Annotated in this window: 56 protein-coding genes (2 of these 56 only partly in view); 26 read left to right on the forward strand and 30 right to left on the reverse strand. The window is 72.3% G+C overall.

From position 1 onward, the window contains the following. A protein-coding gene (locus ACIBK9_RS45640; protein WP_358282389.1) for a MarR family transcriptional regulator crosses the window boundary here: on the reverse strand, positions 1-221 show its 5' portion. Its footprint begins 175 nt before the window's first position; the window shows 221 of its 396 coding nt (coding positions 1-221); it begins with the start codon at positions 219-221; its stop codon lies beyond the left edge, outside the window. 87 nt (positions 222-308) lie between these two features. On the opposite strand from ACIBK9_RS45640, the gene ACIBK9_RS45645 reads away from it, so the two are divergent. Continuing rightward, on the forward strand, positions 309-1,715 hold the full coding sequence (locus ACIBK9_RS45645) for an MFS transporter (RefSeq protein WP_387669075.1): 1,407 nt from the start codon (positions 309-311) through the stop codon (positions 1,713-1,715). Between the two features lie 90 nt (positions 1,716-1,805). On the opposite strand, the gene ACIBK9_RS45650 is transcribed toward ACIBK9_RS45645, so the two are convergent. Next, positions 1,806-3,644, reverse strand: a complete 1,839-nt coding sequence (locus ACIBK9_RS45650; RefSeq protein WP_397165261.1) for a hypothetical protein — start codon at positions 3,642-3,644, stop codon at positions 1,806-1,808. A 124-nt stretch (positions 3,645-3,768) separates the two neighbouring features. On the opposite strand from ACIBK9_RS45650, the gene ACIBK9_RS45655 reads away from it, so the two are divergent. The 4 genes from ACIBK9_RS45655 (at position 3,769) to ACIBK9_RS45670 (ending at position 6,603) form a co-directional block, all read left to right on the forward strand. After that, complete coding sequence (locus ACIBK9_RS45655) at positions 3,769-4,371, forward strand: hypothetical protein (protein ID WP_364338266.1); 603 nt, start codon at positions 3,769-3,771, stop codon at positions 4,369-4,371. Between the two features lie 5 nt (positions 4,372-4,376). Continuing rightward, a complete protein-coding gene (locus tag ACIBK9_RS45660) occupies positions 4,377-4,727 on the forward strand; it encodes a cupin domain-containing protein (RefSeq protein WP_352324870.1) in 351 nt (116 codons plus the stop codon). A gap of 167 nt (positions 4,728-4,894) precedes the next feature. Beyond that, the gene (locus tag ACIBK9_RS45665; RefSeq protein WP_364338267.1) at positions 4,895-5,968 is read left to right on the forward strand and encodes an adenosine deaminase; all 1,074 of its coding nucleotides are present in this window, start codon (positions 4,895-4,897) and stop codon (positions 5,966-5,968) included. Next, entirely contained in the window at positions 5,965-6,603 is a 639-nt protein-coding gene (locus ACIBK9_RS45670; protein ID WP_397165262.1) for a PH domain-containing protein, read from the forward strand. The genes ACIBK9_RS45665 and ACIBK9_RS45670 overlap by 4 nt, the downstream gene beginning before the upstream one ends. Before the next feature lie 62 nt (positions 6,604-6,665). Here the strand turns inward: ACIBK9_RS45670 and ACIBK9_RS45675 are convergent, their stop codons facing one another. From ACIBK9_RS45675 to ACIBK9_RS45685, 3 genes are read right to left on the reverse strand one after another with little or no spacing between them, the layout of a single operon-like run. Then, complete coding sequence (locus ACIBK9_RS45675) at positions 6,666-7,394, reverse strand: enoyl-CoA hydratase/isomerase family protein (protein ID WP_397165263.1); 729 nt, start codon at positions 7,392-7,394, stop codon at positions 6,666-6,668. Beyond that, positions 7,391-8,878 (reverse strand): AMP-binding protein, encoded by a 1,488-nt coding sequence (locus ACIBK9_RS45680; protein WP_397165264.1) that lies wholly within the window; start codon positions 8,876-8,878, stop codon positions 7,391-7,393. Before ACIBK9_RS45680 ends, ACIBK9_RS45675 begins: the two co-directional genes overlap by 4 nt. Next, on the reverse strand, positions 8,838-9,515 hold the full coding sequence (locus ACIBK9_RS45685; RefSeq protein WP_397165265.1) for a TetR/AcrR family transcriptional regulator: 678 nt from the start codon (positions 9,513-9,515) through the stop codon (positions 8,838-8,840). The genes ACIBK9_RS45680 and ACIBK9_RS45685 overlap by 41 nt, the downstream gene beginning before the upstream one ends. 111 nt (positions 9,516-9,626) lie before the next feature. Between ACIBK9_RS45685 and ACIBK9_RS45690 the strand changes: the two genes are divergently transcribed. From ACIBK9_RS45690 to ACIBK9_RS45700, 3 genes are read left to right on the forward strand one after another with little or no spacing between them, the layout of a single operon-like run. Next, positions 9,627-10,445, forward strand: coding sequence for a MerR family transcriptional regulator (locus ACIBK9_RS45690; RefSeq protein WP_397165266.1), 819 nt, complete (start codon positions 9,627-9,629; stop codon positions 10,443-10,445). Then, positions 10,406-11,377 carry an RNA polymerase subunit sigma-70 gene (locus tag ACIBK9_RS45695; protein ID WP_397165268.1) on the forward strand — a complete coding sequence of 324 codons (972 nt, stop codon included), beginning with the start codon at positions 10,406-10,408 and terminating at the stop codon, positions 11,375-11,377. The genes ACIBK9_RS45690 and ACIBK9_RS45695 overlap by 40 nt, the downstream gene beginning before the upstream one ends. 14 nt (positions 11,378-11,391) lie before the next feature. Continuing rightward, on the forward strand, positions 11,392-11,877 hold the full coding sequence (locus ACIBK9_RS45700; protein ID WP_397165270.1) for a GyrI-like domain-containing protein: 486 nt from the start codon (positions 11,392-11,394) through the stop codon (positions 11,875-11,877). A gap of 8 nt (positions 11,878-11,885) precedes the next feature. On the opposite strand, the gene ACIBK9_RS45705 is transcribed toward ACIBK9_RS45700, so the two are convergent. Next, complete coding sequence (locus tag ACIBK9_RS45705; RefSeq protein WP_397165272.1) at positions 11,886-13,391, reverse strand: MFS transporter; 1,506 nt, start codon at positions 13,389-13,391, stop codon at positions 11,886-11,888. Positions 13,392-13,548: 157 nt separating this feature from the next. Between ACIBK9_RS45705 and ACIBK9_RS45710 the strand changes: the two genes are divergently transcribed. After that, positions 13,549-13,917 (forward strand): YciI family protein, encoded by a 369-nt coding sequence (locus ACIBK9_RS45710; protein ID WP_364338275.1) that lies wholly within the window; start codon positions 13,549-13,551, stop codon positions 13,915-13,917. Between the two features lie 34 nt (positions 13,918-13,951). Here ACIBK9_RS45710 and ACIBK9_RS45715 read toward each other — a convergent pair whose 3' ends face one another. The 4 genes from ACIBK9_RS45715 to ACIBK9_RS45730 are packed head-to-tail and all read right to left on the reverse strand — an operon-like array spanning position 13,952 to position 18,722. Further along, entirely contained in the window at positions 13,952-15,586 is a 1,635-nt protein-coding gene (locus ACIBK9_RS45715; protein ID WP_397165384.1) for a phospho-sugar mutase, read from the reverse strand. Positions 15,587-15,633: 47 nt separating this feature from the next. After that, entirely contained in the window at positions 15,634-16,437 is an 804-nt protein-coding gene (locus tag ACIBK9_RS45720; RefSeq protein ID WP_352361985.1) for a purine-nucleoside phosphorylase, read from the reverse strand. A gap of 3 nt (positions 16,438-16,440) precedes the next feature. After that, positions 16,441-17,745, reverse strand: coding sequence for a M20/M25/M40 family metallo-hydrolase (locus ACIBK9_RS45725; RefSeq protein ID WP_358282414.1), 1,305 nt, complete (start codon positions 17,743-17,745; stop codon positions 16,441-16,443). Next, entirely contained in the window at positions 17,742-18,722 is a 981-nt protein-coding gene (locus ACIBK9_RS45730; protein ID WP_352361981.1) for an Lrp/AsnC family transcriptional regulator, read from the reverse strand. Before ACIBK9_RS45730 ends, ACIBK9_RS45725 begins: the two co-directional genes overlap by 4 nt. 114 nt (positions 18,723-18,836) lie before the next feature. Between ACIBK9_RS45730 and ACIBK9_RS45735 the strand changes: the two genes are divergently transcribed. Further along, entirely contained in the window at positions 18,837-20,141 is a 1,305-nt protein-coding gene (locus ACIBK9_RS45735; RefSeq protein ID WP_397165275.1) for an MFS transporter, read from the forward strand. Here ACIBK9_RS45735 and ACIBK9_RS45740 read toward each other — a convergent pair. Further along, positions 20,138-20,557, reverse strand: coding sequence for a gamma-glutamylcyclotransferase (locus ACIBK9_RS45740; RefSeq protein WP_352325470.1), 420 nt, complete (start codon positions 20,555-20,557; stop codon positions 20,138-20,140). The genes ACIBK9_RS45735 and ACIBK9_RS45740 overlap by 4 nt on opposite strands. A gap of 253 nt (positions 20,558-20,810) precedes the next feature. Here ACIBK9_RS45740 and ACIBK9_RS45745 point away from each other — a divergent pair, with 253 nt between their 5' ends. Together ACIBK9_RS45745 and ACIBK9_RS45750 are read left to right on the forward strand one after the other, a co-directional pair. Continuing rightward, positions 20,811-22,205 carry an NAD(P)H-quinone dehydrogenase gene (locus ACIBK9_RS45745; RefSeq protein WP_352325471.1) on the forward strand — a complete coding sequence of 465 codons (1,395 nt, stop codon included), beginning with the start codon at positions 20,811-20,813 and terminating at the stop codon, positions 22,203-22,205. 138 nt (positions 22,206-22,343) lie between these two features. Beyond that, entirely contained in the window at positions 22,344-22,850 is a 507-nt protein-coding gene (locus ACIBK9_RS45750; protein ID WP_397165277.1) for a hypothetical protein, read from the forward strand. A gap of 28 nt (positions 22,851-22,878) precedes the next feature. Here the strand turns inward: ACIBK9_RS45750 and ACIBK9_RS45755 are convergent, their stop codons facing one another. After that, on the reverse strand, positions 22,879-23,424 hold the full coding sequence (locus ACIBK9_RS45755; protein ID WP_397165279.1) for a TIGR03086 family metal-binding protein: 546 nt from the start codon (positions 23,422-23,424) through the stop codon (positions 22,879-22,881). Here ACIBK9_RS45755 and ACIBK9_RS45760 point away from each other — a divergent pair. Next, entirely contained in the window at positions 23,423-24,250 is an 828-nt protein-coding gene (locus ACIBK9_RS45760; protein ID WP_397165281.1) for a DUF6597 domain-containing transcriptional factor, read from the forward strand. The two genes, ACIBK9_RS45755 and ACIBK9_RS45760, sit on opposite strands and share 2 nt — an antisense overlap. Before the next feature lie 4 nt (positions 24,251-24,254). Here ACIBK9_RS45760 and ACIBK9_RS45765 read toward each other — a convergent pair whose 3' ends face one another. Further along, positions 24,255-24,653, reverse strand: coding sequence for a DUF5713 family protein (locus ACIBK9_RS45765; RefSeq protein ID WP_397165282.1), 399 nt, complete (start codon positions 24,651-24,653; stop codon positions 24,255-24,257). 27 nt (positions 24,654-24,680) lie between these two features. Next, on the reverse strand, positions 24,681-25,127 hold the full coding sequence (locus ACIBK9_RS45770; protein WP_397165283.1) for a hypothetical protein: 447 nt from the start codon (positions 25,125-25,127) through the stop codon (positions 24,681-24,683). Between the two features lie 90 nt (positions 25,128-25,217). Here ACIBK9_RS45770 and ACIBK9_RS45775 point away from each other — a divergent pair, with 90 nt between their 5' ends. The 3 genes from ACIBK9_RS45775 to ACIBK9_RS45785 all read left to right on the forward strand — a co-directional run bounded on the left by ACIBK9_RS45775 (position 25,218) and on the right by ACIBK9_RS45785 (position 27,064). Beyond that, a complete protein-coding gene (locus ACIBK9_RS45775) occupies positions 25,218-26,030 on the forward strand; it encodes a helix-turn-helix domain-containing protein (protein WP_397165284.1) in 813 nt (270 codons plus the stop codon). Between the two features lie 80 nt (positions 26,031-26,110). Continuing rightward, positions 26,111-26,500, forward strand: a complete 390-nt coding sequence (locus ACIBK9_RS45780) for a VOC family protein (RefSeq protein ID WP_397165286.1) — start codon at positions 26,111-26,113, stop codon at positions 26,498-26,500. Positions 26,501-26,560: 60 nt separating this feature from the next. Then, positions 26,561-27,064, forward strand: coding sequence for a GNAT family N-acetyltransferase (locus ACIBK9_RS45785; RefSeq protein ID WP_397165287.1), 504 nt, complete (start codon positions 26,561-26,563; stop codon positions 27,062-27,064). Here ACIBK9_RS45785 and ACIBK9_RS45790 read toward each other — a convergent pair. Further along, on the reverse strand, positions 26,998-27,375 hold the full coding sequence (locus ACIBK9_RS45790) for a hypothetical protein (RefSeq protein ID WP_397165288.1): 378 nt from the start codon (positions 27,373-27,375) through the stop codon (positions 26,998-27,000). The two genes, ACIBK9_RS45785 and ACIBK9_RS45790, sit on opposite strands and share 67 nt — an antisense overlap. A gap of 169 nt (positions 27,376-27,544) precedes the next feature. Here ACIBK9_RS45790 and sigJ point away from each other — a divergent pair, with 169 nt between their 5' ends. Together sigJ and ACIBK9_RS45800 are read left to right on the forward strand one after the other, a co-directional pair. Then, the gene (sigJ, locus tag ACIBK9_RS45795) at positions 27,545-28,438 is read left to right on the forward strand and encodes an RNA polymerase sigma factor SigJ (protein WP_397165290.1); all 894 of its coding nucleotides are present in this window, start codon (positions 27,545-27,547) and stop codon (positions 28,436-28,438) included. A gap of 65 nt (positions 28,439-28,503) precedes the next feature. Continuing rightward, complete coding sequence (locus ACIBK9_RS45800) at positions 28,504-29,004, forward strand: carboxymuconolactone decarboxylase family protein (protein ID WP_397165292.1); 501 nt, start codon at positions 28,504-28,506, stop codon at positions 29,002-29,004. 10 nt (positions 29,005-29,014) lie between these two features. On the opposite strand, the gene ACIBK9_RS45805 is transcribed toward ACIBK9_RS45800, so the two are convergent. From ACIBK9_RS45805 to ACIBK9_RS45835, 7 genes are all read right to left on the reverse strand, one after another. Further along, a complete protein-coding gene (locus ACIBK9_RS45805) occupies positions 29,015-29,776 on the reverse strand; it encodes a PIG-L deacetylase family protein (protein WP_397165294.1) in 762 nt (253 codons plus the stop codon). Between the two features lie 8 nt (positions 29,777-29,784). Beyond that, complete coding sequence (locus ACIBK9_RS45810; protein WP_397165296.1) at positions 29,785-30,921, reverse strand: ROK family protein; 1,137 nt, start codon at positions 30,919-30,921, stop codon at positions 29,785-29,787. Positions 30,922-30,923: 2 nt separating this feature from the next. Further along, positions 30,924-31,745, reverse strand: a complete 822-nt coding sequence (locus ACIBK9_RS45815) for a carbohydrate ABC transporter permease (RefSeq protein WP_358282444.1) — start codon at positions 31,743-31,745, stop codon at positions 30,924-30,926. A 1-nt stretch (position 31,746) separates the two neighbouring features. After that, entirely contained in the window at positions 31,747-32,628 is an 882-nt protein-coding gene (locus ACIBK9_RS45820; protein WP_397165298.1) for a carbohydrate ABC transporter permease, read from the reverse strand. Positions 32,629-32,631: 3 nt separating this feature from the next. After that, complete coding sequence (gene ngcE, locus ACIBK9_RS45825) at positions 32,632-34,059, reverse strand: N-acetylglucosamine/diacetylchitobiose ABC transporter substrate-binding protein (protein ID WP_387669034.1); 1,428 nt, start codon at positions 34,057-34,059, stop codon at positions 32,632-32,634. A gap of 112 nt (positions 34,060-34,171) precedes the next feature. Continuing rightward, positions 34,172-35,149: an N-acetylglucosamine kinase gene (locus ACIBK9_RS45830; protein WP_397165300.1), complete on the reverse strand. Its 978-nt coding sequence runs from the start codon at positions 35,147-35,149 to the stop codon at positions 34,172-34,174. Next, a complete protein-coding gene (locus tag ACIBK9_RS45835; RefSeq protein WP_397165301.1) occupies positions 35,143-36,393 on the reverse strand; it encodes a 6-phospho-beta-glucosidase in 1,251 nt (416 codons plus the stop codon). Before ACIBK9_RS45835 ends, ACIBK9_RS45830 begins: the two co-directional genes overlap by 7 nt. A gap of 179 nt (positions 36,394-36,572) precedes the next feature. Here ACIBK9_RS45835 and ACIBK9_RS45840 point away from each other — a divergent pair, with 179 nt between their 5' ends. From ACIBK9_RS45840 to ACIBK9_RS45860, 5 genes are all read left to right on the forward strand, one after another. Continuing rightward, the gene (locus ACIBK9_RS45840; RefSeq protein WP_397165302.1) at positions 36,573-37,172 is read left to right on the forward strand and encodes a dihydrofolate reductase family protein; all 600 of its coding nucleotides are present in this window, start codon (positions 36,573-36,575) and stop codon (positions 37,170-37,172) included. Positions 37,173-37,493: 321 nt separating this feature from the next. Continuing rightward, positions 37,494-38,309: a Scr1 family TA system antitoxin-like transcriptional regulator gene (locus ACIBK9_RS45845; protein ID WP_397165303.1), complete on the forward strand. Its 816-nt coding sequence runs from the start codon at positions 37,494-37,496 to the stop codon at positions 38,307-38,309. After that, the gene (locus ACIBK9_RS45850) at positions 38,297-38,452 is read left to right on the forward strand and encodes a DUF397 domain-containing protein (protein ID WP_397165304.1); all 156 of its coding nucleotides are present in this window, start codon (positions 38,297-38,299) and stop codon (positions 38,450-38,452) included. The genes ACIBK9_RS45845 and ACIBK9_RS45850 overlap by 13 nt, the downstream gene beginning before the upstream one ends. A gap of 259 nt (positions 38,453-38,711) precedes the next feature. Next, entirely contained in the window at positions 38,712-39,413 is a 702-nt protein-coding gene (locus tag ACIBK9_RS45855) for an RNA polymerase sigma factor (protein ID WP_397165306.1), read from the forward strand. After that, complete coding sequence (locus ACIBK9_RS45860; protein WP_397165308.1) at positions 39,403-40,410, forward strand: CU044_5270 family protein; 1,008 nt, start codon at positions 39,403-39,405, stop codon at positions 40,408-40,410. Before ACIBK9_RS45855 ends, ACIBK9_RS45860 begins: the two co-directional genes overlap by 11 nt. Positions 40,411-40,420: 10 nt before the next feature. On the opposite strand, the gene ACIBK9_RS45865 is transcribed toward ACIBK9_RS45860, so the two are convergent. The 5 genes from ACIBK9_RS45865 to ACIBK9_RS45885 form a co-directional block, all read right to left on the reverse strand. After that, positions 40,421-41,533 carry a hypothetical protein gene (locus tag ACIBK9_RS45865; protein ID WP_397165310.1) on the reverse strand — a complete coding sequence of 371 codons (1,113 nt, stop codon included), beginning with the start codon at positions 41,531-41,533 and terminating at the stop codon, positions 40,421-40,423. Beyond that, entirely contained in the window at positions 41,530-42,027 is a 498-nt protein-coding gene (locus ACIBK9_RS45870) for a SigE family RNA polymerase sigma factor (RefSeq protein ID WP_357994599.1), read from the reverse strand. The genes ACIBK9_RS45865 and ACIBK9_RS45870 overlap by 4 nt, the downstream gene beginning before the upstream one ends. A gap of 103 nt (positions 42,028-42,130) precedes the next feature. Continuing rightward, positions 42,131-43,531 (reverse strand): hypothetical protein, encoded by a 1,401-nt coding sequence (locus ACIBK9_RS45875; protein WP_387669012.1) that lies wholly within the window; start codon positions 43,529-43,531, stop codon positions 42,131-42,133. Positions 43,532-43,636: 105 nt separating this feature from the next. Then, positions 43,637-45,388 (reverse strand): acetyl/propionyl/methylcrotonyl-CoA carboxylase subunit alpha, encoded by a 1,752-nt coding sequence (locus ACIBK9_RS45880; RefSeq protein WP_397165312.1) that lies wholly within the window; start codon positions 45,386-45,388, stop codon positions 43,637-43,639. A 36-nt stretch (positions 45,389-45,424) separates the two neighbouring features. After that, positions 45,425-46,144, reverse strand: a complete 720-nt coding sequence (locus ACIBK9_RS45885; protein ID WP_397165313.1) for an SDR family NAD(P)-dependent oxidoreductase — start codon at positions 46,142-46,144, stop codon at positions 45,425-45,427. A 124-nt stretch (positions 46,145-46,268) separates the two neighbouring features. Between ACIBK9_RS45885 and ACIBK9_RS45890 the strand changes: the two genes are divergently transcribed. From ACIBK9_RS45890 to ACIBK9_RS45900, 3 genes are all read left to right on the forward strand, one after another. After that, on the forward strand, positions 46,269-46,541 hold the full coding sequence (locus tag ACIBK9_RS45890) for a WXG100 family type VII secretion target (protein ID WP_397165315.1): 273 nt from the start codon (positions 46,269-46,271) through the stop codon (positions 46,539-46,541). A 90-nt stretch (positions 46,542-46,631) separates the two neighbouring features. Beyond that, entirely contained in the window at positions 46,632-47,780 is a 1,149-nt protein-coding gene (locus ACIBK9_RS45895; RefSeq protein WP_397165317.1) for a S8 family serine peptidase, read from the forward strand. Between the two features lie 90 nt (positions 47,781-47,870). Beyond that, positions 47,871-50,252: a protein kinase gene (locus tag ACIBK9_RS45900; RefSeq protein WP_397165319.1), complete on the forward strand. Its 2,382-nt coding sequence runs from the start codon at positions 47,871-47,873 to the stop codon at positions 50,250-50,252. A 140-nt stretch (positions 50,253-50,392) separates the two neighbouring features. Here the strand turns inward: ACIBK9_RS45900 and ACIBK9_RS45905 are convergent, their stop codons facing one another. The 3 genes in view from ACIBK9_RS45905 to eccCa are tightly spaced (each overlapping or abutting the next) and all read right to left on the reverse strand, a layout consistent with a single transcriptional unit that may run on beyond the window. Then, positions 50,393-51,463, reverse strand: coding sequence for a transglycosylase SLT domain-containing protein (locus tag ACIBK9_RS45905; RefSeq protein WP_397165321.1), 1,071 nt, complete (start codon positions 51,461-51,463; stop codon positions 50,393-50,395). Beyond that, positions 51,460-51,744, reverse strand: coding sequence for a hypothetical protein (locus ACIBK9_RS45910; RefSeq protein ID WP_358282484.1), 285 nt, complete (start codon positions 51,742-51,744; stop codon positions 51,460-51,462). The genes ACIBK9_RS45905 and ACIBK9_RS45910 overlap by 4 nt, the downstream gene beginning before the upstream one ends. Beyond that, positions 51,744-54,260 carry the 3' portion of a type VII secretion protein EccCa gene (gene eccCa / locus ACIBK9_RS45915; protein WP_397165323.1) on the reverse strand. It continues 1,476 nt past the right edge of the window, so 2,517 of the gene's 3,993 nt are visible here — the last part of the coding sequence; its start codon lies beyond the right edge, outside the window; its stop codon occupies positions 51,744-51,746. The genes ACIBK9_RS45910 and eccCa overlap by 1 nt, the downstream gene beginning before the upstream one ends.

The following is a 54,260-nucleotide window of genomic DNA, read 5'->3' on the forward strand; positions in this document are numbered from 1 at the left end:
CTGGCCACGACCCTGGACAGGGCGCTCTGGCTCAGGTGGACCTCTTCGCAGAGCTCCTGGATGCGCAGCTTCCTGTCGTGGTGGACGATCCGGTCGAGCACCTCGAACTCGCTGGGCCCGAGCCCGTGCCGCTCGCCCAGCTCCCGCTCCAGCGCGCACATGGCCTTCGCGTGTTTGGCCAGGACGTAATGCCAGGTCTCGACCACGAACTCCTCGTCCATGTCGCGGAGGTTACCATCTCGGGAAGTTTCATGCAACGACATTAAATGCGCTTGCATTAGATGCTGGTGCATGTATTGTTCTGACTCATGTCCTCTTCCTCATCCCGTTGGGGCGCGCTCGCCGTGCTCTGTGCAGTGATCTTCCTTGACGCCCTTGATGTCTCCATGGTCGGTGTCGCCCTGCCGGCCATCCAGCACGATCTGGGTCTCAGCACGTCTTCCCTGCAGTGGGTGGTCAGCGGCTACGTGCTCGGCTATGGCGGTCTTCTGTTGCTCGGGGGCAGGACCGCCGACCTGCTCGGGCGGCGCAGGGTGTTCCTGGTCGCTCTGGGCGTCTTCGCCGTCGCGTCGTTGCTGGGTGGTGTGGTGGACGACGGGGGCCTGCTGATCGCCGCCCGGTTCGTCAAGGGTGTGGCCGCCGCGTTCACCGCGCCCGCCGCTTTGTCGATCATCACCACCACGTTTCCTGAGGGCCCGGAGCGCAACAAGGCACTGAGCATCTTCACCGCCTGCGGCGCGAGCGGCTACTCGCTCGGCCTCGTGCTCTCCGGCCTGCTGACCGAGATCGGCTGGCGGTGGACGCTCCTCATGCCGGTGCCGGTCGCGGTCATCGCGCTGATCGCCGCGTTGAAGGTGCTGCCGAAGGGCCGGGAGGAGCGCGCCGAGGGCGGCCACGACCTCGTCGGCGCCGTGCTGATCACCGCTTCGATGCTGCTGCTGGTCTTCACCGTCGTGCAGGCTCCCGAGGCCGGTTGGGCCTCGTTCCAGACGATCGGCTCGCTGGTGGCCGTGGCGGTGCTGCTCGGCCTGTTCGTCCTCACCGAGCTGCGGATGAAGCACCCGCTGGTGCGGCTCGGCATCCTGCGCTCGGGCCACATCGTCCGGGCCAACCTGGGGCTGCTCATCCTGATGGGCTCGTACGTGGCCTTCCAGTTCGTGGCCATGCAGTACTTCCAGAACCTGCTCCACTGGTCGGCGCTCGGCACCGCCCTGGCGTTCCTGCCCGCGGGCCTGCTCGTCGCGGTCAGCTCGACCAAGATGGGCGACTTCGCCGACAGGTTCGGCACCGGCAAGCTGATCGTCATCGGCGCCGCGGCCCTGGCCGGCGGTTACGCGATCTTCCTGGGCATCGACGAGACGCCGAGCCTGGGCGGCATGGTGCTCCCCGGCATGGTCCTGCTGGGCATCGCGTTCGCTCTGTCCTTCCCCTCGCTGAACATCCAGGCCACCAACGGTGTGGACGACGACGAACAGGGCCTGGCCTCCGGGCTGCTCAACACCTCCGGCCAGGTCGGCGGCGCGATCGTGCTGGCCGTGGTGACCGCCGTGCTGACCTCGGGCGGCGAGACGCTGTCGATCGGCGCGCTGCGCTCGGCGATCGTGGTCGCGCTGGTGCTGGCCCTGGTCGGGCTGGTGATCTCGGCCACCGGGCTGCGCTCGCGCAAGGCCGCCGCGGTCGAGGCGGAGGACGTGAAGGTCTTCGAGGCCGTCTGACCTCCCTGTGATCGGGAAGAGGGTTCCGCCGGGGGGCGGGGCCCTCTTCCTCTTTTCTCCGGGGCCCTCCTCATCTCTCCGGGGCCTTCCTCATTTCTCCAGGGCGCCGAGCGGGTCGGAGTAGTCGATCCACTCCGTCGCCGAGTCGCCGAGGTCGGCGCTCTCACCGGTGCGGACGTCCACCTGGACCAGGTGGACGTCCTCCTCGTCCCACAGGCGCACGAGGACCTTGTCGCGGCTCAGCCAGCGCTCCACCCTGATCACTTCGAGGTCGTCGACGTCCAGGCGGGGGCGGGGGCCGGTGACGCGGCCGGTGCGGGCGTCCATGGTGACCAGCCGGTCGTCGGCCGTCACCAGGGCCAGGGAGCGGCCGTCGGGGGCGAGCGCGGCGCCGTGCTCGATGAGGGCGGGGTCGATCCGGAAGCCCTTCGTACGGGCGCCCGCGCCGTCCAGCCTCAGCATGCTGACGGAGGCGTGGCCGGGGACGGCGGTGGTGTCCCGGCGTTCGGCGACCACCCGCGTGCCGTCGTCGTGGACGGCCAGGATCTCGACGTCCGCGCCGCGGACCGTGCGGGTCGTGCCCGTGCGGAAGTCGAGCACCGCGCTGTCGTCCGCGTCGCCGAAGGACAGCGCGAAGTAGCGGCCGTCCGGGGACGAGCTGATGTGCGCCTCGCCGTCCCCCGCCGTGGCGTCGATGCGCTTGACCACGCCCGTGGGCAGGTCGTGGACCAGGTAGCGGCCCTGCGGGTTCTGGTAGAGGAGCCGGTGGCCGTCCTGGCTGAGGGCCAGCGGCATGTACTCGCCGGTGGCGGGGTCGTAGCCGGCCCGCGCGTCCGGCAGCCGCCACTCCGCGCCCGAGCGGGTCGTGAGCACCCACTGGCCACAGGGTTGCGGGTCGCGGGCGTCGGCGTCGGCGTCGCGGCAGTAGCCCGGGTAGGCGAAGCGGACCGGGTCGGGGAGCGCGGCGGGCAGCGGGTCGCGGATCTCCTGGGCGGGGGCCCGCGTCCCGGGGGTGAAGGGGGAGCGGTCCGTCGCCTCGTCCATGCGGGCGGCCAGCGCGGACAGCCCCGCGGCGGTCGCCGCGACCATCGCGGCGACCAGGCCGAGGGAGGCGAACGTCCACACCGACGCCCGGACCCTGCGCCGCGCCGTGACCCGGCGCAGCACGGTCTCGGCAAGTTCGGCGAGGCCGGCGCGCGGCATCCCGGCGGCCAGGCCGAGCAGGGCGGCCCGCAGGGCCGGATCCCCGGGCGCGGCGTCGTGGAGGCCCGCCGCCGGGGCGGCGAGCTCGGGAGCGGGGCCGAGCGTCCAGGGGGAGGCAGGTTCGGGAGCGGGGGCGAGCGTCCAGGGGGAGGCAGGTTCGGGAGCGGGGGCGAGCGTCCAGGGGGAGGCGGACGTCGCGCCGTTCCGCGACCGGTCACCCTGGCGACCCCCGGCCGGGTCCGCGGGGTCCTCGGGCGGGTCCGCGTGGTCCTCGGGCGGGTTCGCGGGGGCCTTGGTCAGGTCTGCGGGGTTTTCGAACAGGGTTGGGTGGGTGGCGCGGAGCTGGGTGCGGGCTCGTCGCAGTTCGTCGTCCAGCGCGCCGATCCACAGGCCCGTGACCTGGGCCGCGTGCGGCAGGCTCAGCCCGTCGTGGAAGGTGACGACGACGGCCGCGCGGGTCCTCGGGGCGAGCCCGGCGAGCAGGTGGCCCTCCGGGACCGGCCAGGGCGCGCCCGTCGCGCCCAGGAACCGTCCGTACAGCTCGCGCAGCACCGCGTCGGCCGGGCGGTGGTAGCGGATCGCGGACCACCGGCGGCAGGACGCGACGAGGGACGCGGTGGCCAGCTCGCGGGCCTTGTCCGCGTCGCCCGTCAGCAGGTAGGCCGTGCGAGCGAAAGAGGGCCCATAAGACGCCAGAAAAGCCGATAAATCGTGGGATTTGCTCACTTGTATGACTCCTTGGAGGTTGATCAGCGTAGAGGCAGTCCCGGCTCCGCGGAAGTGCCCGGGAAACCCGGGCCGATCCGCCGCCAAGCCGCTTGCAGGCCCGTGGGCTGGGCATCTACCGGGCATGCGCCCGTCATCCCCGGCCGGCGAGCGGTCGTCGCGCCTTCGCCTCGCCGTCCCGCTCGCCTGCCTCGCCGTCCTGACCGCGTGCGGCACCTCCTCGCAGACCGCCCGGCTGGACACCCCCGCGGACACCGGTCCCGGCACCGCCACCCCCCGCAGCGCCCCCTCGGACGTCCCCACCAGCACCGCCGAGGTGGACGTCGAGCGCGACGGCCTCGACCCGGCCGTGGTGACCGGCGTCCGGTACGCGACCCACGACGGCTACGACCGGGTGGTGATCGACCTCAAGGGCGACATCCCCGGCTACAAGGTGAAATGGGTGGACGAATTCCTCCAGGACGGTTCCGGCGAGCCCATGGGCGTCCAGGGCGGCGCGTACCTGCAGCTCACCCTCTTCCCCGCCAACGCGCACGACGACGACGGCTACCCCACCTGGAAGGGCGGGCCCGTCTACCGGGCCGGCCTCAGGAACGTCTCCCACGTCGTCAGGACCGGCGACTTCGAGGGACGCGTGGGCGTCGGCCTGGCGCTCGCCCGCCGGGCCGGCTTCCGGGTGAAGGAGCAGTCCGCGCCGAGCCGGCTGGTGCTCGACGTGGCACACTGAAGCCCGTGGTGAGAAAGATCGAGGGCCCGACCCGCATCCCCGTCCCCGGCGGCAAGATCATCGACGAGCACGTGGGGCGCGTCAACAGCGGCGACGAGCAGGTCTCGATCGCTCACATGACCGCCCCGCCCGGCTGGGCCGAGCCCGCCCAGACCCCGTCGTTCACCGAGTACACCGTGGTCCTGCGCGGCAGCCTGCTCGTCGAGCACGACGGCGGCACGGTCGAGGTCGGCGCGGGCCAGTCGGTGGTGACGTCGCCGGGGGAGAAGGTGCGCTACAGCGTGGGCCCCGACGGCGCCGAGTACGTCGCCGTGTGCCTGCCCGCCTTCACCCCGGAGAGCGCCGGCCGCGACTGACCGCCCGCGACCGACCGGCAGGCCGACCGACCGGCAGGCCGACCGACCGCGCCGGCCGGCCGCGCGGTCGCGCCGCACGGGCGTGCCTCACGGGTGTGCCGGGAGGGTTGTCCACAGGCGGGCGCGACGTGTGCGGCGGCGGAGGAGTGTGCTCATATCATGGCCAGATGAGCCCCACGCTTGACAAGATCCGGCAGGCTCCCAAGGTGTTGTTGCACGATCACCTCGACGGCGGGCTGCGCGCCGAGACGATCGTCGAGCTCGCACGGGAGATCGACTACGGGCGGCTGCCCTCCACCGACCCCGACAATCTGCGCCTCTGGTTCGAGGAGGCCGCCGACTCCGGCTCGCTGGAGCGCTACCTGGAGACCTTCGACCACACGGTCGCGGTCATGCAGACCCGCGAATCCCTGGTCCGGGTGGCCGCCGAGTGCGCCCGCGACCTCGCCGACGACGGCGTGGTCTACGCCGAGGTGCGCTTCGCCCCCGAGCAGCACACCACCATGGGGCTGAGCCTCGACCAGGTGGTGGAGGCGGTGCTCGAAGGGTTCACGCTGGGCTCGCAGGGTCGCGGCATCCGGGTCGGCACGCTGCTGACCGCGATGCGCCACATGGCCCGCTCGATGGAGATCGCCGAGCTGGCCGTCCGCTACCGTGACGTCGGCGTCGTGGGGTTCGACATCGCCGGGGCCGAGGCCGGCTACCCGCCCACCCGGCACCTCGACGCCTTCGAATACCTCCAGCGGGAGAACGCGCACTTCACGATCCACGCCGGCGAGGCGTTCGGGCTGCCGTCGATCTGGCAGGCCATCCAGTGGTGCGGCGCCGACCGGCTGGGCCACGGCGTCCGGATCATCGACGACATCACCGTGGCCGGCGACGGGTCGGCCAAGCTGGGGCGGCTGGCGGCGTACGTGCGCGACAAGCGCATCCCGCTGGAGATGTGCCCCACGTCCAACCTCCAGACCGGGGCCGCCGACTCGATCGCCGAGCACCCCATCGGGCTGCTGCGCAGGCTGCACTTCCGGGTCACCGTCAACACCGACAACCGGCTGATGAGCTCGACAAGTGTGTCCCTTGAGTTCGCCAAGCTGGTCGAGGCGTTCGGCTACGGCTGGGACGACCTGCAGTGGTTCACGGTCAACGCGATGAAGTCGGCCTTCCTGCCGTTCGACGAGCGGCTGGCGTTGATCAACGGCGTGATCAAGCCGGGGTTCGCGCAGATCAAGTGGCAGCCGTGAAACACACCTACCGGTCCAAGACCGGGTTCGTGCTGGGCTGCGCCTGGCTGGTCTTCGTGGCGTTCAACGTGTGGGACCTGACGGCCCACTACAACGGCAAGCCGTCCATGGTGGCGCTGGCCGTGCTCGGGGCGATGACGGCGCTCGTCTACGCGATCGCGGTCCGGCCCGCCACCGTGGTCGGCGAGGAGGGGCTGCTGGCCCGCAACCCGCTGCGCACGACGTTCCTGCCGTGGGCGTCCGTGGGCGAGGTGACGGTCACCCACTCCATCGCGGTCCGTTACGGCGGCGAGGGCGCCGACGAGCAGGTGCTGCGGTTGTGGACGCCCATGAGCAGCGCCAGAGAGCGGTCCAAGGCGCAGCGGCGCGGCGTGCCCAAGCCCCAGCGGGGCGGCGGCCGGTTCCGGGTCGAGGCCACGGTCAGCAAGGCCGAGCAGGCCGCCGCCGAGGCGTTCACCGGCAAGACCCACGCCGACTTCGTGGGCGAGCAGATCCGCGACCGCGCCGAGGCCGCCCACCGCCGCGCGGACCCGGCGGCCGCGGCGGCACCGGTCAAGGTCACCTGGTCCTACGACTCGATCGCCGTCCTCGTGGTCGCGGTCGCCCTGATCATCGCCGCCATCGTCATCGCCTGACCGCCCCCGGCCCGAAGGTAAGGGCCTAGGGGCAGGGTCGGCGAGCCGAAGGGGGCGGCGGGTCAGGGGGTTCGGCGGGTCAGGAAGCGGGTCATGCCGGCCTGGGCCAGGCCCGACTGCTCCACCTGCCGGGCGGCCACGGTCTCGGCCTCGAAGGCGCGCTCGACCTCGGCCAGCGGCGGGCGCAGCAGCCCCAGGTGCACGGCGGTGGCGGTGCCCGGCCGGGTCCAGTGGCGCACCCGCGCGATCGCCGTCTCCACCAGCTCCTCGGCGGGCACGAGCTCGTCCAGCAGCCCGGCCGCCAGCGCGTCGGCGGCGTTCAGCCGGGCCGAGTCCAGCACCAGCCGCAGTGCCCGGCCGCCGGCCAGCCGGAGCAGCAGGTGGCTCGCGGCGTTCGAGATCGACAGGCCGAGGTGGTTCTCGGGGAAGAAGTACTCGGCGGCGGGGGCGCCGATGCGGCTGTCGAAGCAGAGCGTCCACTCGGCGGCGCCGCCGACGGCCAGGCCGTTGACCGCGGCGACCACCGGCACCCGGGTCTCCAGCACGGCCCTGGTCATGTCGTGGAACAGCTCGACCTCCGCCTCCAGCGGCTTGCCCGCCGCCTCGGCGATGTCCTCGCCCGCCGAGAACGCCCGGCCGGCGCCGGTCACCACGATGCCCCTGGCGGTGCGGCCGTGCGCGCGGACGGCCGCGGCCAGGTCCTTGCGCATGCCGGCGGTCAGGGCGTTCAGCTTCTCAGGGCGGGCGAGGGTGATCAGGGCCACCTCGTCGCGTACGGTCACGTCGATCATGCCGGGTCCTCCGTGGGGATGGCGGGGGCGGCGCGCTGGTCGCGGCCGGGGCGGAGCAGGTGGCGCTTCTCGATGCGGGCGGACGGGGTGAGCGTGAACGACTCCACGAACTCCACGTACGCCGGCACCTTGAAGCGGGCCAGGCGTTCCCTGGCGTGGGCGATGACGGCGGCGGCCGTGCCGGCGTCGGCGGCGTGACCGGGGCGGAGCTGGAGGAACGCCTTGGGCAGCTCGCCGAAGAGGTCGTCGGGGATGGGCACCAGGGCCGCGGACAGGACCGCGGGGTGCCCGGCGAGCACGCTCTCGACCTCGGCGCACGAGATGTTCTCACCGCCCCTGCGGACCATGTCCTTCAGCCTCCCGGCGTGCCGGATGCGGCCTCGCGCGTCGCGGACGCCGAGGTCGCCGGTGTGGTACCAGCCGCCGCGGAAGGCGTGCGCGGTGGCCTCGGGGTGGTTCCAGTAGCCGGTCATCATGGGCGTGCCGCGGACCAGGATCTCGCCCGTCTCCTCGTCGAGCCGGACCTCCTTGCCGGGCGGCGGCGTGCCCAGCGCGCCGGTGCCGACGGTGTCGTCGGCGTCCGGGTCGGCCATCAGGTCGCAGCCGCTCTCGGTGGAGCCGTACAGCTCGCGCCAGGGCGCGCCCCAGCGCTCCTCGAACGCGCGGTGCAGGCCGGGCGCGATGCCCGAGCAGAGCACGAGCCGCATCCGGTTGTCGCGGTCGAGGGGGCTCGGCGGCTGCTTGTGCATCAGCAGGGGCATGGTGCCCAGCACGTACGTGAGGGTCGCGCCGTGCTCCCGGACGGCGGGCCAGAAACCCGAGGCGGAGAAGCGGGGGAGCACCACCTGCGGGATGCCGCCGAGCAGGCAGAGCAGGGTGGTCCACTGCGGGTCCATGTACGAGTACGCCTGGGCGATCAGCAGGACGTCGTCGTCGCGCAGGCGGACGAGGTCGGCGACGACGCGGGCGGTCCTGACCCAGTAGTCGTGGGTGAGCAGGCAGGCTTTGGGGAACCCCGTCGTCCCCGACGTGTACTGAAAATTGGCGACATTGTCCGCGTCGAGGGATATGTCGAGAGGTGGGCCATCCGTCAGCTCGTCCACCAAGTGCACCACGCCCGGCACGCGCGCGGCGTGCTCCGCGCCGGTCAGGGTGGCGACGGCGCCGGAGTCGCGCAGGACGTGCTCCAGATCGGCGGCCTGGCACCGCACGTTCACGGGGACGGTGACCGCCCCCGCCTTCAGGACGGCGAACCAGGTCAACGGCCACCACGGCTCGTTGTCCAGCATGACGGCCACCCGGTCGCCGGGGCGTACCCCCTGGCCGGCCAGCGCGCGGGCCAGACGGTCGGAGACGGCGTCGGCCTCGGCGAAGCTCAGCGAGGCCGCCGGGAGGGCGGGTGAGGAAGCGGGGAAACGGAGGAACTCGCGCTCGCCGTACGTGCTAGCGGCGTGCCTCAGCAGGTCGGGGATCGTGGTGTGCATCCGGCGGCTCCCACGGGAAGACGGGCAGCAGGCGTCGATCGAGGGGCGCCACGACCGGGCCGGCGGCGCGTACGGCGGCCAGGCCGATCGTGACGAACTCCGCGCACACCTGCTCCAGCGTCGAGTCCCCGTCGGGGCGGTACCACTCGCTGGTGCCGGTGCACATGGACATGAGGGCGAGGCGGGTCAGCTTCTGGTCGGCGACGTGGAAGACGCCTTCGGCGACGCCGTCGGCCAGGGCGCTCTTCCAGTGGCTCTCGTAGGCGTCGCGCAGGGCGATGACCTCGGTGTGCGCGGGCGAGCCGGGGGTCAGGGAGCGGAGCTCGCCGTCCATGACGCGGCTGGTCAGGGGGGTGAGCGCGTGCAGGGCGGTGAGCGAGGTGATCAGCAGGGCGAGGCGGTCGGCGGGACGGGTGGCCCCGTCCAGGACGCGGGCGGTCGAGTCGATCAGTCCTTGCAGGCCGGTCCGCATGAGGTCGGCCAGCAGGGCTTCCTTGCTGTGGACGTGGTGGTAGACGCCGGCGTTGGTCAGGTTCACCGCCCTGGCCAGGTCTCTGATGCCGGTGGCGGCGTAGCCCTGCTGGGCGAAGAGCCGCACCGCGGCCGTCCGGATCCGGAGCAGCGGGTCCACGTCCATGGCGACCTAACGAACGTTCGGTTGCTTCTTATGCTGGAAAATACCCCATGTCCCTAGAAATCGCCATAGGTTGACTCTGGCACCGTGTGAGCCCCTACTTCTGGACCCGACATGTTCAGCATCGGAGATTTCGCTCGGCTGGGGCTCGTGTCCGTACGCATGCTCCGCCACTACGACGCCATCGGCCTGCTGCGCCCCGCGCACGTGGACCCGCTCACCGGTTACCGGTCCTACCAGGCCGCGCAACTGGCCAGACTCAACCGGATCGTCGCCATCAAGGACCTCGGCTTCACGCTGGAACAGGTCCGGACGATCCTGGACGAGAAGGTCAGCACCGAGGAGCTGCACGGCATGGTACGGCTGCGCCGCGCCCAGCTGGAGGCGCAGATCAACGCCGACCTGGCCAGGCTGCGCGGCGTCGAGGCGAGACTCCGCAGCATCGAGACGGAGGGGCACATGAGAACCGCGGAAGTCGTGCTGAAGAAGATCGACCCGGTCCGGGTCGCGCAGCTCAGCGCCAGGGCGGCCAGCTACGAGGGCGAGGACGTCGGCCCGGTGATCGGGCCGCTGTTCGAGGAGATCTGCGCCCGCGTGGAGCGGGCGGACGTCCGGGTGGCCGGCCCCGGCCTGGCCTACTACCGCCAGGAGGACGACGGCTCGGTCATGGTCCACGCCTGCCTGCCGGTCAACGTGGACCCCGATCCCCGCCACGACTTCGAGATCAGGGACCTGCCCGCGATCGGCACGGCGGCCACGATCATCCACCACGGCCCGATGGAGGCCGTCGGACCGACCTTCCAGGCCTTGGCCCACTGGATCGAGGAGAACGGCTACCGCTCGCTCGCCCTGGCGAGAGAGGTGTCGCTGCACTGCCCGCAGGACCGCGCGGAATGGGTGCACGAGCTGCAGATCGAGGTGGCCCCGGCCTAGTGGAGGCGAGCGAGCTGGAACACCACCGGGTCGAGCTGACCGGCTACTGCTACCGGATGCTCGGCTCGGGCTTCGAGGCCGAGGACGCGGTGCAGGAGGCGTTCGTCAGGGCGTGGCGCACGTACGAGCCCGGGCGGGGGCCGTTGCGCCCGTGGTTGTTCCGGCTCGCCACGTCCGTCTGCCTGGACATGCTGCGCGGGCCGCAGCGGCGGGCGCGGGCGATGGACCTCGGGCCGGCGGCGCGTCCCGGTGACCCGCTCGGCGATCCGCTGCCGGGGGACGCCTGGGTGTGGCCGGTGCCCGACGGGCGCGTGTTGCCGGCCGACCCGGCGGAGCTGGCGGTGGCCAGGGAGAGCGTGCGGCTGGCGTTCGTGGCCGCGCTGCAACGGCTGCCGCCGCGCCAGCGGGCCGTGCTCATCCTGCGCGACGTGCTGAAGTGGCGGGCCGCCGAGGTGGCGGACCTGCTGGGGACGAGCGTCGCGTCCGTGAACGGCGCGTTGCAACGGGCCCGCGCCCGGCTCCCCGCGGTCACTCCGGAGGACGCCGCGGTGGACGCCGCGGTGGACGGCAGGCTGCTCGACCGCTACGTCGCCGCCTTCGAGCGGTACGACGTGGCCGCGCTGGTCTCGCTGCTGCACGAGGACGCGACGATGTCGATGCCGCCGTTCGCGTGGTGGCTGCGCGGCCGGGAGGCGGTCAGGGCGGTCCTGTCGGCCGCCGGAGCGCCCTGCGCGAACGACCGCCTGCTGCCGGCTCGGGCGAACGGCGCGCCCGCCTTCGCCCAGTACCGGGACGGGGAGGCGTTCGCCCTGGTAGTCCTGGAGATCGGCGGCGGAGTCGTCACCGGCGTGACCACCTTTCTCGATCCCCGGCTCGTGCCGGCCTTCGGCCTGCCGATGAGTTTCGGACAGCCGCTCCGTACCGACAGGTGAAGGAGGACAGACACATGCCACAGATCGTCGAACTTCCCGAGCGTCCCTACCTCGGGATCAGGAAGACCGTCACGATGACCAGCTTCGGTCTCGTCGGAGACCGGATCGCGGAGATGATCGGCTGGCTCGCCGAGCGCGGGCACACGATGGCCGGAGCCCCGTTCTTCCGGTACCACAGCATCGACCTGCCGCAGGACCGGCTGGTGGTGGAGGCGGGCGTGCCCGTCACCGAGCCTGTGGAGGGCGAGGGCGAGTTCCACGCGGGCACGCTGCCCGCGGGCCGTTTCGTCACCGAGTCCCACCACGGCCACCCCGACCAGCTCTCCGGCGTCATCGAGTCGGTGCTGACGTGGGCCGCCGAGCAGGGCCTGACCTGGGACCTGACCGAGAAGGACGGCATCGAGCACTGGGGCTGCCGGCTGGAGCTCTACCAGACGGACCCGCGGATCGAGCCCGACCTGAACAACTGGGACATCGACCTGCAGTTCCGCCTGGCCTGAGCCGGCCCTCACGCCGCGTTCGCGCGGGGCAGCAGCGAGGTCAGCAGCGCGGCCAGCACGAACAGGGCCGCGCCCGCCAGGCCGATCGCCACGATCCCGCTGAAGAACGCGGCGTGACTGGCCGCCAGCAGCTCGGCGGCCCGCGCCGGGGCGAGCGTTCCGGCCACGGCCGCCGCGCCCGCCAGGGTCTCCCTGGCCGCGTCGGGCACGTGCGCGGGCAGGGCGTGGTGGTAGACGGCCGCGGCGACCGTGCCGAGCAGGGCCAGGCCGAGCGTCCCGCCCAGGAAGTTGCCCGACTCGGCCAGCGAGGCCGCCGACCCGGCCTTCTCGGGCGGCACCGAGCCGACCACGATCCCCGTGCCCAGGGCGAACAGCGGGCCGGTGCCCAGCGCCAGCACGGTGATGGCGGTGATCACCACCGGCAGCCCGGCCTCGGCCTGCGTGAGCAGCGCCGCCCCGGCGGCCGACAGCGTCAGGCCGCCCATGACGGCGGCGCGGGGGGCGACGCGGCGGGTCAGGGCCGGGGTCAGCGTGGTGCCCAGCGCGACGCCGAGCCCCATGGGCGCGAACCACAGCGCCGACTGCGCCGGGGTGTACCCCAGCACCGACTGCAGGTACTGGGTGACCAGGAGCCCGGTGCCCGCCATGGCGATGCCCGCCAGCACGAGCGCGGTCAGGATCAGGGTGAGCGGACGCTGGGCGAACAGGCGCAGGTTGAGCAGGGGAGCGTCGAGCGTGAGCTGCCGCCGTACGAACGCCGCCCCGAACGCGAGACCGGCCGCGATCGCGGCGAGCGGCGCGCCGGGCCCGGCCGACGCCGACGAGGCGGCCAGCTCCTTGACGCCCCAGACCACCGGCAGGATCGCCAGCATCGACAGCGCGACGCTGGCCAGGTCCATGCGCCCGCCGTCCGGGTCGCGGAACTCCGGCAGCAGCAGCACGCCGCCCACCAGCAGCACCGCGATCACGGGGACGGCCATCAGGAACACCGACCCCCACCAGAAGTGCTCCAGCAGCAGCCCGCCGACGACCGGCCCGAGCGCGGCCCCGGCGAACTGGCAGGTGGCCCAGACGGCGATGGCCGTGCCGCGCTGCCGGGCGTCGCGGAACATGTTCGTGATGAGCGCGAGCGTGGAGGGCATGAGCGTGGCGCCGGCGACGCCCAGCACCGTACGGGCGGCGATCAGCATGGCGGGGCTGGCCGCGTACGCCGCCACGAGGGAGGCGACGCCGAAGGCCGCCGCGCCGGTCAGCAGGAGCCGGCGGCGGCCGATGCGGTCGCCGAGCCCGCCCATCGTGATCACCAGCCCGGCGACCATGAACCCGTAGATGTCGATGATCCACAACTGCTGGACGGCGCTCGCCCCCAGCTCCACGCTCAGCCGGGGCAGCGCCAGGAACAGCGCGTTGATGTCGACCGCGACGAGCAGGGTGGGCAGGGCGAGCACCGCCAGCCCGGCCCATTCGCGCCGCCCGGCCCTGGGCTCGGCGGCGGTCTCGGTGAGATGCGGCATGTCGGGAGCCTCCTGGTGTCGTCCGTTTCACCAGGAGGTCGGAGCCCGGCTCGCGCGCTCGACGTGCTTTCCGGAAAAGTTTCGCGGGGCATGTCGAGAGGGACGCGCCGGCTCCGACCCCAGCACGACGGAACTCGCCCGACCACGAGGAGAGACGATGAAGTTTCTGTTGATCATGCAGGTGAACCAGCAGGTCATGGACACCCTGAGCGAGGAGCAGCGCGAACTGATCATGAGCGGCCACGGCGCGTTCATGAAGACGATCCAGGAGTCCGGCGAGATGATCGGCACGCAGGCGCTCGGCGACCCGTCCACCAGCGCCGTCGTCCGCACCCGCAACGGCCTGCCGGCCGTGACCGACGGCCCCTTCCTGGAGGCCAAGGAGTACATGGGCGGCTACTACATCGTCGACTGCGAGAGCCGCGAGCGGGCGATCGAGCTGGCCGGGATGATCCCCGACAGCAAGATCGAGGGCCTGGCGATCGAGGTCCGGCCGATCATGTTCTCGGCGGGCGCCGACATGTGACCGGGCGGTGGGCCCGCGGCGCGGGCCCACCGGTCTACAGGCCCAGGCAGGCGGTCAGGTCGGCCTTGAGGCCGTCGAGGTCGCGGGCGGCCGACGCGCGCGCCTGCGCCACCTCGCCGGTAACCGGCACCACGACCTCCAGGTAGCACTTCAGCTTGGGCTCGGTGCCCGACGGGCGGACCACGACGCGCCCGCCGTCCGACAGGTGGAAGCGCAGGCCCTCGGTCGGGGGCAGGCCGCCGTCGCCGCGGCTCAGGTCGTCCACGGCCTCGACCGTGTGGTCGCCCAGCGTGGCGGGCGGGGCGGCGCGCAGGCGGTCCATCGCGCCGGAGATCAGCGACAGGTCGGCGACCCGGAAGCTGAGCTGGGACGTCGCGTGCAGGCCGTACCGGACGGCCTGGTCGTCGAGCAGGTCGAGCAGCGTGCGGCCGGCGCGCTTGGCGGCGGCGGCGACGGCGGCCACGGTCAGGGCCGCGCCGATGCCGTCCTTGTCGTGGACCGGCAGGCCGGCGTCGGAGCCGACGCAGTAGCCGATGGCCTCCTCATAGCCGAAGACCAGGCCCTCGCCCGCCTTGACGATCCACTTGAACCCGGTCAGCGTCTCGCCGTAGCGCACGCCGTGGGCCTGCGCGATCTTGCTCAGCAGGGTCGAGGAGACGATCGTGGTGGCCACCAGCCGGTCGCCGGTGGTGTGCGTGATCACGTGCTCGGCCAGCAGGCCGCCGACCTCGTCGCCGGTCAGCATGCGGCACGTGCCGTCGGGCAGCGGCACGCCGACCGCGCACCGGTCGGCGTCGGGGTCGTTGGCCAGCACCAGGTCGGAGCCGAGCTTGGCGGCCAGCGCGACCGCCAGGTCCATCGCGCCCGGCTCCTCCGGGTTGGGGAAGGCCACCGTCGGGAAGTCGGGATCGGGGTTGCGCTGCTCCTCCACGGCCATCGGCGTCTCGAAGCCCGCCGCGAGGAAGGCCCCCGTCAGCGTCCCCGAGCCCACCCCGTGCAGCGGCGTGTACGCCACCCGCAGCTCGCGCGCCTGGCCCAGCGGCAGGGCGGTCACCGCGTCGATGTAGTCGTCGACGATGTCCTCGCCCAGCTCGGTGAGGGTGCCCGGACCGTCGAGGGGGAGCTGGTCGACCCGGCCCACCGCGTCGATGGCGGCCGAGATCTCCTGGTCGACCGGCGGCACGATCTGCGAGCCGTCACCCCAGTAGACCTTGTAGCCGTTGTCCCTGGGCGGGTTGTGGCTGGCGGTGACCGTCACGCCCGCGTCGGCCCCGAGATGGCGGACGGCGAAGGCCAGCACCGGCGTGGGCAGCGGGCGCGGCAGCAACGAGACGTGCAGCCCCGCGCCGGTCAGGACGGCGGCGGTGTCCCTGGCGAACACGTCGGACTTGTGCCGGGCGTCGTAGCCGACCACGACGTGCTTGCCGGCGCCGAGCACGCCGGCCAGGCCGGCGGCGGCGCGCATGACGGTGACCCGGTTCATCCGGTTGGGGCCCGCGCCCAGCTCGCCGCGCAGGCCGGCGGTGCCGAACTCCAGCTTGGCCTGGAACCGCTCGCGAAGGGCGGGCAGGTCGTCGTCCTCCAGGAGGTCGGACAGCTCGGCCCGGGTGTCGGGGTCGGGATCCTGGGCCAGCCACTGGCGGGCGCGGCGCAGCAGGTCGGCGTCCACGGGCGGGAGCGGGACGTCCCCGTCGGCCTCCGGCGGGATGCCGGCGGTCACAGGCGGTCCACCACCTTGGCCAGCAGCACGCCCATGCGGGCGGCCGTGGCGCGGCCCACCTCCAGGACCTCCTCGTGGTTGAGCGGCTCGCCGGACAGGCCCGCCCCCGGGTTGGTGACCAGGGAGACGCCGAGCACCTCCAGGTTCGCCTCGCGGGCGGCGATGGCCTCCAGCACGGTGGACATGCCCACCAGGTCGCCGCCGAGCGTGCGCAACATCCGGATCTCCGCCGGCGTCTCGTACGTCGGGCCGCGGAAGGCCACGTAGACGCCGTCGGCCAGGGTCGGGTCGATCTCGCGGACCAGGGCGCGCAGGCGGCGCGAGTAGACCTCGGTGAGGTCGATGAAGGTGGTGCCGGTGATCGGGTTGGCGCCGGTCAGGTTGATGTGGTCGCTGATCAGCACCGGGTCGCCGACGTTCTGGGTCTCCGGCCGCAGGCCGCCCGCCGCGTTGGTCAGCACGACCGTGCGCACCCCCGCCGCGGCCGCCGTGCGCACGCCGTGGACGACCGCGTCGACGCCGAGGCCCTCGTACAGGTGCGTGCGGCCGAGGAAGACCAGCGCGTGCCGCCCGGACGGCGTGCGCACGACGCGGATCTTGCCGCCGTGCCCGGCCACGGCGGGGGCGCGGAAGCCGGGCAGATCGGTGAACGGGATCTCGGCCACGGTCTGCCCGATCGCGTCGGCGGCGGGGACCCACCCCGACCCCATGACGAGGGCCACGTCGAAGGTGTCGAGGCCGGCCGCGCCGGTCAGGGCGGCGGCGGCCTCTGCGGCCAGGGTGTATGCGTCGTTGCTCACATCTCAGTAGTTTAGGAGCAGCCTGTCCAGAACCCGCACCCCGAACTGCAGCGCGTCCACCGGCACCCGCTCGTCCACGCCGTGGAACATCGAGGCGAAGTCCATGTCGCCGGGCAGCCGCAGCGGCACGAACCCGAAGCCGCGCACGCCCAGGTCGGCGAAGAAGGTCTTGTTGTCGGTGCCGCCCGACATGCAGTACGGCACCGCCCGCGCGGTCGGGTCCTCGGCCTTCAACGCCGCGATCATCGACTCGACCAGCGCGCCGTCGAACGTCGTCTCCAGCGCGATGTCGTGGTGCACGAACTCGCGGCGCACGTTCGGCCCGATCAGCGAGTCGACGGTCTTGAAGAACTCCTCCTCGAAGCCGGGCAGGAAACGCCCGTCCACGACGGCCGTGGCCTGGCCGGGGATGACGTTCGACTTGTAGCCGGCGTCGAGCTGGGTCGGGTTGGTGGTGTGGCGCAGCGTCGCGCCGACGAACCGCACCAGCGGGCCGAGCTTGTCCAGCAGCGGGGCCGGGTCGTCCTCGTCGAACGGCAGGCCGAAGGCGTCGGCGACCTCGGTGAGGAACTGGCGCACGGTCGGCGTGTAGGTGAGCGGCCACTCGTGCCCGCCGAGCCGGGCCACGGCCTTGGCGACCTCGGTGACCGCGTTGTCGGAGTTGAGCATCGAGCCGTGCCCGGCGGTGCCGTCGGCGACCAGCTTCATCCAGGCCAGGCCCTTCTGGGCGGTCTCGATCAGGTACAGCCGCAGCGACGGGTCGACCTCCAGCGAGTAGCCGCCGACCTCGCTGATGGACTCGGTCACGCCCTCGAACAGCTCGCGGTTGTTGGCCGTGAGGTACTTGGCGCCGTACACGCCGCCGGCCTCCTCGTCGGCGACCCAGGCGAAGACGATGTCGCGGCGCGGACGGCGTCCCTCGCGCTTCATCTGGCGCAGCACGGCCAGCATCATCGCGTCCATGTCCTTCATGTCCACGGCGCCGCGGCCCCAGATGTAGCCGTCCTTGACCTCGCCGGCGAACGGGTCGACCGACCAGTCGGCGGCGTTGGCGGGCACCACGTCGAGGTGGCCGTGGACGAGCAGCGCGGGCAGCGACGGGTCGGTGCCCTCGACGCGGGTGACCACGTTGCCGCGGCCCGGCTCGCTCTCGACGTACGTCGCCTCGATGCCGACCTCGTCCAGCCTGGCCATGACGACCTCGGCCGCGGCCCGCTCGCCGGGGCCGCTGCCGTCCCCGTAGTTGCTGCTGTCGACGCGGATCAGCTCCACGCACAGGTCGGCGACTTCGTTCTCGGCAGGTGTCATGGCGTCTTCTCCAGGGTGAGCAGTCCGGACTTGTGGAGGTGACCGCGCTTGTACGCGCGGGTGATGAGGGTCAGATCGCTGTCGGTGATCTCGTCGAGCCGGCCGAGCACGTCGGTCATGAAACGATAGAGGTCCGCCTCGTGGGCCACCGCCACCTGCACGATGAGGGAGTGGGTGCCCGAGGTGGCGGCGCAGTAACGCACGTTGGGGTGCTCGGCCAGGCGCCGGCCGGTCTCGCCCAGCCCGTACGGCCGCACCTTCAGCCAGAGCATGGCCTCGACCTCCAGCCCGAGCAGCGCGGGCTCGACCTCGGCGCGCGGCAGCAGTAACCGGCGGTCGATGAGCGAGCCGACCCGCCGGCGCGCGGTCGGCACGGACAGGTCGAGCCGTTCGGCGATCGTGGTGAAGGCGGCCCGGCCGTCGGCCGCCAGCAGCTCGGCGATCTCCTTCTCCAGCGGCGACAGGCCGTCCTCGTCGGGCAGGTCGGGGGGCGGCGGCGCGGGGCGCAGTTCGGCCACCTCCCGCTCGGTGAGGAAGGGCGCGTGCCACTCGGCCACGGTGGTGAACGTGTGCAGCACGACCTGGGTCTGCGTCTGGAGCACGCCGTCGATCTCGCTGATGTCGTGGGCCAGGATGGTGTGCAGATCCTGCCGGGACGGCGGCACCAGCTCGCAGGCCAGGTCGGCGGCCCCCGTCAGCGCGTAGACCGACCGCGTGTCGCGCCGGTCGGTGAGCGATCTGGCCACCTGGGCCGCCGTGCCGGGCCGCACCTGGACGTGCAGGTGCGCGGGGCGGCCGTGGCCGGTGCGCAGGTCGTCGTAGATCGCGGTGACGCGGACGACGCCGTCGGCGATGAGCCGCTGGAGCCGGCGGGCGACCGTGCGTTCGTGCTCGCCGACCGCCCTGCCGATCTCGCCCCACGAGGCCCGCGGGCTCACCTGCAGCGCGGCCACGAGCCGCCGGTCGAGAACGTCCACCTGCAACCGCTTCCGTGTCGGGTTTGTAAATAATTGCCCAGACATTTGACTGTTTCGGTCTTCCGAATGCACAGTAAGCCATCACTCCACGTGTCAGCAAAAGGAGCACATGCCGTGTCGACCTCCCCCGTCGTGCAATCGCCGCTCGGCATACCGAAGAGCAGGGTCCGTCAGCTCATGGCGGCCAGCATCGGCAACGTGGTCGAGTGGTACGACTGGTACGCCTACACCTTCCTGGCCACGGTCTTCTCGGCGCAGATCTTCCCCGACAGCTCCGGCAACAGCCTGGTGCCGCTGCTGAGCTCGTTCGCGGTGTTCGCGGTGGGCTTCTTCATGCGGCCCCTGGGCGGCCTGCTGGTGGGCGCGTTCGCCGACCGGTACGGCCGCAAGTCCGCGATGACCTTCACCATCATCCTGATGGGCGGCGGCTCGCTGCTGCTCGGCCTGACCCCCACCTACGAGGCCGTGGGCCTGCTGTCGCCGGTCATCCTGACGCTGGCCCGGCTGATCCAGGGCCTGTCCGTGGGCGGTGAGTTCGCCGCCGCCACCACGTTCCTCGTCGAGTCGGCCCCGCCGCGCCGCCGCGGCCTGTTCTCCTCCTTCCAGTACGTCAGCACCACCATCGGCCAGCTCATCGCCTCCGGCCTGGCCGCGGTGCTCACCTCGACGCTGGTCAAGGAGGACATGAGCTCCTACGGCTGGCGCATCCCGTTCCTGGTGGGCGCGCTGCTCAGCCTGGTGGGCCTGTGGATCCGCAAGGGCGCCGACGAGACCTCGGCCGTCGCGGAGGAGATCCAGCGGGGCGAGGTCAAGCGGCCGGGCATGTTCGAGTTCCTCAAGCTCCATCCGAAGTCCGCGCTCACCATCGTCGGCATCACGATCGCCGGCACCGTCGCGTACTACACCTGGACCAGCTTCCTGCCCACCTACGCGCAGATCACGGTCTCGTTCGACAAGGCCGAGTCGCTCCAGGTCGGCACGATCTCGCTGGTGTTCTTCATGCTGCTGCAGCCGCTGCTCGGCCTGCTGTCGGACAAGATCGGGCGCAAGCCGATGCTGATCGCGTTCGGGCTCGGCTTCCTGATCCTGCCGGTGCCGCTGCTCGGCCTGCTCACCGACTCCTTCGCCAGCCTGCTCGTCGTGCAGATGATCGGCATGGTGTTCCTGGGCTGCTTCACCTCGGTCTCGGCCGCGGTGAACTCGGAGCTGTTCCCGACCCGGGTGCGGGCGGCGGGGGCCGGGTTCCCGTACTCGCTGACCGTGGCGATCTTCGGCGGCACCGCGCCGCTGATCGGCACCGCGCTGCAGAAGGCCGGCAACCCCGGGATGTTCCCGTGGTACATGTCCGCCCTGGCGCTGATCTCCACGCTCGTGTACGTCTTCGTGCTGCGCGAGACCAAGGACGAGCCGCTCCGCTAGGGCGCCGAGGTGCAGGGGCGCTCCCGAAGCTCCTTGACGTAGTCGTCGGGGGCGCCCGCGCGCTCGGCCGCGTCGGCCAGGTTGCACAGGTAGCGGGCCGAGGGCAGGCCGCCCTCGTAGCCGTCGAGCACGTAGAACCAGGCGACGACCTCGCCGTCGAGGGTCTGCACCCGCAGCCGCACCTTGTGGTAGGCCCCGCGGACCGCGCCCTCCCACTGGTCGAGCGAGGTCTCCTCCCACTCGGGCACGTCGTAGAGCACGACGAAGACGTGCTCGTCGGGGTCCTCCACGATGGTGGCGAGCGAGCTCTCCCACTTGCTGTCGGTACGCCCGAAAGTCAGCCGCCACCCCGTCAGCCAGCCCACCCCCCAGATCGGGGAGTGCGGGGCGCGCATGGCCATCTGCTCGGGGTCCATGTTCATCCCGTAGGAGCCGTAAAGCCGTAGATCATTCGGCTTCCCTGATTGATCCGAAAGCCACGCCACGATCCACCCCTCTCGCCGGGTGCCGCTCGTCATCCAGCTACCGCGCCATACTGCCACGCTGACCCGGCGTGTCGGTCCATCAAGCCGGGCACGGAAGGCCCATGTGTCCCCCATGTCCGCCGGAGCGTGATCCCGTCATGGGCCGGTTGCGGCTTCCGGGGGCACGTGCGGGAGAATGGGACACGTGACGAGGATCGTGATCATTGGTGGCGGGCCGGGCGGCTACGAAGCGGCGCTGGTGGCCGCCCAACTAGGCGCACAGGTCACGATGGTCGAGCAGGACGGGCCGGGCGGGGCCTGCGTGCTCACCGACTGCGTGCCGTCCAAGACGCTGATCGCCACCTCCGTCCGCAAGCAGGCCCTGCTCGACGCGCCCTCGCTCGGCGTGTCGTTCTCGGGCGGCCCCGACGGCGACGCCGGCGTGGTCGGCGTCGACCTGCCGCTGGTCAACAAGCGGGTCAAGGAGCTGGCCCAGGCCCAGTCGGCCGACATCGCGACCCGGGTCGAGGCCGAGGGCGTCGAGATCATCAAGGCGCGGGGGCGGCTGGTCGATCCGCAGGTCGTGCGCGCGGGCGACCGTACGATCAGGGCCGACGTGGTGCTCGTGGCCACCGGCGCGACGCCGCGCGTGCTGCCGGGGGCCGAGCCCGACGGCGAGCGCATCCTCACCTGGCGGCAGCTCTACGACCTGGAGGAGCTGCCCGAGCACCTGATCGTGGTCGGCTCCGGCGTGACCGGCGCGGAGTTCGCCGGCGCCTACCGCTCGCTCGGCGCGGAGGTCACGCTGGTCTCCAGCCGCGACCGGATGATGCCCAACGAGGACGCCGACGGCGCCGAGGTCCTGGAGGAGGTCTACCGGCGGCGCGGCATGAACGTCATGGGCCGCTCGCGCGCCTCCTCCGTCAAGCGCACGGCCGACGGCGTGGTGGTGACCCTGGAGGACGGCCGCACGGCCGAGGGCTCCCACGCGCTGATGACGGTCGGCATGGTCCCCAACACCGGCGGCATCGGCCTGGAGGAGGCCGGCGTGCAGCTCGACCGCAACGGCTTCGTCAAGGTCGACAAGGTCTCGCGCACGTCCGCGCCCGGCGTCTACGCGGCCGGCGACTGCACCGGCGTGCTCATGCTGGCCTCGGTCGCCGCCATGCAGGGCCGCATCGCCGTGTGGCACGCGCTGGGCGAGGCCGTCCAGCCGCTGCGGCTGGCCACGGTGGCCTCCAACATCTTCACCGACCCCGAGATCGCGGCCGTCGGCGTGGCGCAGCGCTCGATCGAGGCGGGCGAGATCGACGCGAACGTGGTCAAGCTGCCGCTGGCCACCAACGCGCGGGCCAAGATGCAGGGCTTCAACGACGGCTTCGTCAAGCTGTTCTGCCGCCCCCACACCGGCATCGTGCTCGGCGGCGTGGTCGTGGCACCGCGCGCCTCGGAGCTGATCCTGGCGGTGTCGCTGGCCGTGCAGCAGCGGCTGACGGTCGACCAGGTCGCCCACTCGTTCGCGGTCTACCCGTCGCTGTCGGGCTCGATCACCGAGGCGGCCCGCCGCCTCATGCAGCCCGAGGCCGCCATCGGCATCTAGCCGTCCCTCCTCAACGCGCGAAGCCGTGCGGGTCGTCCTGACCCGCACGGCTTCTTGCTGTCCGCGCTTGCTTCCGCGCCTATTGGATAGTACTGTTATCCAATATCGGATAACAGTACTATCCAATGAGGTGTTCCGGTGACGGTGATCGTTCTTTTGGTGGCCACGTTGGGCTTCCGGCTGCTGGGCGCGCTCGGCGTACGGCGGTTCGGCACGTGGCAGGTGTCGGTGGCGCACGGGCTGGCCGTCATGGTGGTCATGACGGGAAGCGCGCACTTCGTCCCTGAAGGGGTGACCTTCATGCCGAACCACGGCGACCTGGTGCGCATGGTGCCGCCCTTCGTGCCGTTCCCCGCCGCCGTGGTCTACCTGACCGGCGTGCTGGAGCTGGCCGGGGCGATCGGGCTGGTGCTGCCCGCCACCCGCCGGGCGGCCGGGATCTGCCTGGCCCTGCTGTTCGTCGGCCTGCTCCCGGCGAACGTCTACGCGGCGGTCTCCGACGTGCCGTTCGCGGGCGGGGAGGCCACGCCGCTGTGGGAGCGCGTCCCGGAGCAGGTGCTGTACATCGCCGCGGCGCTCTTCGCCGCCTGGCGGCGGGCCGTGGCCGTCCGGGAGGGCGTGGCGCCCGTGCCCGCCGCCCGCTGACCCGTCGTCCCCTTCGCGGGTGGGCCGGTCAGGGCTTCCAGGCCGGGTCGCGGCCGATCAGGCCGAGCAGCCGGTCGAACGGGGGGGCGTCGTCCGGCACCGCCACCGGCGGTCCGAACGCCCCCCTCTGCCGGCCCATCTCCACCGACTGCTCCGTGAACCCCAGTGCGCGGGCGACGGCCTCGGCGTCCGGCTCGTACGCCTGGTCGGTGGCCCTGGCCAGGTCCCAGCCGTGCACGACCATGTCCACCAGCCACAGGTGGGCCACCATGGTCATCGGCAGGCCGCCCAGCGCGGCGCACGTGCCCTCCCACGCCTGCGGCCGCGACCAGGCGGCCAGCATGCGCTCGGCCCGCTCGGGGAAGTCGCCCGCGTACGGGCCCTGCTCGGTGCGCTCCCCGCCGTGCGCGAGCGACGCGAACATCTCCGCCACCCACTCCAGGTGGTTGACCAGCGCCTTGACGTCGAACTCCGCGCACGGCGTCGGGGACCCGAACTGGTCGGGCCGCACGGCGGCCACCAGGCCGGCGGTCCGGTGGGTGACCCGGGTCATCAGCGGCATCATGTCTTCCATGGCAGACATGATGTCCCGCCTGCCTCGGGCGCGGCTTGTAGAAACGCGACAGCGCGGCTGGGTCAACCCCTACGCGGGGCTGGCCGCCTTCGACTTCGCGCGCCAGGCGCCGTCGCCGGAGCTGGCGGCGTACGTCGCCCACTTCTGGGTCGTCACCTGGACCGACCTCGCCGAGCCGTACGAGCAGCGCATCCTGTCGCACCCGACGGTGAACATGACGATCGCCCAGGACTTCCACCGGATCGCGGGGGTGATCGACGGCGGGTTCTCGTACACGATGCGGGGCACCGGCCGCGCGCTCGGCACCCGCTTCCGCCCCGGCGGCTTCCGGACGTTCCTCGGCGGCCCGGTGTCCGAGCTCACCGGCCGCTTCGCAGAGATCGGCGAGATGTTCCCGGCCACCGGCCCGGCGCTGGTCGAAGGCGTGCTGGCCGAGCCGGACCCGGGCACCGCCATCGCGCTGGTGGAGGCGTTCCTGCGGGCGCTCGGGCCGGCGCCGGACCCGCCGGCCAAGGAGGCCGCGGCCCTGGTGGGGCTGGCCGAGGACGACGTGACCGTGACCAGGGTCGACGAGCTGGCCGCGCGGGCGGGCCGGTCGGTGCGCTCGCTGCAACGGCTCTTCCGGGACTATGTCGGCATCGGCCCCAAATGGGTGATCCGCCGCTTCCGGCTGCACGAGGCCGCCGAACGCGTGCGGCAGGGCCTGGACCTGGCCACGCTCGCCGCCGAGCTGGGCTACACCGACCAGGCCCACCTGACCCGCGATTTCACCGCCGCCGTCGGCATGCCGCCCGCCGCCTACGCCCGGCTCAACGCCCGCGCCTGACGCGTCACCACTCGCGGGTGGCGATCAGCTCCTCGACGTCGGCCTCCGGGAAGCCGTAGGTGGTGGCCACGAACCAGAACTCCTCGGCGATCGCCTCCCGCGCGACGGTCTCGATCTCGCTGCCGGCCTCGTGGAACTCCTCGTCGAGCGCGTTGAACTCCTCCGTGGCGGCATGCGTGAGCGCGTAGAGGGAGGCCAGGTCGCCGGGCCGCTCGGTCTCGACGCGCTCGCACAGTCGCAGCAGGACGGCCCTGCCCTTGTCGACGACGTGGTCGGGGTAGTAGCCGTCGGCGTAGAGGGCCTTGAGGAAGGCGTGGCCGATCACCTGCGGATGCGTGGGGGACAACCCGATCTCCATTTCCGTGCGGACGCGGTCGGACGGCTCGATCCTGCCCGCCGCCACCGACAGAATCCGCCGGACGCGCCCAGGTCAGCGCATCAGCTCGTACGCCGCGTACGCCGTGATCCCGTACGCGAGGTGCGGGACGACGTCGGAGACCCACGCGTCCGCCGGCCACTCGCTCGGATGCGTGACGTCGAGCAACGTCAGCGGCACGTTCGAGCCGGACATGGCCAGAGCGGTGAGCGCCAGCACCCCGACCGGCCACGACCTGCGCCGCCCCGACAGGAACCCGTAGGCGATGGCCGAGGCGATGCCGGTCGCGTACCCCATGAGCGAGCCCAGCGCCTCCGTGCGGTTGGCGGCCCGGTCGCCGTCGCCGAGGTCGGTGTGCGTCAGGCCGGACAACTTCGCCACGGCCTGCCGCGGCGTGCTGCTGGCGGCCCGCGCCCGGACGAGCATGTCCAGGTAGGAGACGGTGTTGAGCGCCGTGGTGCCCGCCGCTCCCGCGATCAGTCCCTTGACGAGTGTGTGCATGCCCTGGCCGCTACCCCGACCGGCCCGCCCGTCACCCGCGCGCCGGACCTGGGGGACCGGCGGGCGGCCGGCGGGCCGTACCGTGGCAGGGTGAGCGCCGATGGAATGCCCGCCGCGCTGTCGCCGTACGTGACGACGCTGGCCGCCTACGACCTCGGGCCCGGTTCGGGCGGGGTTCATCGCGGGCTGCCGTCGTCCACGCTGTCGGTCACGATCCCCGAGGACGGCCCGGTCGACATCGCCTGGCTCGGGCGGCCGGGGCCGGGTAGGCGGTTGCGCGCCGCCGTGGCCGGGCTGCACCTCGACGCGGCCGAGCTGCGGCAGCGGGCGGGCACGCGCGGGGTGTGGCTGACGCTCACTCCGCCGGGCGCCGCCGCCCTGCTCGGGGTCCCCGCCTCGGCGCTGGCCGGGGAGGTGGCCGACCTCGCCGACGTCGTCCCGGCGCTGGCCGACCTGCCGGAGCGGCTGGCGGGCTGCCGGTCCTGGGCCCAGCGCCGCGCCCTGGTCGAACACCGTCTGCTCGCGGGGCTGGCCCGCCACGGCGACCGCACCGCCCGCCGCGCCTCGCGGGCCACGCTCGCGGCCCTGTCCGGGACCGCCCGGGTCGAGGAGGCCGCCCGGCTGCTCGGGTGCTCGCGGCGGCACCTGAGCGGGGCGGTGCGCGGCGAGTTCGGGGTGACGCCGAAGGAGTACCAGCGGCTCGTCCGCTTCGAGGCCGCCCGGCGCCGGCTGGTGGCCGCCGCGCGCTCCGGACGGCCGGCGCTCGCGGAGGTGGCCGCCGCCTCGGGCTTCGCCGACCAGGCGCACCTGACCAGGGAGTGGCGCGCGATGGCCGGTTGCACGCCCACGGAATGGCTGCGCGCCGAAGGCCCGCCCGCCCCGCCTCCTGCAGTTCCACACTGACCCCCGGGCCTGCGGCGCCCGCCGTGGTCCGTGCCCGTTTGTTCAAGACTCCGGCCGCCGCGCGCCGCCACGATGGCCACATGGACCTGCACTTCGTTCCTCGCCTCATCGTGCCCGACCCCGACCGGGCGTCCGCCTTCTACCGGGACGCCCTGGGCAGCGAGGAGGTGTTCCGCGCCGCACCGGGCGACGACGGGCGGCCCACCGTCATCGAGCACCGCCTCGGCGGCGCCGCGTTCCGGGTCTCGCCCGCCGTCGCCGACTGGGGCTGGCTCTCGCCGGACGACCTGGGCGGCTCGCCGGTGCTCCTGGAGATCGTCGTCGCCGACCCGGATGCCATCGGCGAGCGCATGACCGCCCAGGGCGCGCGGACGCTCGTGCCGATCGAGAACCGGCCCTACGGCCTGCGCTCCGGCCGCCTCCGCGACCCGTACGGCCACCTGTGGATCCTCACCGGCGACCTGCGCTGAGGCGCCGGGCGGCGCGGTGGCCCTTTTTTCCCGCAGGTCCGGCCTGTCATGCTGCTCGGCATGGAGGACATGGCTCAGGCGCACGTCCGCATCCGGCCCTACCGCGAAGAGGACCGTCCGGGGGTGCTGGCGCTGGCGCCCCGGCTGGCGGAGGGGGTCGCGGCCTGGCGGGACCCCGGCGCGGCCGTACGGGCGGCGCAGCGGTGGCTCGCCGGGTCCGTCGCCGCGGCGGGGGAACGACGGGGAGCGGTCTTCGTCGCCGTGCGCGGCTCCCGGGTGGTCGGCGTCGTCTCGGTGGACCGGCAGCGGCACTTCACCGGCGACGAGGACGCCTACGTCGGCGAGCTGGCCGTCGCCCCGGACGCCGTCCGCGCTGGCCTGGGCCGCCGGCTCATGGCGGCGGCCGAGGACTGGGCCCGTGACCAGGGGCTGCGCCACCTCACCCTGGAGACGGGCGCCGCCAACACCACAGCCCGCCGGTTCTACGCCGCTCTCGGCTACACGGAGGAGAGCGTGCGGCTGGCCCGGTCGCTGGACCGCGCCGTCCAGACCCGGCTGAGCTGAAGCACGCTGCCGGCGAACAGCAGCACGCCCAGCGGCACGTGCAGGGCCGTCACGTGCGCGATGCCCAGCGCGACCTGGGCGCTGACCAGCACCAGGAACCCGGCCGCGTGCATGATCGGCTTCGGCGAGCCGCCGCCCGGCCGCCACGCCAGGATCGCGGCCACCAGGTGCAGCACCGCCACGACGAACACCGTGTACGCGGCGGCGCTGTGCAGCGGCTGCCCGTTGGGCACCGACAACAGCAGCCCGGCGGTGACCGGCGCGGCGAACAGGGCCAGGGTCTGCAGGATGATCGCGACACGTAGCAACATGGGGTACTCCTCGACCGCCGGGTGACGGCGGTCCGCTTCTGGGGCTTGCCTTCGAAAAGTCCGACGACGTGGCCGCCGGATATGTGAGGTGGCGCGGTGACCTCACATCCGGGAGCGCCGTCTCGTCGGACACACTAGGGCAAATGCGACTAAGGGAGTCGTCCACATCATGACCACCGCACCCGACCCCGGCCTGGACGCGATCATGAGCGAGCGCCGGCAGCTCATCAACCTCGCCTACCGCCTCCTCGGCTCGCTGGCCGACGCCGAGGACGTCGTCCAGGAGACCTACACCCGCTGGTACGCCATGTCCCCCGGGCAGCAGGAGGCCATCGAGTCGCCGGGCGCCTGGCTGACCAGGGTCGCCGGCCGCATCTGCCTGGACGTGCTCGGCTCGGCCCGCGCCCGCCGCGAGCGCTACGTGGGCGAATGGATCCCCGAGCCGCTGCCCGACCGCACGGAATGGGCCGGCGACGACCCCGCCGACCGGGTCACCCTGGACGAGTCGGTCAACATGGCCTTCCTCGTCGTGCTGGAGTCGATGACGCCGGCCGAGCGGGTCGCGTTCGTCCTGCACGACGTCTTCCGCTACCCCTTCGCCGAGGTGGCGGCGATCGTCGGCCGCACCCCGGCCGCCTGCCGCAAGCTGGCCTCCTCCGCCCGGCACCGCGTCGACGCCGCGCGGACCTCGGTGACGCCGGCGGCCCGGCAGGCCGGCATCGTCCGCGAGTTCAAGCAGGCGTGGGAGGCCAAGGACATCGACGCCCTCATCGCCCTGCTCGACCCCGGCGTGGTCGGCGTCGCCGACGGCGGCGGGGTGGTCAACGCCGTGCTGCGGCCGATCGAGGGCGCCGCGCGGGTGGCCCGCTACGCCGTCGAGATCGCCACCAGGGCGCCGGCCATGACGCTGCTGGAGCGCACCGTCAACGGCCGCCCCGGCCTGGTGGCCCAGCGCGACGGGGTCACCGTGATGGTCGTGGCGTTCGACGTGGCGGAGGGCCGGATCAAGCGGCTGTGGGCGGTGCGCAACCCCGACAAGCTGCACCCCTGGACGGCGGCCTGACCCTCACATTCCCGGACGCTGCGTCGTCGGACCGCCGAGACACGATCGCAGCAGAAGGGAAGCCGATGTCCACGACGACCGAGCAGGAGAACCTCCAGTCGCGTCTGCCCGATCCCTCCAGGTTCTTCCCCGAGCTGGGGGAGATCGCGGTGGCCATGACCAAGGCCACCCGCAACGGCGCGATCCCGGGGAGCACCGTCGGCCTGGTGCAGCTGCGCGCCGGGCAGATCGTCGGCAGCACGTACCACACGGTCCGGCAGGCCGACCTGCTGCGCCGGGCGGGGGAGCCGGACGAGCGCCTGGCCGCCGTGGCGTCGTGGCGGGACGCCCCCTACTTCTCCGGCGCCGAACGGGTGGCGCTGGAGCTGGTGGAGGCCGTCCTCACCGCGAACCCGGCCGGGGAACGCGTCCCCGACGAGCTGTACGCCAGGGCGGCCGCCCACTACGACGACAAGGCCCTGTGGACGCTCGTCCTGGCGATCGGCCAGATCTGCTTCTTCATCCCCGTCGCCGTCATAGCCAAGCCGATCCCCGGCAGGCCCCCCGGCAAGAACTACACCGGCTGACGCCGGGCCGCTACGCGACCGGGGCGGCGGTCCCGGCGAGCAGGCGGCCGACCTCTTCCCGGTCGGCCTTCCTGCCGTAGCCGGCGAACTGGAAGGTCTCCTCCTTCAGGAACTCCGCCCAGTGTTCGAGCACGAACGCCCGTCCGGCGGCCACGTCACCGGGCGGGGGCGCCTGGTCCAGGAAGCCCCGCTGCCACGGCGCGAACTCCAGGAACTGGGAGGCGTGGGCCAGGCACGCGTCGAGCTTGGCCGTCAGCACCGAGGACACGTCCACCACCACGTCGGGCCGGTGGACGGGGGCGGAGGCGTAGTCCGTCATGAGCAGGCACACCGGCATGCGCCGCAGGGCCGGCTTGCCCACCTCCAGGTTGCGCGTCATCGCGAACTCGACCGCGTGCGCGGCCAGTTGCCCGGCGGCCCGGTTGTCGGGGTGGCCGCCGCCGTCGGCGTGCAGGGCGATCACCAGGTCGGGCCGCCAGGCGCGGATCTGCGCCAGCACCCGCAACCGCAGCTCGACGGTGGGTTCCAGCATGCCGTCGTGCACGTCGAAGATCTCGTAGTCCACCACGCCCAGCGCGTCGGCCGCGCGCCACGCCTCCTCGGCGCGGCGGCGCGCCAGCGGGCCGCGCTCCAGCTCGTGGTGCCCGGCGTCGCCGTTGGTGAGCGTCAAAAACTTCACCGCGTGGCCGGCCTGTGCCAGCAGCGCGGCCGTGCCGCCCGCGTAGATCTCGGGCTCGTCGGGATGAGCGGCGATCACGAGGGTTCTCAACATGTGCGTCCTTAGGGGTTGGATTCACCGGTACGACCGGCCGTACCGGCTTGGAAGACCCGCTCGCGGGTCAGGTCCAGGGCGTAGCTGAGAGCGCCGCCGAGCACGGCGTTGCCGTTCACGGCGCTGAGGGCGACGGTCACCGGCACCAGCGGCGTCGAGGCCAGACGGTCGGCGACCCGCGCCCTGAGCGGCTCGCCTCCCGCGACGCACAGCGGCCCGGCCAGCACGACCAGGCCCGGGTCCAGCACCCCGATCGCGGCCGTCACGCCGAGCGCCACCCGCGCGGCGGCGTCGTCGAGGAAGCCCTGGGGGGCCTCGGCCAGCGTGCGGCTCACGGCGGTGAGCGCGGGGTCGCCGGGCAGGCCGTGCGCCTGCGCCAGCGCGGCCAGCGGCTCGGCGCCGAGCAGCGCGCCGAGCGGCCCGCCGTCCTGCCCGTAGCGGCGGCCGGTGGTCACCGGGTCGGGCACGATGACCGAGCCGACCTCGCCGCCGCGCCCGGTGACGCCCCGCCAGAGCGCGCCGTTGAGCACGACTCCCGCGCCGACCCCGCCGCCCACCCAGAACAGCACGAAGCTGCTGTCGTCGTGCTCCTGGAGCTCGCGGATGGCGACCAGGTTGACGTCGTTCTCCAGGCGCACGTTGCCCGGCAGGTCGTCCAGGCCGGACCAGCCCGACAGCTGCACGGCCTGCCGCAGCCGCCGGCCGTCGGCCTCCACCACGCCCGGCACGCCCACCACGACCTGGTCGAGCCGGTCCAGCTCGAAGCCGGCCGCGGCGACCGTCTCGGCCAGCAGCCGCCGGGCGTCGCCGGTCGCCTCGGTGCGATGGGTGCCGAGCACCCGGCCGGTCAGGTCGGCGACCGACACCTCGATCGAGCTCGTGGTGAGATCGACCCCCGCGACGCGCGCGGCCGAGCCGTCGAGCTGCCACATCTGCGCGGCCGGCCCGGCGTTGCCCGGCTTGAGGCCGGCCTTCCTGGCCAGCCCGCTGTTCTCCAGCCTGCGCAGCACCTCGGCCGCCGACGCCTTGGACAGGCCCGTGTGCAGTTCCAGCTCGGCGCGGGTGAGGCCGCCGTGCTCAAGGAGCAGGGTGAGCGCGGCGCGCTCGTTGAGCGTGCGGAAGACGGTGGGGTTTCCTGAAGACATTCCTACTTCAGCGCTCCTGAGGTCAGCCCGGACTGGATATGTCGCTGGAAGACGATATAGATCAGCACGACGGGAAGCACCGTCATGCTGAGGGCGGCGAACAGTCCGGGCCAGTCGGCCTCGTACCCGGCGATGGTGGAGATGTCGGCCACGCCCTGGGTGATGACCCACAGGCTCTTGTCGCCGGGCAGCAGGACCAGCGGGATGAGGTACTGGTTCCACTGGCCGAGCACGTTGAAGATGGTCAGGCTGACCAGCGCCGGGCGGGCCATGGGCAGCATGACCTGGAAGAACGTGCGGGTGTGCGAGGCCCCGTCGATCATCGCCGCCTCGGCCACCGCGTCCGGCAGCGCCCTGAAGAAGGACGTCAGGAAGAACACCGTGAACGGCAGCGAGTAGGCGACGTAGACCAAAACCAGGCCGACGTGGCTGTTGAGCAGCCCGAGCCCGTCCACCACGAAGAACAGCGGCACGAGCGCCAGGAAGACCGGGAAGGCCATGCCGGAGACGAACAGGAAGTAGACCAGCCGGTTGCCCGGGAAGCGGTAGCGGGCCAGCACGTACGCGGCCATCGAGCTGAGCAGCATCGTCCCGGCCACGCCGAAGAAGACCACGATGACCGTGTTGAGCAGGTAGCGACCGATGTTGGCCCGCTCCCAGGCCCGCGCCCAGTTGTCCCAGCGCAGTTCGCCGGGCAGTTGCAGGGCGTCGCCGAAGATCTCGGCGTTGCTCTTGAACGAGGCCAGCAGGGTCCACAGCAGCGGGGCGATGATGAGCAACGCCCAGAGGCCGAGAACAGCCTGGATGCTGATTTTTCGGAACATTTCAGTAGACGACCTTCTGGCGGCGGGTCACGCGCAACGTCAGCGCGGCGAAGGTGAGGGTCAGGAAGAACAGCGCCACGCCCATGGCCGAGGCGTAGCCGAACCGGGAGTAGGAGAAGGCGTTCTTGTAGATCTCCGTGGCCAGCACGGTGGTCGCGCCGTCCGGCCCGCCCTGCTCCACCGACAGGACGTTGACCAGCGCGAACCCGTCGAACGCGGCGATCCCCAGATAGACCCAGGCCACCTGGACGGTGTCCCACACCAGGGGCAGCGTGATGGAGAAGAACGTGCGCAGCCGCCCGGCGCCGTCGAGGGCGGCCGCCTCGAACACGTCCTTCGGAATGGCCGCCATCCCGGCCGAGAACAGCACGACGTAGAAGCCGACCGCCTGCCACACCATCACCGCGATGATCGACCACAGCGCCAGGTTCTGGTCCGTCAGCCAGCCGACCGGCTCGACGCCCAGCTTCGCCAGCGCGCCGTTCAGCACGCCGCTCGCGTCCGGCCGGTAGACGGCCTTGAACAGCACCCCGACCACCGCGACCGCCAGCACCTGCGGCAGGAAGAAGATCACCCGGTAGAACCGGGCTCCCGGCGTGCCCGCCGAGTCGCCGAGCAGGTACGCGAAGACCAGCGCGAGCGCGATGGTCACCAACGGCAGCGTGACCAGCAGGATCGCGTGGTTGCGGACCGCCTGCCAGAACGCGTCGTTGCCGAGCATCCGCCGGAAGTTGTCCAGGCCGACGAAGTTCAGGTTCGCCGACACCCCGCGCCAGTCCGTCAGCGCGATCTGGAACGCCTGGACGTACGGGCTGATCACGAACACCGCGTAGAGGACCACGGGCAGGGCGAGGAAGCCCGCGACGAAGCCGTGCCGCCTCATCGCTCAGACGCTCCTGGTCTGCTTGGCGATCGCGGAGTCCGCCTTGAGCTCGTCGGCCTTCTTCTGCATGTTCGCGCAGAACTGCTCGGGCGTGATGCGTCCGGACATCACCGAGTTGGTCTGGACCTGCCCGTGGTCGAACAGCTCCTTGTACCAGCCCTCGAAGCGGGCGTCGGTGATGATGTTCGTCCCGGCCGCCTCCTGGGCCTTGGCCGCGCTGCGCACGGCCGAGGTCAGGTCGAGGCCGTCCACCACGCCGTTGACGACGGTGAGGTTCTTGGTCAGCTCGGTGTAGCCGCGCGCGCCCTCCCGCGACAACATCATGCGCAGGTACTCCAGGCCGCCCTGCGGGTTCTTGCCCTTGGCCGCCACGAAGAACGCCTCGCTCACCCCGATCATGATCGCCTCGTACGGCATCGCGTCGGCGGCGGTGATGCTGGGCACCGGGGCGATCGCGTACTCGAACGAGGCCGGCCGGTCCTTGGCCATCTCGTTCTCCAGCCAGGAGCCGCAGGGGTAGAACAGCACCTTGTCCTGCAGGTGCTTGACCTGCGTCTGGGTGTGGTCGAGACCGAAGTACGCCTTGTCGCCGAAGTCGCGCTGCACCTGCGCCCACGCCGCGACGGCCTGCCGTACGGGCTCGGCCTGCCAGGCGCCGTCGGCGAGGTTGTCGATGTCGACGATCACCTTGTTGCCGCCGATCTTGGCGGCGCTGTAGACCAGGTTCCAGAGCTGGTAGAACGGGCCGACCTGGCCCGGGTAGGCGAACAGCGCGATGCCGGCCTTCTTGGCCTCCTCGCCGAGGGCGTTGAACTCCGCCCACGTCTTCGGCGCCTGCCAGCCGCGCTGGTCGAACAGCTTGGCGTTGTACCACAGGGCGCGGTGGGCGACCGTGTACTGCAGCACCCGGGGCACGCCGTCGATCAGCGAGTTCTCGTAGACGCCGCCGACCAGGGTGTCGCGCACCTTCTTGGCCGGGTCCGCCAGGGAGGGGGCGTCGAACAGCGGCGTCAGGTCGGCGAGGTGCCCCTCGGCGACGAGCGACTGCAGGTCGAGGGCGTCGGGGCCGGAGTTGTTGACCACGTCGGGCGCGTCGCCGCTGATGAAGCGGGGGCGCAGCTGCGTGCCGACCTTCTGGGTGGGCACGTGCTTGATCTTGGCGGTCTTGTACGCCTTGCTGTAGAGGGCCTCGTGCAGGTCGGTCGCGTAGCCGTCGCCGTTGCCGCCGCTGAAGATCACGACTTCCAGCTGTCTGGCGGCGTCCACGCCGAGGGGGTTGGCGGCCGAGGTGGGCGCGGCCGAGGTGGAGGCGACCGGAGCGGCGGAGCGGCCCGTGGCGCACGCGGCGAGCAGCCCTGCGCCCGGGCCCGCCGTCAGGGCGGTGAGTCCGATACGTCGAAGAACCTCACGTCGGCTGGGGTTGGTGGACATGGGGGGCCTCCTTGACCGCCAACCGTCCGGATACTTTCCAGACGGTTGGCGGCTGACTCTAGACTTACCGCTCCACGTGCGTCAATACCTCTCTAGAACTGCGCTCGGATTCTCAGGACGCTGCCCGGACCTCCTGGAACTGGGCTCGAAGGTGAGCCTTGGCCTCCTCGGAGGCCCCGATGCGGTCCAGGGCGTTCAGCGCGGCCCCGACGATCGGCGGCTGGTCCGGGATCACCTGCTTGGCCAGCGGAGCCCGTACGGCGAACCGCTCCTCCAGCATCGCGACCAGCAGCGGGATGCGCGCGTGCAGCACGCCTCCGCCCAGCACGACCTCCGTCGGCGTCTCCAGCAGGTCCAGGCGGCGCAGGCACACCTCGGCCATCACCACGATCTCGTCGGCCAGCCGGGTGACCAGCTCCAGCGCGATCGCGTCAGCCGACGCGGCGGCCTCGAACACCTTGGGGGCGAGCGCGGTCAGGTGATGCCGCTCGATCTGCCCGAAATGCACCCCGAGCACCACCTCCTCGACCGTCCGTGTGCCGAAGTGCTCCTTGATCAGGCCGGCGAGCGCGGTGGGCGCGCCCCGGCCGTCCTCGGCGCGGATGGCGTGCCACAACGCCTCCTCGGCCAGGCCGCCGCCACCGCCCCAGTCGCCGCTGATCCGGCCGAGCGCGGGGAAGCGGGCCACCCCGCCCGTGGGCGAGACGCCGACCGCGTTGATGCCCGCGCCGCACACCACCGCGACGCCGCTCGGCCCGGACGCCCCCGACCGCAGCAGCGCGAAGCTGTCGTTGCCCACGACGACGTCGGCCGCCATCCCGCGGGCGCGGAACTCGGCCGCCAGGGCCTCCTCCTCCACCGGCAGGTCGGCCCCGGCCAGGTAGGCGTGGAGCTGGTCGGCGTACGGGGGAGCCGCTGGCGGTCCGAGCGCCCGCCGCACGGCCTCCTCCACGACGTCCACCGCCGCCGGCACGCCGACGGTCTGCGGCTCGAACGGCCCGCCGTCGCCCTGGGCCAGGATCGTGCCGTCGCCCGAGAGCACGACGACGTGCGTCTTGCTGTTGCCCGCGTCCACGGCGATGATCACCATGGCAGGTACCGCTCGTTCGCCGCCAGCAGCAGGCCGGTCAGCTCGTCCGCGACGGCCTCCTGGCCGATCAGCGGATGGGCCAGCAACGCGTTGCGCACCCGGTCCGCGCCGCCGTGCAGCGCCGCGTCGAGGGCCAGTTCCTCGTACGCGGAGACGTTCGCGATCAGGCCCGCGTACAGCGGCTCCACCGGATCGACCGGCAGCGGCGCGGCCCCGGACGCCGAGACCCTGGCCGGGACCTCGATGACCGCCTCGTCGCGCAGGAACGGCAGCGTCCCGTCGTTGCGGGTGTTGACCACCTGGACGTCGCCCCGGTCGCCGAGCAGCGAGGCGATCAGCGCGACGGCGGCCTCGGAGTAGTAGGCGCCGCCCCGCTTGTCCAGCAGCTCCGGCTTGGTGTCCACGGCCGGGTCCGCGTACAGCTCCAGCAGCTGCTGTTCCATCGCCGCGACCTCGGCCGCGCGCGACGGCTTGGCCCGCTGCTCGCTCACCACCAGGTCGTGGGCGTAGAAGTAGCGCAGGTAGTAGGACGGGACCACCTGGAGCCTGCGCAGCAGCCCGACCGGCAGGCCGATGTCGTCGGCCAGCTCCTGCCCGTGCTCGGCGAGCAGCCGCGGCAGCACGTCCACGCCGTCGACCACCACCGACCGCTCCCACGTCAGGTGGTTGAGCCCGACGTGCCCGAGCGCGACCCGCTCCGGCGGCACGCCGAGGTGCCGGGCGAAGCGGCGCTGGAACCCGATGGCCACGTTGCACAGACCGATCGCGCGGTGCCCGGCGTCCAGCAGCGCCCTGGTGACGATGCCGACCGGGTTGGTGAAGTCGACGATCCAGGCGTCGGGGGCGTGGGCGCGGACCTGCTCGGCCAGTTCCAGCACGACAGGGACCGTGCGCAGGGCCTTGGCGAGACCGCCCGCGCCCGTCGTCTCCTGGCCGACGCAGCCGCACTCCAGCGGCAGCGTCTCGTCCACGTTCCGCGCGGCCTGGCCGCCCACCCGGAGCTGGAAGAGCACGGCGTCCGCGCCCGCGACGCCCTCGGCCACGTCGGCGGTGGCGATCACCTTCGCCGGGTGCCCGGCCCTGCGCAACATCCTGCGGGACACGCCCGCCACCAGGTCGAGCCGCGTGGCGTCCGGGTCGATCAGCGCGATCTCGGTGAGCGGCAGCTCGTCGCGCAGCCTGGCGAAGCCGTCGATGAGCTCGGGGGTGTAGGTCGAACCGCCCCCGATCACGGCGAGTCTCATGTGCAACTCCTCAATTAGGAAACTTTCCTAACCGCCGAACCTACCCGACCTCCTTCGATTCGACTCCTCCCACCCCGTTCCAGGAAATTTCCGCTCACCGTGTAGAGAGCCCGGCACCGGCTCCGACTCCCTGGTGAAGGCGCCGGACGGGCGCCACGGACAACAGGAGACGAACCAGGATGAGCAAGGTCACGTGCGACATGGGGATGTCCGTCGACGGCTACGTGGCGGGGCCGAACCAGAGCCTGGAGCAGCCGTTCGGTGACGGCGTGGGCGACCGGCTGCACGAGTGGATGTTCGCCGAGCCCGAGAAGCACGCCGAGGTCATCGAGGCCATCACGGCGGCCGGGGCGTTCATCATGGGCCGCAACATGTTCGACCCCGGCCGCGGCGCCTTCGACCTGGACTGGACCGGCTGGTGGGGGGAGGAGCCGCCGTACCACGCGCCGGTGTTCGTCCTCACCCACCACCCGCGCGAGCCGCTGCCCATGAAGGGCGGCACGACGTTCCACTTCGTCACGGACGGCATCGAGGCCGCCTTCGCCATGGCGCGGGAGGCGGCGGGGGACCGCGACATCGCCATCGCCGGCGGCGCCGCCACCGTCAACCAGTACCTGGCCGCCGGGCTCATCGACGAGCTGCGCCTGCACGTCGCGCCGGTGATCCTCGGCCGCGGCGAACGCCTCCTGGCCGACGCCGGCGACATCACCCTCACCCCCGCGGCCCCGCCCATGGGCACCGCCCTGGTCACGCACCTGACGTACCGGGTGGTCCGCTAGCGGGACTTCCAGGCCGGCTCATACGTCACGGTGGCCGTGCGGATCGGCGGCGTGCATGCCGCTCCTGACCGACAGCGCGGCCACCAGGCTCACGTCGTCCAGCCCGCGCCGAATCGCCTGCCGGCTTTGTTCGGGAGCTCGATCGCCGCGCCCCGGCGTCATGCCTTTCCGAAGGGAGACGGCATGGAGAAGTGACATGAACTCCCGTCAAGCGGCGGGGCGTTTCCTGCGGCAAAGCGCTGTCGCCCGGATCCGGCATGAACGGTGGCCCGGCGCGCGCGCCTGGACGGCAATCCCCTGTCCTTGACCTGCGGAGACGCTATGACTTCCGATGTCAGCGACCATTTGTCGCCCAGAGCGCGTTTCGCTCGCGACCTCGCGGAACGCCGTAAAGCGGCTCACCTGACGCAATTCGCGCTTGCTTCACGCATTCACTGCCACGAATCACTTGTCAGTCATGTCGAGAAAGGCCGGCGGGTTCCCACGCTGGAATTCGCGCGCGAGGTGGACAAGGCGTTCGGCGCCGACGGCCATTTCACCAGCCTCCATGAGCGGATCTCCCGGTCGTCTGCTCTGGGCTGGTTCGCACGGTGGGTCGAGGAGATCGAACCGCAAGCCGTCATCCTGCAATCCTGGGATCCGCTGTTGATCCCCGGCATCCTGCAGACCGCCGGCTATGCCCGCGCCGTCTTCTCCACCGCCGTCCCGCGGGATCGTGTCGAAGAGCGGGTCCAAGCCCGCATGCGGCGCATGAGGATCTTCGACAGCGACAGCCCTCCGGCCTTTCTCGCGCTCATCGACGAGGGAGCGCTGCACCGCCCGGTCGGAGGGCCGGAGATCCTGGCGGAGCAGCTCCGCCACCTGCTGGAACTCACCTGCCATTCCAACATCACCATTCAACTGGTGCCCGTCGCCGCCGGTTGCGTGGCCGGCACCATGAGCGCGTTCGCACTGGCGCGGCTGCGCGACGGCTCGGAGGTGGTCTCCGCCGACTCGGTCCTCTCCGGTCAGGTCACCGGAGATCACGAAGCGGTCATGAGCCTCAAGCAGCGATATGACACCATCCGAGCGGACGCACAGCCGAAGAACGTCACACCCCGGGCGATTGAGGAGGCGATCAAAAAATGGACCCAGTAGACCTCCGCGGAGCGGAATGGCGCAAGTCCAGCGCCAGCGCCGACACAGGGCAGTGTGTCGAGGTCGCGACCAACCTTCCGGGGATCATCGCCGTCCGTGACGGCAAGACCCCGCAGGGCCCGGCGCTGGTCTTCTACTCCTGACGAGTGGAAGGCGTTCCTGCACGGCGCCAACCAGGGCGAGTTCGACATCTGAGGGCAGGCGTCTGCCACTTCGGAGCCGGGTTCCTCCAAGGGGCGCGGGGATCGGTAGCTCCCCGTCGGGGGGTGGAGCTTGCACCCACGTGGGCGCCCCCTGAGCGCCGCCGCGCCCATCGGCGAAATCCTTGCAGAGTCACACGAGAACCGGATCCGTCCTATCGGGTGAATGGGGATGTTCAGTCCGAAGAACGGAGTCGAGAGTTTGACGCAGGACACCGAGGTGGACGACGCGGAGGTGATCAGACGTGCCCGCAGCGACCCCGCCGCCTTCTCGGCGTTGTACGACCGGCACGCCCCCGCGCTCCACAGATATGTCACCCGCCGCCTGGGCGATTCGCTGGCCGACGACATCGTGGCCGAGACGTTCCTGGACGCCTTCCGCCGTCTCGCCCGCTACGACACCGCCCACCGCGACGCCCGCCCCTGGCTGTACGGCATCGCCGCCAACCTGATCGGCAAGCACCGCCGTACCGAGACCAGGGCTTACCGCGCCCTGGCCAGGACGGGCCTCGACGCGGTGGCCGAGAGCTACGCCGACCGGGTGGCGGCCCGCGTGTCGGCCGGGGCGGCGCATCGCGAGCTGGCGGGGGCGCTCGCGACGCTGTCGCCGCCGGACCGGGAGGTGCTGCTGATGATCGCCTGGGCGGACCTCAGTTACGGGGAGGTCGCCCGCGCGCTCGGCGTCCCGATCGGGACCGTGCGGTCGCGCCTGCACCGCGCAAGGAGGAAGACCCGGGCGGCCCTCGGCGGCATCGACCCGTCAGCCCTCCACGACGCCACACCCTCAACCATCCCCGACCCCGTGCCCTCACCCGTCCGCGACGCCGCACCTCCGGCCGTCCGCGACGCCGCGCGCTCAGCCATCCACGACACCGACGAGGAGGACCCCGGCCGTGGACGATGACCTCACGCTTCTGCGCGAGCTGCGCGCGGACGCCCCCGAACCCGACGCCGACCGCCTGCGCGCCGTGCGCGCCCGAGCCCTCGCCCCGGCGCCGGGCCAGGCCCCGGCCCGGAAGCGGCGCCGGTTCTGGGCGGTGCCGTCGCTGCTGGCCGCCGCGACAGCCGCCGCCGCCGTTGTCGTGGCGGTGAACGGTTCCCACACCCCGGCTCCGCCCCCGCCCGCCGCCATGACCACCATGCCGGTACGGGCCGAGACCGTGCTGCGCCAAGCCGCCCTGGTGGCCGAGGGACGCCGCCGGCGCCACGAGCCGCGGCCCGACCAGTGGTTGTACCGGAAGGACCTGGTCAAGCAGCCCGGCGAGGAGCGAGGCACGGTCCAGGAATACTGGACCCGGTACGACGGCACCCGCCAGGCCCTCCGCCAGAACGGCGGCCCCCTGGAATTCCAGGACATCACCCCCGAACCGGACGACGACGACCTGACACCCCGGCAGTACGCGGCCAAGTTCGCCGACCTGCCCACCGATCCCGCCGCGCTGCTGGACCACGTCAGGGGCGACCGGCACTGGTCGGCCCTGCCGAAGGGCGCGGACGCCGAGCAGCCGGACGCGCGGGCGTTCCGCGTGTTGTCGGTCTACCTCGACGCGGGCGTCCCCATGCCGCCGCGGGTCGAGGCCGCCGTCTTCCGCGCGCTCGCCGAGCTGCCCGGAGTGCGGGTGGACCTCGGCGTACGGGACGCGGCGGGCCGGGCGGGGATCGGCGTCGCCTACGAGCCCGCCGGCTCCGTCCCCGGCGGGTCGACGCGGGACGCGCAGGGCCGGATCGTCTCGCGGTCGTACCTGGTGCTGGACGCCGCGACCTACCGTTTCCTCGGCAGGCGCGTGGACAACCTCCAGGACGAGGTCATCGGCGGCGAGGTGACGGCCCGCAAGGGCACGTTCTACGCGAGCGCCGACCTGGCGGCGGGCGTGGTGGACGAACCAGGCCGGCTCCCTTGACCGCAGGCCGCTACGGACGTGCGCCCAGGCGGTTCACCCAGCCCATCTCCTCGTACGTGGTCTGGATCAGCGGCTCGGACCGCCCCGGGGGGCGCAACTCGTAGGCGAGCAACCGCGCCGTCGCGACGTCCACGACCAGGCGCGACTCGCCCGCGCCCTCACCGCTGCCCGGCGTGGTCAGCGTCAGGGCGACGCCGGTGCGGCCCAGCGGGTCGGTGACCTCGCCCAGCGATCTGATCGCGGGCTGCCCGGCGAGCAGCCGATACAGGGAGGACCGGGTTCCCGGGCTGATGGGACCGGCGAGCAGGTCCTGCGCCGTCGTCCACACATAGGAGGTGAACGTCGGCTTGGCGGGCCACCAGTCGCCGGGCTTCTCCTCGTCGAACAGCCGCCGCAGCAGGCCCGCCAGCCTCTCCTCGTCGGCCGGGAGCGCGAGCAGCTGGCGGAGCGTGTAGCGGTGGTTGCCGATCAGGAAGTGGAGTTGCATGGCGTAGTCGTTGCTCGATGGCTTTCCGCCGCTCAGGTCGGGGGAGCCGAGCCGCCTCCAGCGGGCCTCGTCCTCGGGGGAGGCGAAGGCGACCTTCGGGTCCTGGCCGGTCACGGTCCGGCTGGGCGCACCCCGGCGGGCCGCGTACCAGGTGTCCTGGGTGTGCGTCACCCTGGCCGAGAACGGCGGGTTCTTCGCCTGCGGGTGGCGCACCGGCTCGGAGGTGCGCGCGCGAACGTGCCAGTACCGGCCGGAGGCGGCGGCCCCGTGCCCGGCGGACTCGGCCGCGGCCAGCAGCACGGACCGCGCGTCCAGCGCCTGGCGCGCTCCTTCCGAGGACGCCGGCGTACCGGCCGGAACGGCGCTCGGCGGCGCGCCCTCAGTACTGATCCCGGGGCCGATCCCAGTGCCGACCCCGGGGCCGCCCCCAGCGCCGATCCCGGTGCCGCCGAGGATCACGAAGGCGGCCGCCGAGGCGAGCAGCGCCCCCGCGGCGGCCCGCGTCGCGGTGCGGATCCGCCTGGCCCGGCGCCCTCGTCGCACCAGCGCGGGCACCGGCGGGGGCGTGGGCGCGGGCCCCTCGCGTCGGGCGAGATCACGCAGTGCCCGCGCCAGGAGATCCTGGTCGTCCTTCATCGTGCTGCCTCCTGATCTTCGCGCAGAGCCGTGCGCAGGCGCGCCATCGCTCTGGAGTGCTGGCTCTTGACGGCGCCGACCGAGCAGCCGAGGACGGCCGCGACCGCCTTCTCGGTCAGGTCCTCGTAGTGCCGCAGCACCACCACCGCCCGTTGCCTGGGCGACAGGGAGAGCAGGGCGCGGCGCAGGTCCTCGTGCGGCTCGTGGAGCTGCTGGCGGGGATCGGTGTGCTCGGGCGGACTGGCGGTCGGCACCTCCCGCCGTCGCCGCCGCCACCGGCTGACGTTGCCGTTGGCGAGCATGCGCCGCAGGTAGGCGTGCGGATCGGCGGACCGCACCCGCCGCCAATGGACGTACAGCCGCACCAGGCAGTCCTGCAGCAGCTCCTCGCCCCGGTGCCGGTCGCCGGCGAGCAGGACGGCGACGGCCATGTGCCTGTCCCAGGCCGCCGCCACGAAGGCGGCGTAGGAGGCGTCGTCGGATGGATCACTCACATGGCCTCAACGCGGAAGCGGGCCGGGAAGGTTGACACCGGAACGCGAAAAGGGCGCGCCCCCCGGAAAGGGAGGGCGCGCCCGTCAGGGTCGGCGCAGGGGTTTACCAGTCGCCGCCGCCGAAGTCGCCGCCACCGAAGTCGCCGCCGCCGCCGAAGTCGCCCCAGCCGCCGCCTCCGCCGCCGAAGTCGCCTCCGCCACCGAAGTCACCGCCGCCGAGGTCGCCGCCGCCGCCGTCCTGGTAGCCCTCGGCGTAGCCGGCGCCGTAGCCGCCGCCGCCCCAGCCGCCGTGGAACATGCTGCCCATCATCGTGCCGATGAACATGCCGGTCATGATGTCGCCGAAGCCGCCGTAGTAGCCGTAGGCGTACGGCTGGTAGGCCGGGCCCGCGTCGTAGTAGGGGCGACGGTGACCGTCGACCATGACCTCGCGCATCTGCGGGTCGAAGCCGCGCTCGACGGCCTCGGCGTCCATCGCGCAGGCCGGCACGTCGCGCACCGCGCCGCCGGGCGGGGCCCAGCGCACGTCACGGGCCGACGGGCCGTGCTGCGGGTTGAAGAAGCAGGGGGCGCGCCGTTCGGGGATCGGCTGGTTGTTGACCTTGGCCTTCACCACGGCCAGGGCGTAACGGCCGTCCTCAAGGGTCTGGGTGACCTCGCGGACCTGGTCGGGCCGCTGGACCGCGTTGAGCTGGACCTTGGCCTTCTCGTAGGAGTCGAGCGCCTGCTGCCACTCGGTGATGTGCCCGCCGCCCTGGCCGGCGAGGGTGACGTCGGTGTCGAGCTCGGTGATCTCCTCACCCAGCTTGGTGACGTCCTCCTCCACGGTCTGCTTGACCGCGGCGAGGTCCTTGGCCTCCTGGATGGCGCGCTTCTTCTTCTTGTTCTTGGAGTAGAGGAAGTAGCCGCCACCGCCGACCACCAGCAGGCCGAGCAGGGCCACCAGCGCGAACTGGCCGCCGGCGCCGGGGTTGGCCTGGCTGCTGGGGCTGAGGGCGCCGCTGCGGTCGTTCTTGCCCGCCGCGTCGACCCGGTTCGCGAAGTCCTTCACGCCCGCGACGATGTCGCCCGAGTTGGCGTCCACCGAGAGCTTGACCAGCTGGCCGGCGAGGTTGTTCCGCAGGGCGTTGGACCCGGCGAACATCGTCTCGCCGTCGAACACCACCACCGTCACCCGGGGGCGACCGGCCTCGACCAGCGCCTTGCCCAGCGACGACAGGTACGGCCCGACGGTGGAGTTGTCAAAGGTGCCGTCGGGCAGCGCGACAGCGTAGATCTTGCTGTCGGCGTCCTTCAGCGCGTCGTTGATGTCACTCTGCTGGCTGGAGCTCAAGGGGGAGCCCGACACCACGTAGAGCGGGGCCTTCTTCCAGTTTTGCACCACAGTCTGTGCGTCAGGTGGCGCCGCCGCCGCGTTGGCGGCAGGGGACAGCGTGAGAACGACGAACAGCCCGGCGATCAGAGCCGCGATCGCGGCCCCTGCTCGGCGCAGCGAATGGGTCATTGGCAGCAAGCCTCCTTCGCCCATGAGGACGAACGGGCGGTCGGCAAAGTTCCTCACTGGGCACGTTACCTGCCTGCGACGGCGCGCAGACACAGGGGAGCGGGCTCAGGCGTCCTTGATCTCGCAGATCGTGGCGCCCGACGTGACGGTCTGGCCGACGGCGGCCGACAGGCCCGTGACGGTGCCCGACTTGTGGGCCGTCAGCGGCTGCTCCATCTTCATGGCCTCCAGCACCACGACCGTGTCGCCCTCGCTCACCACGTCGCCGTCGTTCGCGACGACCTTGACGATCGTGCCCTGCATCGGGCTGACCAGCGCGTCGCCGCCGGCCGTCGCGTGCTTCCGCGCGCCGCCGGCGCGGCGCGGCGCCTTGGCCGCGGCGGGCGCGGGCCCGGCCATGCCGAGCCCGGCCGGGAGCACCACCTCAAGGCGCTTGCCGCCGACCTCGACCGTCACCGTCTCCCGCACCGCCGGGGCGGCCGGAGCCGCGGCCACCTCACCCGCATACGGTTCGACCGGGTTGTCCCACTCGGTCTCGATCCACCGCGTGTGCACGGCGAACGGCTCTGACGTGAACGCCGGGTCCGTCACGACCGCCCGGTGGAAGGGCAGCACGGTCGGCATGCCGTCGATCTCGAACTCGGCCAGCGCCCGCCGGGCCCGGTCGAGGGCCTCGTGACGGGTGCGCCCGGTCACGATCAGCTTGGCCACCAGCGAGTCGAACGTCTGCGGCACCGTCATCCCGGCCTCGTAGCCCGAGTCGAGGCGGACGCCGGGCCCGGCCGGGACGCGCATGGCGGTCAGCGTGCCGGGGGCGGGCAGGAAGTTGCGGCCGGCGTCCTCGGCGTTGATCCGGAACTCGATCGAGTGGCCGCGCAGGGCCGGGTCGTCGTAGCCCAGGAGCTCGCCGTCGGCGATCCGGAACATCTCGCGCACCAGGTCGACGCCCGCGACCTCCTCGCTCACCGGGTGCTCGACCTGCAGGCGGGTGTTGACCTCCAGGAAGGAGATCGTGCCGTCCTGGCCGACGAGGAACTCGCAGGTGCCGGCGCCGACGTAGCCGGCCTCCTTCAGGATGGCCTTGGAGCTGGTGTAGAGGATGTCGATCTGCTCCGGCGACAGGAACGGCGCGGGCGCCTCCTCCACCAGCTTCTGGTGGCGGCGCTGGAGCGAGCAGTCGCGGGTGCTGACCACGACCACGTTGCCCGCGTGGTCGGCCAGGCACTGGGTCTCGACGTGCCGGGGACGGTCGAGGTAACGCTCGACGAAGCACTCGCCCCTGCCGAAGGCGGCCACGGCCTCGCGCACGGCGGACTCGTACAGCTCGGCGACCTCCTCCAGCCTGCGCGCGACCTTGATGCCGCGGCCGCCGCCGCCGTACGCGGCCTTGATCGCGATCGGCAGCCCGTGCTTCTCGGCGAAGGCCACGACCTCCTCGGCGCCGGAGACCGGGTCCTTGGTGCCGGCCACCAGCGGCGCGCCGACCTTCTGCGCGATGTGCCTGGCCTGCACCTTGTCGCCCAGCGCGGCGATGGCGGCCGGGGGCGGCCCGATCCAGGTGAGGCCGGCCTCGATGACGGCCTCGGCGAACGAGGCGTTCTCGGCCAGGAAGCCGTAGCCGGGATGGACGGCGTCGGCGCCGGAGCGCGCGGCGACGTCGAGCAGCTTGGCGATGTCGAGGTAGGTCTCGGCGGGGGACTGCCCGCCCAGCGCGTACGCCTCGTCGGCCACCCTGACGTGCAGGGCGTCGATGTCTTGGTCGGCGTAGACGGCCACGCTGCCGATCCCCGCGTCCGTGCACGCGCGGGCCACCCGTACGGCGATCTCGCCGCGATTGGCGATCAGAACCTTCCGCACCGACCTTCGTCCCTTCCTCGTGGTCCTCGTGAGTGCTCAGCGGCCGAGGTACGCGCCGCCGTTCAGATGCAGCACCTGCCCCGTCATGTGCCCGGCTCCCGCGGATGCCAGGAAGAGAACGGTATCGGCCACGTCGGAGGGGGTGCCAGGGCGGCCGTTACGCGTGTTCCGCACGCGGGCCGTGATGCCCTCCTCGGTGAGCCTGCCGCGGAAGAACTCGGTCTCCATCACCAGGCCGGGAGCCACGACGTTGGCGGTGATGCCCCGGGGGCCCAGCTCGGCGGCCAGGTCGGCGGTCCAGGACTCGACGGCGGCCTTGGCGGCGCCGTACGAGCCGGACCCGGTGCCGCGCGCGGCGATCGAGCCGATGGAGACGATCCGGCCGCCCTCGCCCATGCGCGGCGCGAGCGCGGTCGTGACCAGCACGGCGGACAGCAGGTTGGCGTTGAGGTTGGCCTGCCACGCCTCGGCGACGTCCGCCAGGTCGCCGGACTGCTCGCGTTCCAGGTTCGTGTTGCCCCCGGCGTTGTTGACCAGGACGTCCACGTGGGCGGGCAGGCTGTCGAGCGCGCCCTGGACGGCGGCCGGGCTCGCGGCGTCGAACGGCACGTACGCCGCCCCCAGTCGCGCGGCGGCCTCCTTCAGCACGTGCTCGCGCCGGCCGGTGATCGTGACGCGGTCGCCGAGGGCGGCGAACGCCTCGGCGATCGCGTAACCGATGCCGGTGCCGCCACCCGTCACCACGACCTCGCGCATGAGTGGATCACTCCTTTAGATCCGAATAATCCTCTGGACGACCATAGCCGCTCGGCATAACGGGGGCGACGGGCGGTGGCCCGCTTTATGGTGAGGGCGCTTTCATCAGTTCCAGGAGGTATGCATGAGCCCGAATATGCTCGGCGGCGACCCCACAGAGATGCAGCAGATGGCCAGCCAGTTCAGCCAGCAGTCCGAGGGGGTTCGCACCATCATGGCCGCCCTGGACCGCGAGGCGGCCAAGGTCGGCACTGCGTGGACAGGTACGGGAGCCCAGCGTTTCAGTCAGGCCTGGCAGAACTACCGCACGGCCTTCCAGCGCATGACCGAGGAGTTGCAGGAGGCTTCCCGGGTCATCGGCACGTACCAGCGGAACATCGAGTCCGCCACGCAGTGAGCACGGACAGGGGCCCTGGCCCGCCGCCGGGGCTTCTTCCGTCGTGAGGGGAGCTTTCCTCCCGGATCGGGCAGGCTACGCTCTTTCTCCATGATTGGTCGCGCCTTGGCGGCGAGCGTGCTCGCCCTGCAGTTCGCGGCGGCGCCGGCGCAGGCCGCGCCCGTGCGGTGCACGCCCAAGAAGGCCACCATGGCGATCGCCGAGACCTGGGCGCAGCGGCGGGTCAACGCGGAGAAGGTGTGGCCGCTGACCACGGGCCGGGGCGTCACGGTCGCCGTCATCGACAGCGGCGTGGACGAGACCCACCCCCAGATCCGGCTGGGCGGCAAGGCCGACCTCACCAACACCGGCTTTCGCGACTGCGTCGGCCACGGCACGGCGGTCGCCGGGCTCATCGCCGGCCAGCCGCGCAAGGACATCCCCTTCCACGGCGTCGCCCCCGGCGTGAGCCTGCTGTCGATCAAGTACGTCACCGGCGACAGGGGCGACGTGGGCCTGCTGGCCAAGGCCATCAAGACGGCCGTGGACGAGCACGCCGACGTGATCAACGTCTCCGTCGAGGCCTCCAACACCCCCGACCTGAAGGCGGCCGTCGACTACGCGCTGGAGCGGGACGTGGTGATCGTCGCCGCCGCCGGCAACCTGTCCAACGACGACGGCACCTCGACCCCTTCCTACCCCGCCGCGTACGACGGGGTGCTGTCGGTGGGCTCGGCGACCCCGGACGGCGGGCGCTCGACGTTCTCCAACCCCAACGCGGTCGCCGTGCTCGGCCCGGGAGAAGGCGTCAGCTCGACCTGGCCGCTCAAGGGGTACCAGTCCGCCCTGAAGGGCACCAGTTACGCCGCCCCGTACGTGACGGGCGTGGTCGCGCTCGTCCGCGCGCGGCATCCCGGGCTGACGCAGCTCCAGGTGCGCAGGCGCATCACGCTGACCGCCGACGGCGCGTCCGGGACGGGCACCGGCGCCGGGATGGTGAACCCGCTGCTCGCGGTGACCGCGGTGCTGCCGTCGGAGCAGGTGGCCGTGGCGCCGCCGGTGCCGCCGCCGCTGCCCGCGACCGTCGTGCGCAAGGCCGTGCCGCCGGACCAGCGGTCGATGGAGGTCGCGACGGTGGTCGCGGCGGGCGGGTTCTCGCTGGTCGGGGTGGCGTTGGCGGCCTGGGTGTTCGTTCCCATGGGACGCAGGCGGCGCTGGCGCCCTGGCTCGCCGCCGGATATCGGGAGAATTGACGGTTAACTGTAAGAGTGGCCGCCCGAAACTGCTGATGCTTATGGGGCTTATTTGGTTAAATGTCTCTGATCATGACGGACTCCTGAAAGGACGGTCATGGTGGAGAAGGACTCCCCCCAGGCAGCAGTACCGGAGCGGATCGGCGATCACGAGATCGTGAGCCTGTTGGGACAGGGCCCGCGTGGCGCCGTTCATCTGGGCAAGGAGTCCGAGGACGCCGATCCGGTCGCCATCAAGACGCTGACCGTGGACCCCGCGGCCGACCCGGACTTCGTGACCCGGCTCAAGGACGTCAGCCGGGTGTCCAGCTCGTATGTGGCCCGCACGCTCGACGCCGGCGTCCAGGACGGCCTGCTCTACGTCGTACGTGAGCACGTCGAGGGACGTTCGCTGGCCGAGACCGTCGCCGCCGACGGCCCGCTGACCGGCGACGCGCTCGAACGCGTGGCGGTCGGCATGCTCACCGCGCTGACCGCGGTGCACCTGGCCGGATTCGCGCACCGAGGGCTCACCCCCGACAACGTGATCCTCACCGGCGAGGGGCTGCGCGTCACCGACATCGAGATCGGCGACCCGGCCGGCGAGGTCGGCTACCGCGCCCCCGAGCAGCTCAACGGCCTGCAGTACGGGCCCTACGCCGACGTCTTCGCCTGGGCGGCGACCGTGGTGTTCGCCGCCACCGGCTCCGCGCCGTTCGGCCAGGACGCGCACGCCGTGCTCACGGACGAGCCCAAGGTGGACGGGCTGCCCGATCCGCTGCGCCAGACGGTCCTCGCGGCGCTGTCCAAGGACGTGTCCGGGCGGCCCACGACGTACACGGCGCTGCTGCGCCTGCTGGGGGACGACAAGGCCCCCATGCCGGCGGCGCCGATCGAGGGCGTGCCGGTGCAGATGCCGCCGTCGCCGATGGCGCCGTCCGACCCGGCGGAGCTCGTCACCCTGATCGACGGCCAGCCCCCCGTGCCGGGCCAGCCTCCGGTCCCGGGCCAGCCCCCGGTGCTGCCCCTGGCCATCGAGGGCGCCCCGATCCCGAACGGCCCGATGCAGCCGGGCCCGATGGCGAACGGCCCGGTCCCGAACGGCCCGATGCTGAACGGCCCGGTCCCGAACGGCCCGATCCCCAACGGCCCGATGGCGCACGACCCGATGCAGCCCGGCCCGTTCGTGCCCGGTGTGCCGCCGCAGGGCCCGATGGGGCATGAGCCCATGCAGCCCGGCCCCATCCAGCCAGGCCCGATGCAGCCCGGTCCGATGCAGCACCTTCCCGTGAACGACGAGCCGGTGCAGGGCGTCCCGGTGCAGTACCCGCCGGTGCCCGTGCAGGCCGCCTGGGGGCCGCCGTCCGGACCGCAGAACCCGCCCGTGGAGCCGGCGCAGCCCGCGATGGCCGGTGCGGGCAGCACCGGACCGGCGCGCAAGCCGTTCCCCATCGGCCTGGTCGCCGGTGTGGTCGCGGTCATGCTGCTGTCGGCGATCGGCCTGTGGGGCGCGAGCCGCTACTCCTCCAGTGTCACCTTCGAGCCCGCCGCCGCGGCGGGCTCGGCGTCGCCCAGCTCGGGCGCGGCGGCGGCGGCCCAGAAGGCGGTCACCACCGTGCCCACGCAGCCCCAGCCCGAGGTCACCGCCCCCTGGGCGACCACGCCGTCCCCCGACGACGACGGCGTGGGCCCGCTGGTGCTGCCGGACGACGACACCTCCGCCGACACCCCGCAGGTGCCGGTGCTGACCACGGTGCCGACGCCGACGGCGACCCAGCAGCTGACGGTCCCGACGATCCAGCCGACCGTGCCGGAGCGGAAGACCACCAAGGAGCCGGAGCCGACAACCACGGTCACCAGGACGGTCACGCCGACCCCCTCCGCGACGCAGACGCAGCAGCCGACCGAGACGCCCACCCAGAAGCCGACCGGGAAGCCCACGGAGAAGCCGACCGAGGAGCCGACGCAGAAGCCCACGGAGAAGCCGACCGAGAAGCCGACCGGGGAGCCGACGCAGAAGCCCACGGAGAAGCCGACCGAGAAGCCGACCGAGAAGCCCATCCAGGCTGCGCCGACCCAGACGCCCACGAAGGCGCCGGAGCCCAACCCCCAGAGGCCCACCCAGGCGCCGGAGCCTGCCAAGACCACCGCACCGCCGGCGACCAGGCCGACGCCGAACCCCTACACGCCGACGCAGGTGTGCGGATCCGGCTTCGTGGTCCAGCGGTCGACCCCGTTCGCCGGCGGCACGACGTACCAGCTCTACAGCAGCAGCACGGGTCAGAACTGCGTGGTCACCCTCAAGTCCGGCCCCGACGTCGGCAAGGCGTCCCCGGTCAGCGCGACCTTGGAGGTGCAGGGCGGCCCGAGCAGCACCGACAGCGGCAACTACGAGTACTACGCCGGCCCGGTCAAGCTCCCCGCCAAGGGCAAGTGCGTGCGTTACGCGGGCAGCGCGGGCTCCGGCAACACCAGTGCGGACTGGGGGAACTGCGGCTAGGCCCGACACGGAGCCGAGGTCGGAAGGATCTCCCACGCCATGCCCGGTGGGCCATCGGGCATGGCGTGACCTGCCGGACGCCTCATGGATCCGAAGCCTCCTGCGGCCGGGAGATCCGGACCCCGTACAGGCGCCAGGTCTCAGTATCCGCGGTAGCCGGACCCGGTCTTCATGCCGACGACCCCCGGCACCGCGGACACACTGCCGTAGCGCTCGATCGAGTAGCGCACGCCCGCGATGATGTTGTCCACCGGGTTGTAGATGTCCCGGTGGCCGTCCAGGGCGTGGGCGTTGAAGGTCGGGTCGATCGTCTGCATGAGCCCCTTGGAGGGGTGCCCGGCGGCGGCGTTGGAGTCCCACAGGTTGATCGCGTGCGGATTCCCACCGGACTCGTGCTGGATGATCATCCAGATGTCGTCGACGTTCATCTTCCCGACCGGGTAGCCGTGCTCCTTGAGGATGGCGACGGCCTCCTCGATCCACTGCTTCACCTTGCCCGTGGGCGCCGGTCCGCCGCCCGCGGGAGGGGGCGGGCCGCTGGAGCCGTAGCCGCCGATGATGGGGCTGCCGCCGGTGCCCGAATAGGGCGAGGTGTAGCTCTGGGTACGCCGCCAGTCGAACCGGTGCCCGGCGTCCGGCACGAACTCCTGGTCGCCGGCCGCCTTGATCTTGGCGAAGGTCGTCGTGCGCTCGCCCAGCGCCGTGCCGATGGCGTTCTTGGCGTCGGTGACGGCGTCCTTGGCGTCCTTGACCGGTTTCCTGGCGTTCTCGGTCTCCTCGCGGACCAGGCGGCCGATCTCGGCGTCCAGATCCTCCTGCTTGGCGTCGGGGTTGGCCGTCCGGTGGTTCTGGACGCGGGTGAGCAGGCGGTCGCAGATGCCGTCCACCTGGCGCTGGGAGCTCTCCAGCACGCCGGCGGCGGCGTCGAGCGCGTCGGCGCAGGAGTTGAGCGCGTCGTGCAGGCCCTGCCCGGCCCTGCCGTAATCCCCCATGTAGCGGACGAACGCGTCCGCCGAGTCGCCCTCCCAGGCCAGGTCCACGGTGGTGACGGCGCTGCCGAGCTGGCCGGAGTCGGTGAGCACCTTGCCCGCGGCCGTACGCCAGCGCTTGGCGATGCCGCGGATCGCGCCCGGGTCGCCGCTCACCTGCCCGGCCAGCGCGGCCAGCGTGGGGCCGCCGGGCAGGGCGTTGATCGCCTCCGGTGCGCTCATGCCGGGGAGTTCGCCTTCCGCACGTTGCTCTCCACCAGGTCCAAGGCCCGTTCGACGCTCTGGACGAGGCTCTTGGCCTTGCCGAACTCGCGGTCGGCGACGCTCTCCACCTGGTCCACGGCGGTCGCGAGGGCCGCGGAGTCGGCCAGCTTGCCGAAGATCGAGGAGTCGGCGGCGCCGGCGGGGAAGCTCTCCGCCAGGTCGCCGAACTTGCCCGCCACAGTCTTTGCCGCGATGCGGCAGTCGTCCAGGGCCTCGAAGTGAATGTCCAGTCCTGCCATCACTCCTCCTCCTCCGCCGGCGGCCAGAACGCCGTCTGCGCCAGCCGCGAGCCGAACCTTCTGTCCACCACGAAACCGCGTCCCGGAGGCTGCGGCTGGGCGCGTACGTTGCCGAACAGGAAGCCCTCGTCCCTGCTGCCGGACAGGATCACCGCGGGGCTGGCCATGTCCTTGATGCGCTGGATCACCGGGTCGAACATGGCCCGGCCCAGGCCGCCCATGGCCCGCGACATGATCAGGTGCAGTCCGATGTCACGGGCCTGCGGCAGCAGCTCGACCAGCGGCAGCAGCGGGTTGTTGGACGTGGCCACCAGGTCGTAGTCGTCGACCACGATGTACAGGTCGGAGCCCTTCCACCAGTCGCGGGCGCGCAGCTGCTCGGGCGTGAGGTTGGCCGGCGGCAGGCGCTTGAGCAGGGCGTTGCGGGCGTCGTTGACCAGTTCGAGCGCGGCGGCGCTGGAGGCGGCGTAGCCGATGCGGTTCTCGCTGACCGCCGTGTCCAGCAGCGACCGGCGGTAGTCGATCACGATCATCATGGCCTCGCGCGGCGTGTGCCGGGCGACGACGTTCTCGGCGATCACCTTGAGCATGTTGGACTTGCCGCTCTCGGTGTCGCCGACCACGACGAAGTGCGGGTCGGCGTCGAAGTCGATCAGCACGGGCGCGAGCGCGGCCTCGTCCACGCCGATCGCGATCCGCGACTTGCCGGTCTCCTCCACGCCCGGCAGCGACGCGGCGGGCAGCACCGACGGCAGCAGCCTGACCTGCTTGGCGGGCGGGCCCTGCCAGGAGTCCCCGATCGCCTGCACCAGGCCCTGGAGGCCGGCGGCCAGGTCGTCGGAGTCCTGCACGCCGTCGATCCTGGGCAGCGCGCCGAGGAAGTGCAGGCCGTCCTTGGTCAGGCCGCGTCCGGGCACGCCCTCCGGCACGGCCAGCGACTTCTTCCTGTTGATCTCGGACTCGTACGCGTCGCCGAGCTTGAGCTCCACCCGCGTGCCGAACAGGTCCCGGATGCCGGGCCGGAACTCCGACCACTTGCCGGTGGCCGCCACCACGTGGATGCCGTAGCCGAGGCCGCGCGCCGCCAGGTCGGTGATGACCGGCTCCAGGGCCTCGAAGTCCTGCCGGATCGTCAGCCAGCCGTCCACGACGAGGAAGATGTCGCCCCAGCCGTCGCCCTGGAGGGAGCCGTCGGCGACCCGCCTGCGGTAGGTGTTCATGGAGTCGACGCCGTTCTCGGTGAACTCCCGCTCCCGGTCGCGCAGGATCGAGGCGATCTCGGCCACCGTGCGGCGCACCCGGTCGGCGTCCAGCCTGGAGGCCACGCCGCCGACGTGCGGCAGCCCCTCCAGCGAGGCCAGCGCGCCGCCGCCGAAGTCCAGGCAGTAGAACTGCACCTCGCGGGGGGTGTGCGTGAGCGCCATGCTGGTGATCAGCGTGCGCAGCACCGTGCTCTTGCCGCTCTGCGGGCCGCCGGCCACGCCCACGTGCCCGGCCGCGCCGGACAGATCCAGCCAGTACGGGTCCCGCCGCTGCTCGAACGGCCGGTCGATGATCCCCACCACGGCCTGCAACCGGCCGCGGCCGGTCCACCCGGCCGTGGACAGCCCCAGCTCGGGCGTGACCGACAGCGGGGGCAGCAGGTGCGCCAGCGTGGGCGGCTCGGCCAGCGGCGGCAGCCAGATGCGGTGCGCGGGCGGCCCCTGGCCCACCAGGCGGCCGACGACGATGTCCAGGAGGCTCTGCTGCGCCTTGTTGCTCTCCTCCTGCGCAGCGGGATCCTCGGGCGGCTCCTCGACCATCGGGACGGGCACGAAGTCGGGGCCGTACTCGACGATCTCCCGGACCGTCACCGAGCCGTCGGTGGTGGCGACGTGCCGCGGGTCGACCTGGTGGGGACCGGACACGTACGCGGCCTTGAACCGGGTCATGCCGGACGTGTCGAACTTCAGGTACCCGTTGCCCGGCGCGGACGGCAGCTCGTAGGCGTCGGCCACCCCCAGCACGACCCGGCTCTCCATGGCCGAGAACGTGCGCAGACCGATCCGGTACGAAAGGTGCGTGTCGAGCCCGCGCAGCCGTCCCTCCTCCAGCCGCTGCGAGGCCAGCAGCAGGTGCACGCCGAGCGAGCGCCCGAGCCGGCCGATCATCACGAACAGGTCGATGAACTCCGGCTTGGCCGTCAGCAGCTCGCTGAACTCGTCCAGGATGACGAACAGCGTGGGCAGCGGACGCAGGTTGGCGCCCTGCTCGCGGGCCCTCTCGTAGTCGCGCAGGGAGGCGTAGTTGCCGGCCGCGCGCAGCAGCTCCTGGCGGCGCACCATCTCGCCGTGCAGGGCGTCGTGCATGCGGTCCACGAGCGGCAGCTCGTCCTCCAGGTTCGTGATGACCGCGGAGACGTGCGAGAGGCCGTCCAGGCCGAGGAAGGTCGCGCCGCCCTTGAAGTCCACGAGCACGAAGTTGAGGATCTCCGAGGAGTGCGTGACCGCCAGGCCGAGCACCAGCGTGCGCAGCAG

The sequence above is a fragment of the Nonomuraea sp. NPDC050227 genome (assembly GCF_044459705.1).
Taxonomy (GTDB): Bacteria; Actinomycetota; Actinomycetes; order Streptosporangiales; family Streptosporangiaceae; genus Nonomuraea.

Excerpts from the sequence above, each read along its gene's own strand:
- ACIBK9_RS45695 (WP_397165268.1), top strand. The coding sequence starts at position 10,406 with ATGGGTGCACGAGCTGCAGATCGAGGTGGCCCCGGCCTAGTGGAGGCG.
- ACIBK9_RS45800 (WP_397165292.1), top strand. The coding sequence starts at position 28,504 with ATGTCCACGACGACCGAGCAGGAGAACCTCCAGTCGCGTCTGCCCGAT.
- ACIBK9_RS45790 (WP_397165288.1), bottom strand. The coding sequence starts at position 27,375 with ATGTTGCTACGTGTCGCGATCATCCTGCAGACCCTGGCCCTGTTCGCC.
- ACIBK9_RS45690 (WP_397165266.1), top strand. The coding sequence starts at position 9,627 with ATGTTCAGCATCGGAGATTTCGCTCGGCTGGGGCTCGTGTCCGTACGC.
- ACIBK9_RS45890 (WP_397165315.1), top strand. The coding sequence starts at position 46,269 with ATGAGCCCGAATATGCTCGGCGGCGACCCCACAGAGATGCAGCAGATG.
- ACIBK9_RS45900 (WP_397165319.1), top strand. The coding sequence starts at position 47,871 with ATGGTGGAGAAGGACTCCCCCCAGGCAGCAGTACCGGAGCGGATCGGC.
- ACIBK9_RS45675 (WP_397165263.1), bottom strand. The coding sequence starts at position 7,394 with ATGATCGACGTGACCGTACGCGACGAGGTGGCCCTGATCACCCTCGCC.
- ACIBK9_RS45785 (WP_397165287.1), top strand. The coding sequence starts at position 26,561 with ATGGAGGACATGGCTCAGGCGCACGTCCGCATCCGGCCCTACCGCGAA.
- ACIBK9_RS45810 (WP_397165296.1), bottom strand. The coding sequence starts at position 30,921 with ATGTCTTCAGGAAACCCCACCGTCTTCCGCACGCTCAACGAGCGCGCC.
- ACIBK9_RS45705 (WP_397165272.1), bottom strand. The coding sequence starts at position 13,391 with ATGCCGCATCTCACCGAGACCGCCGCCGAGCCCAGGGCCGGGCGGCGC.
- ngcE (WP_387669034.1), bottom strand. The coding sequence starts at position 34,059 with ATGTCCACCAACCCCAGCCGACGTGAGGTTCTTCGACGTATCGGACTC.
- ACIBK9_RS45815 (WP_358282444.1), bottom strand. The coding sequence starts at position 31,745 with ATGTTCCGAAAAATCAGCATCCAGGCTGTTCTCGGCCTCTGGGCGTTG.
- ACIBK9_RS45850 (WP_397165304.1), top strand. The coding sequence starts at position 38,297 with ATGGACCCAGTAGACCTCCGCGGAGCGGAATGGCGCAAGTCCAGCGCC.
- ACIBK9_RS45840 (WP_397165302.1), top strand. The coding sequence starts at position 36,573 with ATGAGCAAGGTCACGTGCGACATGGGGATGTCCGTCGACGGCTACGTG.
- ACIBK9_RS45645 (WP_387669075.1), top strand. The coding sequence starts at position 309 with ATGTCCTCTTCCTCATCCCGTTGGGGCGCGCTCGCCGTGCTCTGTGCA.
- ACIBK9_RS45740 (WP_352325470.1), bottom strand. The coding sequence starts at position 20,557 with ATGGACCCCGAGCAGATGGCCATGCGCGCCCCGCACTCCCCGATCTGG.
- ACIBK9_RS45830 (WP_397165300.1), bottom strand. The coding sequence starts at position 35,149 with ATGGTGATCATCGCCGTGGACGCGGGCAACAGCAAGACGCACGTCGTC.
- ACIBK9_RS45905 (WP_397165321.1), bottom strand. The coding sequence starts at position 51,463 with ATGAGCGCACCGGAGGCGATCAACGCCCTGCCCGGCGGCCCCACGCTG.
- ACIBK9_RS45875 (WP_387669012.1), bottom strand. The coding sequence starts at position 43,531 with ATGACCCATTCGCTGCGCCGAGCAGGGGCCGCGATCGCGGCTCTGATC.
- sigJ (WP_397165290.1), top strand. The coding sequence starts at position 27,545 with ATGACCACCGCACCCGACCCCGGCCTGGACGCGATCATGAGCGAGCGC.
- ACIBK9_RS45865 (WP_397165310.1), bottom strand. The coding sequence starts at position 41,533 with ATGAAGGACGACCAGGATCTCCTGGCGCGGGCACTGCGTGATCTCGCC.
- ACIBK9_RS45680 (WP_397165264.1), bottom strand. The coding sequence starts at position 8,878 with ATGCACACCACGATCCCCGACCTGCTGAGGCACGCCGCTAGCACGTAC.
- ACIBK9_RS45655 (WP_364338266.1), top strand. The coding sequence starts at position 3,769 with ATGCGCCCGTCATCCCCGGCCGGCGAGCGGTCGTCGCGCCTTCGCCTC.
- ACIBK9_RS45665 (WP_364338267.1), top strand. The coding sequence starts at position 4,895 with ATGAGCCCCACGCTTGACAAGATCCGGCAGGCTCCCAAGGTGTTGTTG.
- ACIBK9_RS45770 (WP_397165283.1), bottom strand. The coding sequence starts at position 25,127 with ATGCACACACTCGTCAAGGGACTGATCGCGGGAGCGGCGGGCACCACG.
- ACIBK9_RS45805 (WP_397165294.1), bottom strand. The coding sequence starts at position 29,776 with ATGTTGAGAACCCTCGTGATCGCCGCTCATCCCGACGAGCCCGAGATC.
- ACIBK9_RS45895 (WP_397165317.1), top strand. The coding sequence starts at position 46,632 with ATGATTGGTCGCGCCTTGGCGGCGAGCGTGCTCGCCCTGCAGTTCGCG.
- ACIBK9_RS45760 (WP_397165281.1), top strand. The coding sequence starts at position 23,423 with ATGGCAGACATGATGTCCCGCCTGCCTCGGGCGCGGCTTGTAGAAACG.
- ACIBK9_RS45755 (WP_397165279.1), bottom strand. The coding sequence starts at position 23,424 with ATGGAAGACATGATGCCGCTGATGACCCGGGTCACCCACCGGACCGCC.
- ACIBK9_RS45780 (WP_397165286.1), top strand. The coding sequence starts at position 26,111 with ATGGACCTGCACTTCGTTCCTCGCCTCATCGTGCCCGACCCCGACCGG.
- ACIBK9_RS45835 (WP_397165301.1), bottom strand. The coding sequence starts at position 36,393 with ATGAGACTCGCCGTGATCGGGGGCGGTTCGACCTACACCCCCGAGCTC.
- ACIBK9_RS45910 (WP_358282484.1), bottom strand. The coding sequence starts at position 51,744 with ATGGCAGGACTGGACATTCACTTCGAGGCCCTGGACGACTGCCGCATC.
- ACIBK9_RS45885 (WP_397165313.1), bottom strand. The coding sequence starts at position 46,144 with ATGCGCGAGGTCGTGGTGACGGGTGGCGGCACCGGCATCGGTTACGCG.
- ACIBK9_RS45710 (WP_364338275.1), top strand. The coding sequence starts at position 13,549 with ATGAAGTTTCTGTTGATCATGCAGGTGAACCAGCAGGTCATGGACACC.
- ACIBK9_RS45845 (WP_397165303.1), top strand. The coding sequence starts at position 37,494 with ATGACTTCCGATGTCAGCGACCATTTGTCGCCCAGAGCGCGTTTCGCT.
- ACIBK9_RS45700 (WP_397165270.1), top strand. The coding sequence starts at position 11,392 with ATGCCACAGATCGTCGAACTTCCCGAGCGTCCCTACCTCGGGATCAGG.
- ACIBK9_RS45685 (WP_397165265.1), bottom strand. The coding sequence starts at position 9,515 with ATGGACGTGGACCCGCTGCTCCGGATCCGGACGGCCGCGGTGCGGCTC.
- ACIBK9_RS45725 (WP_358282414.1), bottom strand. The coding sequence starts at position 17,745 with ATGACACCTGCCGAGAACGAAGTCGCCGACCTGTGCGTGGAGCTGATC.
- ACIBK9_RS45820 (WP_397165298.1), bottom strand. The coding sequence starts at position 32,628 with ATGAGGCGGCACGGCTTCGTCGCGGGCTTCCTCGCCCTGCCCGTGGTC.